At 74.1% G+C, this 56,248-nt stretch carries 54 protein-coding genes and 1 pseudogene (2 of these 55 running past the window's edge); 30 read left to right on the top strand and 25 right to left on the bottom strand.

What is annotated here, in order from left to right; genetic code table 11:
- Positions 1-1,262 carry the 5' portion of an ABC transporter ATP-binding protein gene (locus BM051_RS03585; protein ID WP_208325936.1) on the bottom strand. The gene continues 511 nt to the left of window position 1, outside the view, so only the first 1,262 of its 1,773 coding nucleotides appear in the window; the start codon lies at positions 1,260-1,262; its stop codon lies off the left edge, out of view.
- Positions 1,263-1,337: 75 nt separating this feature from the next.
- Here BM051_RS03585 and BM051_RS03580 point away from each other — a divergent pair, with 75 nt between their 5' ends.
- Positions 1,338-1,958, top strand: a complete 621-nt coding sequence (locus BM051_RS03580; protein ID WP_092527786.1) for a TetR/AcrR family transcriptional regulator — start codon at positions 1,338-1,340, stop codon at positions 1,956-1,958.
- Positions 1,959-2,063: 105 nt separating this feature from the next.
- Entirely contained in the window at positions 2,064-3,005 is a 942-nt protein-coding gene (gene ligD / locus BM051_RS03575; protein WP_092527783.1) for a non-homologous end-joining DNA ligase, read from the top strand.
- A 30-nt stretch (positions 3,006-3,035) separates the two neighbouring features.
- Here the strand turns inward: ligD (BM051_RS03575) and BM051_RS03570 are convergent, their stop codons facing one another.
- Both BM051_RS03570 and BM051_RS03565 read right to left on the bottom strand, forming a co-directional pair.
- Positions 3,036-3,998 carry a nitrilase-related carbon-nitrogen hydrolase gene (locus BM051_RS03570; RefSeq protein WP_092527780.1) on the bottom strand — a complete coding sequence of 321 codons (963 nt, stop codon included), beginning with the start codon at positions 3,996-3,998 and terminating at the stop codon, positions 3,036-3,038.
- A 67-nt stretch (positions 3,999-4,065) separates the two neighbouring features.
- Entirely contained in the window at positions 4,066-4,959 is an 894-nt protein-coding gene (locus tag BM051_RS03565) for a DMT family transporter (RefSeq protein WP_166677729.1), read from the bottom strand.
- A 270-nt stretch (positions 4,960-5,229) separates the two neighbouring features.
- Here BM051_RS03565 and BM051_RS03560 point away from each other — a divergent pair, with 270 nt between their 5' ends.
- Positions 5,230-5,442 carry a KTSC domain-containing protein gene (locus tag BM051_RS03560; protein WP_092527777.1) on the top strand — a complete coding sequence of 71 codons (213 nt, stop codon included), beginning with the start codon at positions 5,230-5,232 and terminating at the stop codon, positions 5,440-5,442.
- 24 nt (positions 5,443-5,466) lie between these two features.
- On the opposite strand, the gene BM051_RS03555 is transcribed toward BM051_RS03560, so the two are convergent.
- The 4 genes from BM051_RS03555 to BM051_RS03545 form a co-directional block, all read right to left on the bottom strand.
- Positions 5,467-6,510 (bottom strand): serine hydrolase domain-containing protein, encoded by a 1,044-nt coding sequence (locus BM051_RS03555; RefSeq protein WP_166677711.1) that lies wholly within the window; start codon positions 6,508-6,510, stop codon positions 5,467-5,469.
- Entirely contained in the window at positions 6,507-7,445 is a 939-nt protein-coding gene (locus tag BM051_RS28910; RefSeq protein ID WP_166677710.1) for a DUF6895 family protein, read from the bottom strand. The genes BM051_RS03555 and BM051_RS28910 overlap by 4 nt, the downstream gene beginning before the upstream one ends.
- A 5-nt stretch (positions 7,446-7,450) precedes the next feature.
- Positions 7,451-8,152: a hypothetical protein gene (locus tag BM051_RS03550; RefSeq protein ID WP_092527775.1), complete on the bottom strand. Its 702-nt coding sequence runs from the start codon at positions 8,150-8,152 to the stop codon at positions 7,451-7,453.
- Positions 8,153-8,215: 63 nt separating this feature from the next.
- Positions 8,216-8,473 carry a hypothetical protein gene (locus BM051_RS03545; RefSeq protein ID WP_092527772.1) on the bottom strand — a complete coding sequence of 86 codons (258 nt, stop codon included), beginning with the start codon at positions 8,471-8,473 and terminating at the stop codon, positions 8,216-8,218.
- Positions 8,474-8,830: 357 nt separating this feature from the next.
- Between BM051_RS03545 and BM051_RS03540 the strand changes: the two genes are divergently transcribed.
- A complete protein-coding gene (locus tag BM051_RS03540; RefSeq protein WP_092527769.1) occupies positions 8,831-9,103 on the top strand; it encodes a GlsB/YeaQ/YmgE family stress response membrane protein in 273 nt (90 codons plus the stop codon).
- A gap of 238 nt (positions 9,104-9,341) precedes the next feature.
- Here the strand turns inward: BM051_RS03540 and BM051_RS03535 are convergent, their stop codons facing one another.
- From BM051_RS03535 to BM051_RS03505, 7 genes are all read right to left on the bottom strand, one after another.
- Complete coding sequence (locus BM051_RS03535; RefSeq protein ID WP_092527766.1) at positions 9,342-9,821, bottom strand: hypothetical protein; 480 nt, start codon at positions 9,819-9,821, stop codon at positions 9,342-9,344.
- On the bottom strand, positions 9,818-10,486 hold the full coding sequence (locus BM051_RS03530; protein WP_166677709.1) for a CDP-alcohol phosphatidyltransferase family protein: 669 nt from the start codon (positions 10,484-10,486) through the stop codon (positions 9,818-9,820). Before BM051_RS03530 ends, BM051_RS03535 begins: the two co-directional genes overlap by 4 nt.
- A gap of 47 nt (positions 10,487-10,533) precedes the next feature.
- Positions 10,534-10,986 carry an anthrone oxygenase family protein gene (locus tag BM051_RS03525; RefSeq protein ID WP_092527760.1) on the bottom strand — a complete coding sequence of 151 codons (453 nt, stop codon included), beginning with the start codon at positions 10,984-10,986 and terminating at the stop codon, positions 10,534-10,536.
- Between the two features lie 501 nt (positions 10,987-11,487).
- Entirely contained in the window at positions 11,488-11,955 is a 468-nt protein-coding gene (locus BM051_RS03520) for a DUF6292 family protein (RefSeq protein WP_134046142.1), read from the bottom strand.
- A 195-nt stretch (positions 11,956-12,150) separates the two neighbouring features.
- The gene (locus BM051_RS03515) at positions 12,151-13,083 is read right to left on the bottom strand and encodes an aminoglycoside phosphotransferase family protein (protein WP_092527754.1); all 933 of its coding nucleotides are present in this window, start codon (positions 13,081-13,083) and stop codon (positions 12,151-12,153) included.
- A gap of 113 nt (positions 13,084-13,196) precedes the next feature.
- Positions 13,197-14,144, bottom strand: coding sequence for a glycosyltransferase family 9 protein (locus BM051_RS03510; protein WP_208325935.1), 948 nt, complete (start codon positions 14,142-14,144; stop codon positions 13,197-13,199).
- Between the two features lie 212 nt (positions 14,145-14,356).
- Positions 14,357-15,514 carry an ROK family transcriptional regulator gene (locus tag BM051_RS03505; protein WP_243859529.1) on the bottom strand — a complete coding sequence of 386 codons (1,158 nt, stop codon included), beginning with the start codon at positions 15,512-15,514 and terminating at the stop codon, positions 14,357-14,359.
- Positions 15,515-15,610: 96 nt separating this feature from the next.
- Between BM051_RS03505 and BM051_RS03500 the strand changes: the two genes are divergently transcribed.
- The 6 genes from BM051_RS03500 to BM051_RS03475 all read left to right on the top strand — a co-directional run bounded on the left by BM051_RS03500 (position 15,611) and on the right by BM051_RS03475 (position 22,564).
- A complete protein-coding gene (locus tag BM051_RS03500) occupies positions 15,611-16,927 on the top strand; it encodes a Gfo/Idh/MocA family protein (RefSeq protein WP_092527748.1) in 1,317 nt (438 codons plus the stop codon).
- Complete coding sequence (locus BM051_RS03495; RefSeq protein ID WP_092527745.1) at positions 16,924-18,201, top strand: ABC transporter substrate-binding protein; 1,278 nt, start codon at positions 16,924-16,926, stop codon at positions 18,199-18,201. Before BM051_RS03500 ends, BM051_RS03495 begins: the two co-directional genes overlap by 4 nt.
- A 4-nt stretch (positions 18,202-18,205) precedes the next feature.
- Complete coding sequence (locus BM051_RS03490; protein ID WP_092527742.1) at positions 18,206-19,102, top strand: carbohydrate ABC transporter permease; 897 nt, start codon at positions 18,206-18,208, stop codon at positions 19,100-19,102.
- Positions 19,103-19,116: 14 nt separating this feature from the next.
- Positions 19,117-19,959, top strand: coding sequence for a carbohydrate ABC transporter permease (locus BM051_RS03485; RefSeq protein ID WP_243859528.1), 843 nt, complete (start codon positions 19,117-19,119; stop codon positions 19,957-19,959).
- 106 nt (positions 19,960-20,065) lie between these two features.
- Entirely contained in the window at positions 20,066-21,688 is a 1,623-nt protein-coding gene (locus BM051_RS03480) for an alkaline phosphatase D family protein (protein ID WP_092528482.1), read from the top strand.
- A gap of 12 nt (positions 21,689-21,700) precedes the next feature.
- Positions 21,701-22,564, top strand: a complete 864-nt coding sequence (locus BM051_RS03475) for a polysaccharide lyase family protein (RefSeq protein WP_092528480.1) — start codon at positions 21,701-21,703, stop codon at positions 22,562-22,564.
- A gap of 60 nt (positions 22,565-22,624) precedes the next feature.
- Here the strand turns inward: BM051_RS03475 and BM051_RS03470 are convergent, their stop codons facing one another.
- The 4 genes from BM051_RS03470 to BM051_RS03455 form a co-directional block, all read right to left on the bottom strand.
- On the bottom strand, positions 22,625-23,656 hold the full coding sequence (locus BM051_RS03470; RefSeq protein WP_092527736.1) for a LacI family DNA-binding transcriptional regulator: 1,032 nt from the start codon (positions 23,654-23,656) through the stop codon (positions 22,625-22,627).
- Positions 23,657-23,698: 42 nt separating this feature from the next.
- Entirely contained in the window at positions 23,699-24,745 is a 1,047-nt protein-coding gene (locus BM051_RS03465; RefSeq protein ID WP_092527733.1) for an ArsR/SmtB family transcription factor, read from the bottom strand.
- Between the two features lie 216 nt (positions 24,746-24,961).
- On the bottom strand, positions 24,962-25,216 hold the full coding sequence (locus BM051_RS03460) for a hypothetical protein (protein WP_134046140.1): 255 nt from the start codon (positions 25,214-25,216) through the stop codon (positions 24,962-24,964).
- A gap of 28 nt (positions 25,217-25,244) precedes the next feature.
- Entirely contained in the window at positions 25,245-26,177 is a 933-nt protein-coding gene (locus BM051_RS03455; protein WP_092527727.1) for a LysR family transcriptional regulator, read from the bottom strand.
- A 74-nt stretch (positions 26,178-26,251) separates the two neighbouring features.
- Here BM051_RS03455 and BM051_RS29615 point away from each other — a divergent pair, with 74 nt between their 5' ends.
- Both BM051_RS29615 and BM051_RS29610 read left to right on the top strand, forming a co-directional pair.
- Positions 26,252-26,731, top strand: coding sequence for an EamA family transporter (locus BM051_RS29615; protein WP_243859527.1), 480 nt, complete (start codon positions 26,252-26,254; stop codon positions 26,729-26,731).
- Entirely contained in the window at positions 26,716-27,126 is a 411-nt protein-coding gene (locus BM051_RS29610) for an EamA family transporter (RefSeq protein ID WP_243859526.1), read from the top strand. Before BM051_RS29615 ends, BM051_RS29610 begins: the two co-directional genes overlap by 16 nt.
- 295 nt (positions 27,127-27,421) lie before the next feature.
- Here BM051_RS29610 and BM051_RS03445 read toward each other — a convergent pair whose 3' ends face one another.
- Both BM051_RS03445 and BM051_RS03440 read right to left on the bottom strand, forming a co-directional pair.
- On the bottom strand, positions 27,422-27,643 hold the full coding sequence (locus tag BM051_RS03445) for a ferredoxin (protein WP_092527724.1): 222 nt from the start codon (positions 27,641-27,643) through the stop codon (positions 27,422-27,424).
- 5 nt (positions 27,644-27,648) lie between these two features.
- A complete protein-coding gene (locus tag BM051_RS03440) occupies positions 27,649-28,818 on the bottom strand; it encodes a cytochrome P450 (protein ID WP_092527721.1) in 1,170 nt (389 codons plus the stop codon).
- A gap of 398 nt (positions 28,819-29,216) precedes the next feature.
- Here BM051_RS03440 and BM051_RS03435 point away from each other — a divergent pair, with 398 nt between their 5' ends.
- From BM051_RS03435 to BM051_RS03365, 15 genes and pseudogenes are all read left to right on the top strand, one after another.
- Positions 29,217-30,509, top strand: coding sequence for an aminotransferase family protein (locus BM051_RS03435; RefSeq protein WP_166677708.1), 1,293 nt, complete (start codon positions 29,217-29,219; stop codon positions 30,507-30,509).
- 2 nt (positions 30,510-30,511) lie between these two features.
- Complete coding sequence (locus BM051_RS03430; protein WP_092527715.1) at positions 30,512-31,555, top strand: polyprenyl synthetase family protein; 1,044 nt, start codon at positions 30,512-30,514, stop codon at positions 31,553-31,555.
- A gap of 9 nt (positions 31,556-31,564) precedes the next feature.
- Positions 31,565-33,415, top strand: a complete 1,851-nt coding sequence (locus BM051_RS03425) for a ubiquinone/menaquinone biosynthesis methyltransferase (protein ID WP_092527712.1) — start codon at positions 31,565-31,567, stop codon at positions 33,413-33,415.
- Positions 33,408-36,755 (top strand): thiamine pyrophosphate-binding protein, encoded by a 3,348-nt coding sequence (locus BM051_RS03420; protein ID WP_092527709.1) that lies wholly within the window; start codon positions 33,408-33,410, stop codon positions 36,753-36,755. The genes BM051_RS03425 and BM051_RS03420 overlap by 8 nt, the downstream gene beginning before the upstream one ends.
- Positions 36,752-37,495, top strand: a complete 744-nt coding sequence (locus tag BM051_RS03415) for a transmembrane-type terpene cyclase (RefSeq protein ID WP_092527706.1) — start codon at positions 36,752-36,754, stop codon at positions 37,493-37,495. Before BM051_RS03420 ends, BM051_RS03415 begins: the two co-directional genes overlap by 4 nt.
- Positions 37,492-38,697, top strand: a complete 1,206-nt coding sequence (locus tag BM051_RS03410) for a cytochrome P450 (RefSeq protein ID WP_092527703.1) — start codon at positions 37,492-37,494, stop codon at positions 38,695-38,697. The genes BM051_RS03415 and BM051_RS03410 overlap by 4 nt, the downstream gene beginning before the upstream one ends.
- Complete coding sequence (locus BM051_RS03405) at positions 38,694-39,740, top strand: methyltransferase (RefSeq protein ID WP_166677707.1); 1,047 nt, start codon at positions 38,694-38,696, stop codon at positions 39,738-39,740. The genes BM051_RS03410 and BM051_RS03405 overlap by 4 nt, the downstream gene beginning before the upstream one ends.
- Entirely contained in the window at positions 39,727-40,389 is a 663-nt protein-coding gene (locus tag BM051_RS28905) for a DUF6875 domain-containing protein (protein ID WP_166677706.1), read from the top strand. Before BM051_RS03405 ends, BM051_RS28905 begins: the two co-directional genes overlap by 14 nt.
- Before the next feature lie 5 nt (positions 40,390-40,394).
- On the top strand, positions 40,395-41,720 hold the full coding sequence (locus BM051_RS03395; protein ID WP_092527694.1) for a cytochrome P450: 1,326 nt from the start codon (positions 40,395-40,397) through the stop codon (positions 41,718-41,720).
- Positions 41,695-43,062 (top strand): cytochrome P450, encoded by a 1,368-nt coding sequence (locus BM051_RS03390; RefSeq protein ID WP_092527691.1) that lies wholly within the window; start codon positions 41,695-41,697, stop codon positions 43,060-43,062. The genes BM051_RS03395 and BM051_RS03390 overlap by 26 nt, the downstream gene beginning before the upstream one ends.
- 14 nt (positions 43,063-43,076) lie before the next feature.
- Positions 43,077-43,652 carry an isopentenyl-diphosphate Delta-isomerase gene (gene idi, locus BM051_RS03385; RefSeq protein WP_092528478.1) on the top strand — a complete coding sequence of 192 codons (576 nt, stop codon included), beginning with the start codon at positions 43,077-43,079 and terminating at the stop codon, positions 43,650-43,652.
- 480 nt (positions 43,653-44,132) lie between these two features.
- Positions 44,133-46,835 carry a sensor histidine kinase gene (locus BM051_RS03380; protein WP_177216879.1) on the top strand — a complete coding sequence of 901 codons (2,703 nt, stop codon included), beginning with the start codon at positions 44,133-44,135 and terminating at the stop codon, positions 46,833-46,835.
- 5 nt (positions 46,836-46,840) lie between these two features.
- Positions 46,841-47,274 (top strand): annotated as a pseudogene (locus tag BM051_RS03375) (roadblock/LC7 domain-containing protein).
- Positions 47,275-47,386: 112 nt separating this feature from the next.
- On the top strand, positions 47,387-47,758 hold the full coding sequence (locus BM051_RS03370) for a DUF742 domain-containing protein (RefSeq protein WP_092528474.1): 372 nt from the start codon (positions 47,387-47,389) through the stop codon (positions 47,756-47,758).
- A complete protein-coding gene (locus tag BM051_RS03365) occupies positions 47,739-48,335 on the top strand; it encodes a GTP-binding protein (protein WP_092527688.1) in 597 nt (198 codons plus the stop codon). Before BM051_RS03370 ends, BM051_RS03365 begins: the two co-directional genes overlap by 20 nt.
- Positions 48,336-48,441: 106 nt before the next feature.
- Here BM051_RS03365 and BM051_RS03360 read toward each other — a convergent pair whose 3' ends face one another.
- Positions 48,442-48,705 carry a WhiB family transcriptional regulator gene (locus BM051_RS03360; RefSeq protein ID WP_092527685.1) on the bottom strand — a complete coding sequence of 88 codons (264 nt, stop codon included), beginning with the start codon at positions 48,703-48,705 and terminating at the stop codon, positions 48,442-48,444.
- A 299-nt stretch (positions 48,706-49,004) separates the two neighbouring features.
- Entirely contained in the window at positions 49,005-50,207 is a 1,203-nt protein-coding gene (gene thiI / locus BM051_RS03355; RefSeq protein ID WP_092527682.1) for a tRNA uracil 4-sulfurtransferase ThiI, read from the bottom strand.
- 131 nt (positions 50,208-50,338) lie between these two features.
- Between thiI and BM051_RS03350 the strand changes: the two genes are divergently transcribed.
- Positions 50,339-50,806, top strand: a complete 468-nt coding sequence (locus BM051_RS03350) for an NUDIX hydrolase (protein ID WP_092528472.1) — start codon at positions 50,339-50,341, stop codon at positions 50,804-50,806.
- Between the two features lie 35 nt (positions 50,807-50,841).
- Here the strand turns inward: BM051_RS03350 and BM051_RS03345 are convergent, their stop codons facing one another.
- Positions 50,842-51,762, bottom strand: coding sequence for a LysR family transcriptional regulator (locus BM051_RS03345; protein ID WP_092527679.1), 921 nt, complete (start codon positions 51,760-51,762; stop codon positions 50,842-50,844).
- Between the two features lie 114 nt (positions 51,763-51,876).
- On the opposite strand from BM051_RS03345, the gene BM051_RS03340 reads away from it, so the two are divergent.
- Positions 51,877-53,115 (top strand): MFS transporter, encoded by a 1,239-nt coding sequence (locus BM051_RS03340; protein ID WP_092527676.1) that lies wholly within the window; start codon positions 51,877-51,879, stop codon positions 53,113-53,115.
- 5 nt (positions 53,116-53,120) lie between these two features.
- Here BM051_RS03340 and ligD (BM051_RS03335) read toward each other — a convergent pair whose 3' ends face one another.
- Together ligD (BM051_RS03335) and BM051_RS03330 are read right to left on the bottom strand one after the other, a co-directional pair.
- Positions 53,121-54,134 carry a non-homologous end-joining DNA ligase gene (ligD, locus tag BM051_RS03335; RefSeq protein ID WP_092527673.1) on the bottom strand — a complete coding sequence of 338 codons (1,014 nt, stop codon included), beginning with the start codon at positions 54,132-54,134 and terminating at the stop codon, positions 53,121-53,123.
- Entirely contained in the window at positions 54,131-55,378 is a 1,248-nt protein-coding gene (locus BM051_RS03330) for an ATP-dependent DNA ligase (protein WP_092527670.1), read from the bottom strand. The genes ligD (BM051_RS03335) and BM051_RS03330 overlap by 4 nt, the downstream gene beginning before the upstream one ends.
- Before the next feature lie 179 nt (positions 55,379-55,557).
- Between BM051_RS03330 and BM051_RS03325 the strand changes: the two genes are divergently transcribed.
- Positions 55,558-56,248, top strand: partial view of a penicillin-insensitive murein endopeptidase gene (locus BM051_RS03325; protein WP_092527667.1) — the 5' portion only. Its footprint extends 272 nt past the window's final position; the window shows 691 of its 963 coding nt (coding positions 1-691); its start codon is at positions 55,558-55,560; the stop codon falls past the right edge of the window.

The raw sequence follows: 56,248 nt of genomic DNA, 5'->3' as shown, positions 1-56,248 counted from the left end.
TTGGCGCGGATCTCCTCGTGGGCGAGCTCGGCGTAGGGCCGCCCGTCGAGCAGCAGCTGGCCCTCCCTCGGCTCCAGGAACCGCAGGATCAGCGAGAACAACGTCGTCTTGCCGGCGCCGGAGGGCCCGACGACCGCGGTGTGCCCGCGCCGGGGGATCGCCAGGTCGATGTCGCGGACCGCCGGCTCGGCGTCCGGCCCGTAGGCGGCGCTCACCCCACGCAGCTCGACCACCGGGCCGTCCCGGCGGGCAGGGGTGGTCGGTGCGGCGGAGACGGGGGTGGTCTCCGGCTCGAGGCGCTCGAGCTCACGGATCCGCCCCGCGGCGGCGATGCCGGCCTGCAGGGTGGTGACGTTCTGGCTGAGCTCGGTGATCGGGTCGATCAGCCCGAAGGCGTAGAGCAGGAAGGCGATCAGGCTGGAGACCTCGAGCTGGCCCGCGCCCACCCGCCAGGCGCCGATGCCCAGCACCAGGATGATCGCGAGCTGGACCCCGGACCACGCCGTGCTCCACGCGATGGCCTCGCGGCGGACGGCGCGGATGCTGTGTCGGGCGGACGTCCGCGCGTCGCCGGCGATGCGCTCGGCGAGGCGGTCCTCGGCGCGGCTGACCTTGACCGTGCGAATCGCGCGCAGCGCGGTCTCCAGGACACCACCGAGCCGGCCGACGTACTCCTGGGCCTGCTCCTGCGCCTTCGCGATCGCGGGCATCAGCAGCGCGAACAGCACGCCGACGACGATCACCAGCGTGACCGTCGTGCCGAGCAGCACCATGTCGAGCACGCCCATCAGGACCAGCGTCCCGACCATCATGACCGCGCCGTTGACCAGGCCAATCACGCTGGAGGTGGCGGCCTCGCGGAGCAGCACGGTGTCGGAGGTGACCCGGGTGACCAGCTCGCCCGGGGGGCGGGAGGTCAACGCCGGCACGGTGACCCGCAGCAGCCGGCGCACCATCGACTCGCGGGCCTGGAGCACCACGCGCTCGCCGAGCGTGCCCAGCAGGATCCACTGGCCGGCCCAGATGACGAGGCCGACGACCAGCAGCACGAGCAGCGCGATCACCGGGCCGAGCAGGGACGCCGAGGCGCCGAGCGAGTCGAGGACCCACTTGGTGACCATCGGGGTCGCCAGCCCGGCGGCCGAGCCGACGAGGGCCAGCAGCAGCCCGAGGGCGAGCGTGCGGGTGTGCGGGCGGGCGAAGGACCAGAGCACCCGCAGTCTCGGCAGTCGACCGACGGGAGGAGAGGTAGGGACACTCATGACCGGGAGTGGAACATCCGTGTTCCAACACTGTCAACTGAGTTTCATTTCGGAACAAGATGCTACGGTGCGGCCATGGGCGTGGTGAACAGGGAGCGGCCGACTTCCACGAAGAACTCCACGGTGAGCACGGAGGGCACGGCGAGCACGGAGAACCGGACCCGGGCCAGGACCCGCCGGGCGATCCTGGAGGCCGCGGTGGCGGTGCTGTCGCAGAACCCGGCGGCCTCGCTGGGTGACATCGCCGCGTCGGCCGGGGTCGGGCGCACCACCGTCCACCGGTACTTCCCAGAGCGCGCCCACCTCATGGCCGCGCTGAACCAGTACGCGCTCGAACAGATCGCCGCCGCGACCGAGCGGGCACGGTTGGACGACGGGACGGCGCTGGAGGCGTTCGACCGGCTCTGCCAGGAGTACTTCGAACTGGGTGAGCTGCTCACCCTGCTGTTCAACGACGTGGAGCTGACGGCGTCCGACGCGTGGGACGAGGAGACCGACGCCGACCGGGCGCTGCTGCGGCTGGTGGAGCGGGGGCACGCCGAGGGCGGCATCGACCCCGAGCTGGAGCCGGCGTGGGTGCAGCAGCTGCTCTGGTGCGTGCTCTACGGCGCCTGGCAGCACGTCCAGCTGAACGGCGCCGGCAAGCACCACGCGCTGGGACTGTGCCTGCGCACCCTGGCCAAGGCGCTGCGCTGAGTCCCGGCGCCGGCTCGACCGGGTCGCGCGACTCGCGGTGCCGGCCGGCTCGACACACTCCGCCGGCGCACCCGCGGCGCGGGGCGTCCGGCGTACAGTCCTCGCATGGCCGGAGAGTCCGCGGTGGACGTCGAGGTGGGCAGCCGCACGGTGCGGATCAGCAACCCGGACCGGGTGTACTTCCCGGCCCGTGGCGAGACCAAGCTCGATCTGGTGCGCTACTACCTGTCCGTCGGCGACGGGATCGTCCGCGCGCTGCGTGAGCGCCCGTGCATGCTGCACCGCTACCCGACCGGCGTCACCGGGGAGAAGGTCCACCAGAAGCGGCTCCCGCGCGGGGCGCCGCCATGGCTGGAGACCGTGCGCGTCCACTTCCCGCGCTACGACCGGCACGCCGACGAGCTCTGCGTGACCGAGCTGGCCAGCGTCATCTGGGCGGTCCAGATGTCCACTGTGGAGTTCCACCCGTGGAACTCCCGGCGGGCCGACACCGAGCGGCCGGACGAGTGGCGGATCGACCTCGACCCCATGCCCCGCTGCGACTTCACCACGGTCCGCAGGGTCGCGCACGTCGCCCACGAGGTGCTCGACGAGCTGGGCATCGTCGGCTGGCCGAAGACCTCCGGCGGCAATGGCCTGCACGTCTACGTGCGGATCGCGCCGCGGTGGGGCTTCGCCGACGTCCGCAGGGCAGCGCTCGCCTTCGCCAGGGAGGTCGAGCGCCGCGCGCCCGACGACGTGACCACCGCGTGGTGGCGCAAGGACCGCGACCCCACCAAGCTGTTCGTCGACTACAACCAGAACGCCCGCGATCACACCATCGCCAGCGCGTACTCCGTGCGTGGCGTCCCCGAGGCCACCGTGTCCACCCCGATCACCTGGTCCGAGGTGGACGATGTCGAGCCGCGCGAGTGCACGATCGCCACCGTGCCCGCCCGCGTCGCCGAGCTCGGCGACCTGCACCGGGACATCGACGGCACCGCGCACTCGCTGGAACCGCTGCTGGAGTGGGCCGACCGGGACGGGCTCGACGCCGAGCGGGCCTGACCGGACCTGATCGGACCGGAGCGGCCGGGCTCAGTCCGGCGGGTCGGTTCCGGTGGACCTCACCGGCGGTCGTGGCCGCTCGTCCACCAGCAGCGTGAAGACGTCCGGCCGGGCGTAGTGGCCCGCGACGTCGAAGTCGTACTTGCCCTCGGCGACCCGGCCGAGGTCCAGCTCGGCGCGCAGGATGGTCTCCCCGCCGGTGGCCGGTCCGGCGAGAACCTCCCCGAGCGGGTCCACGATCACCGAGTTGCCGGCGGACACCACCGCGTCCGGGCCGTCCGCGACACCCTCGATCGGGTAGTCGTCGGGGTAGTCGGCGCGGCGGGCGAACTGGCACGCGGACAGCACGAAGCAGCGGCCCTCCAGCGCGACATGCCGCATGCTGCTGACCCAGACGTCGCGGTGGTCCATGGTCGGCGCGCAGTAGAGCTGCACGCCCCTGCCGTAGAGGTGCATGCGCAGCAGCGGCATGTAGTTCTCCCAGCAGATGGCGGTCCCGATGCGGCCGATCGGGGTGTCGTGCACCGGCAGGGTCGAGCCGTCGCCGAAGCCCCACACCAGGCGCTCGGCGGCGGTCGGCATCAGCTTGCGGTGCTTGCCCAGCAGCCGGCCGTGCGGGTTGAAGGTGAGTGCCGTGCAGTACAGGGTGGCGCCGCCGCGCTCGATCACCCCGATCACCAGGTGGGTGCGGTGCCGGGCGGCGATGGCGCCGAGTCGTTCGGTGGCCGGGCCGGGCACGTCGACGCTGGAGTTCCAGTACCGGCGGTACAGCGCCCTGCCCTCGGGGGTGCGCGAGCCGATTAGCGCACCGAAGGTCACGCCGCGGGGGTAGCAGGACACGAACGCCTCGGGGAACACGACCAGGTCGACGCCACCCGCGGCGGCATCGGCGGTGAGCCGCTCCACCTTCGCCAGCGTCGCGGCGAGGTCGAAGCCGACGGGTGCCGCCTGGACCACGGCGGCGCGGACGAGTGGTTCCGGTTCCGGCGGCATGGCACGTCCTTTCGCGGAGGTGCCGCCACGATAGAGCGCGCCGCCCCGCCCGCGCGAGGTCCGGTGATCAGTCCACCGGCGCGGGCCGGGCGGTGGTGCGGGCCCTGCGGCGGGACCGGGAGACGGCCACCCCGGCCAGGCACAGCACGCCGCCGGCCAGGGTCAGCCACCCGGGCACCTCGCCGAGCGCCAGCCACGACATCAGCACCACGACGGCCGGCACCGCGTAGGTGGTGGCGCCCATCCGGCCGGCGGTGGTGCGGGCCAGCGCGTAGGCCCAGGTGGTGAACGCGAGCGCGGTGGGGAACACGCCGAGGTAGACCAGGTTCGCGGTGGCCGACCACGACGCCGTGGCCAGCTCGTCGACCAGCTGCCCGGCGAACGGCAGGCACGCCACCGTGCCGGTGAGGCAGCCGAACGTGGTGACCTGCAACGCCGAGGCGTGCCGTAGTGCCGGCTTCTGGCCGAGCACGCCGGCGGCGTAGGTCGCCGCGGCCAGCAGGCACAGCAGCACGCCGAGCACGGAGGCCCGCCCGCCGTCGGCCATGGAGACGCCCACCACGAGCGCGCCGGCGAACGACACCGCCATGCCGGCGAGCACGCGGGCGGGAAATCCCTCGCGGAGCAGCCAGCCGGCGAACACCGCGATCAGGATCGGGCCGATGTTGACGATCATCGCGGCGGTGCCGGCGTCGACCGCCTGCTCGCCGGCGTTCAGCGCGACCATGTAGACGCCGAACCAGAGCACGCCCGAGGTGGCGATCCCCGGCCACGCGGCCCTGGGCGGCCAGCCCTCGCCGCGCAGCAGCAGGATCACCACGAGCGCCGCCGATCCGGAGAGGAGCCGGCCGAGGGCGAGCGCGCCGGGCGAGAACTCGGTCCCCGCGCTGCGGATCGCCACGAAGGCCGATGCCCACAGCACCACGGTCACCGCGGCGGCGAGCAGGCTGCGCCGGTCCACCGGCGTGTCGTTCGAGACCACGAACGCAACCTAAGCACCCGCCGGACGCGGGGCGCGCGCTTTTCGGACGTCGCGATGGGTGATGGTCACCACCTCGACCACCGGCGTGTTGGCCGTCCGCGTCGCCGCCGTGTTGGCCGCCGCCGCGCGCGAACACGGCGACGGGAGGCGCGAACACGCCGTGGTTCGCCTGGGTGGCCGATGCGGGGACGGCGCGGGTGGCTCGACAATGGCGATCGACGACGGTCCTCTGGTACCTGGGGAGCGGAGATGCGACGGCGCCCTGTCGAGTCGTCGAGCCTTCGTGCGGTCGGGTACGACCCCGACGAGCGTGTACTGGAGGTGGAGTTCCACAACGACCGGGTGTACCGCTACTTCGGCGTCGCCAGGGCCATCCACCGCCGCCTGTTGGCCGCCGGCAGCAAGGGCCGCTTCTTCAACCGGTTCGTTCGTGACCGTTACGAGTACGAGTGGGTGGAGTGAGTCGCGGACCGGGGGAGGCCCGGGTCAGCACCGCCTGAGCAGGTCGGAGAACGCCCGGCGGCCGGCCCGCACGGCGGGCTGGCGCCGGGTGGGCATGACGTTGGCGAGAAGGAAGACACCGGTGCCGGTGGTGGGGCTCAGGCCCACGAAGGCGCTGAAGCCGCTGGTGGCGCCGTCGTGCCACAGCAGGGGGCGGCCACGGACGACCCGGTGGAACCAGGCCAGGCAGAGGTGGTCGCCGTGGGGCTGCCGGTGCCGGGGCTCCTGGCTGTGGCGGAGGGCGGTGGCCAGGGCGCTCGTGTCGGGGCTCAGCTGCGCTCGGAGGTAGCGCAGGAGGTCGGCGGCGCTGGAGCGCACCGCTCCGGCGCCGGCCAGGGCCTGGAACGTCCACGGCGCGGTCGGCCTTCCGCGGCGGTGCCCGATGGCGTCCCCGGCGCCACCCGGTTCGGTCGTGGTGCCGGTCATGCCCAGTGGGGCCAGGACACGGTCGGTGAGCAGACGCTCGAAGCTGTCGCCGGCCGCGTTGGCCAGCGCGCACCCGAGGAGTCCGAAACCCAGGCTGGAGTACCGGTACCGGCCCCGCCGGTGCCGAGTGCGCAGCCGTGCGGTGGTGCGGTAGAGGTCTTCGACGGTGTAGTGCGCGTAGGGGTTGGTCCAGCCCGAGCGCAGCATCGTGCGGTAGACCGCGCCAGGGGCGCGGGGCAGGCCGGCGGTGTGCGTCGCCAGCTCGGCGAGGGTGATGCGGCCGGCGTCGGGGTCGGCGGGGACCGCGCGGGGAGGCAGGTACTCGACGACCCGGTCGTCGTAACCCACCTGGCCGCGATCGACCATCTCGGCCAGCAGCAGGCCGGTGAAGGTCTTGCTGACGGAACCGAGCTCGAAGACCGTGCCGGGCCCCACCGGCCGTCCTCGGCCCCAGGCGGTGTGACCCGCGCAGACCATGGTGGCCTGTCCGGCGTGGACGGCTCCGATGACGGCCCCGGGGGCCTGGCCCTCGGTGACGAGCGGCCGGACGTACTGCCGGAGCGCGTCGCGTAGCTGGGCTGGTTCGACGATGGGGGCGTTCACCGGGTGCCGTTCCCGTCCGGCGACACCGCCGCCAGGCCGCGGGACACCGCCAACGTTCCGGCGATGGCCGCGACGACCGTGGGGTGGTAGTGGGTCAGGGCGCGGGCGACCGGGTCCGGGGTGGGCTGGTTGATGCCGTTGGGCATCATGCCGTCGTCGTGTTGGGCCTGGACGAACCGCTGCCACGGTGCGGGATCCTCGTCCGGATCGTCGAGATAGCCGTGCACGATGAGCAGTTCGCCCAGCAGGTCCCAGAACCCGGCCTCCGCGTACACGTCCAGCCACACCGGCAACCACCGGCGCAGGTAGTCGCCCAGCTCGGTGGGGATGCGGTCGGGAGCGGCGCCGTGGTCGGTGAGGTGGAAGACCGTGTGGGTGACGGAGTACGCGTTGTAGGTGTCGATCATCCACGGCTCCGGGAGCCCGCCCAACCACGTTCCGGCCAGGAGCTCCGCGTCGTCGGCCCACGGGGTGAGGCCGAGCCGGCGGATCGCCGCGGCCACGCCGAGCTTCCGGTTGGGCACGAGGTCCAACGCCCGGTAGCTGCGCAGGGTGAGCAGGTGGCGGATGAGTTGGTGCAACCCCTCGTGCCGGTACCCGGCCGCGTACAGCGTCGAGTACACCTCGATGGGGTGCGTGGCGGCGGGGTTGCGGAGCAGCATCCGGTGGAGCAGGTCGCCGCGGTGGAACTGCTCCCACACGAAGTCGAGCAGGTCGCAGGCGCCCTTGCGGGTGTCCGACCCCGCCGCCCCCTCCCGGCGCACGACCCAGCCGGCCAGGGCCAGCTCGCTCAGCGTCTTGAACGTCTGGACGTCGACCAGGTCCACCGACGACACCGATGGCGGCAGCACGAAGTGCCGGCGCGCCTCCCACAGCCAACGCATGGCCTGCGCGCACAGGCGTTCCCCGGACGTGACGAGGGAGGGCTGCGTCATCGCCGTCATCGCCCCCTTCGCATGAGCAGCCCGGCGAGGGTGACCTCCAGCCGGACGCGGGGGCGGTCACCGGCCAGCACGGTGAGGTGGTCGAGCACCGACGGCAGGTGGACGTCGCTGTCCTCGACGTGGTCCAGCGCCTGCCACCGGGCCAGCCGCGCCGCGCTCAGGTGGTCGCGCCGGAGCAGGGCCCGGGTCAGTCCGCGGTCCAGGTCGAGCCGCCGGGTGGCGACCTCGGCCCGCGGTGGGCTGTCGATGGTGGGCAGGGCGAGGCTGGACAGCCGGACGAGCTCCGCGCACCACGCCTGCCACCGCCGTTCCCCGATGCCCCGCGGGCGGGCGGGCACCGGAACGGGCCGCGCGTTCAGGCGGTGCAGGACCGAGATCACCGCCCAGTCCCGCAGCGCCCACAACCTGGTCCGGTTCGGGTCCGGCGCGTCCGGGGCGGGATGGAGCCGCATGGCCCGGAGAACCAGGTCGACGTCCTCGTCGGCAAGGGTGTGCCCGGCCAGAACGAACGGTGCCAGCGCGTCCGCGCCCAGCACCCGCAGCGCGGCCAGCCGCGCCTGTCCGTCGCCGTTCCAACCGGGCATGCCCTCGCGGAGTGAGAAATTTTCGTTCGGGCGCGACCCGACCGAGATCCGCAACGCGTGCGAGACGGCGCCCGCCAGCGCGTCGACCGCCGTGTCGACGTCGGGTTCACGCATTCTCCACCTTCAGCGAAAGCGTTTCCAACGAACAACTGGTGTGCGTTCCCCGTGGCGGGGGCGTCACGACATCCAGGCGAACTCGAGCTCCTGCCGGAACTCCGTGGCGCGGTCCTCGATGGGGCCCTCGTCACCCTTGTTCGGCGACAACAGCGCGGCCAGGGCGAGCAGCAACAGGGCCAGGTCGTGGATCTCATGGGGAGTGGGCAGGTCGCCGATGCCGTCCTCGCCGGACTCGACGAGCGCGACCACGTCGTGCGCCGTCTTCTCGGTCGTGCCGGTGAGCGGGAACGGCGACCGGATTAATTGATCATGAATCATTGTCCGCACCTCCAGGGAAGGTCATTCGGTCGGAAAAATTAGCGTATCCGCCGCAGTCGGTGTATACAACGGACTCCCGGGCAAAAGAATGGTGTCTTCAACCGATCGGGTGGTGCTTTCGTGTGTCCGGTTTATGTGTCTTCGATCGCCCGATAGTGCTACGTTCCGGGAAGGTCGGGATGGCCGAGCGAAACGACCACGGAGCTGCCCGCGTATCCTGAGCCCACGTGCTGGGGACCGGCCCGGAGGCGCTGGGCAGCGTCGCCATCCAGCGGCTCACCCGCGCTGGCGGATGAGGTTGCGCGCGCCGGTCGCCGTACTAGCCTCGGGGTGGGACGAGGCGACCAGGAGGACGGCATGATCGGGTTCATCGTCGCGGGGCTGATCATCGGCGCGCTCGCCCGGCTGATCAAGCCGGGCAAGCAGAACCTCGGTCTGCTCGCCACCCTGCTGCTGGGCCTCGCCGGCTCGGTGATCGGTGGCACCGTCGCCAACCTCCTCGACACCGGCGACATCTTCGAGCTCAACGTGCTCGGCTTCATCGTCGCGGTGATCGCCGCGGTCGGGCTGGTCGGTGTCGCGGAGACGCTGTCCACCCGGTACAGGTCGCGCCGCGACGTCACCCGCTGACGGGAACGGGACGCTCGGGGGCGAACCGGTCGTGAGCAGCGCCAGAGCCAGCAGCTGCCCGAGGCCCCGGCGGACCCGGCGACGGCCGTCGAGTCGAGCCGGTACACCGTCCGCGTCTCGATCGAGAGCCGCCACCCCTCTCCCCGCCGGACGCCCTGGCCGGCCTGGGCGAGGCCGGCCACCGCGCACCCGCCCGGCCGCGCCTCGACCAGGGGACCAGGCCGGGCCCGAACCGGGGTCAGAACCAGCCGAGCAGCGACGGCACGGCGGCGAGGGCGCAGAACCGGAGGGTGCGCCCCGCCAACCCGAGCACCACGAACCGCGGCGCGGGCATGCCCGCCGCACCGGCGACCACCGCGAGCACCGCGAACGGCGGCACGCCGGTGCCGGCCGACAGGAACAGGATGGCGCCGGCCGCGACCGGGCGTAGCGCCACGGCGTCCCGGAACCGGCGCACGTCTGTCGCCCACCGGCCGGCGCGGGCGGGGTCAGCCCGCCGCCGCAACCGCCGCCGGCCGAGCCGCACGCCGCCCCGCCCGGCGTAGAAGTAGCACAGCTTGCCGACCATCTGCCCGACCGCGGCGGCGACCCCCATCGCCGCCCACGGCAGGTCGGGCCGGGCGGCCAGCACGCCGACCAGGTACACCTCCATGTTCACCACCGGCAGCAGTGCCGACACCACGCCGGTGCCCAGGGTCGCGGCCAGCCACCCGGTCACGGTGCCGGCTGGGCGAGCCGGACCGCGCACTCCGCGCGGGCGCCGGCGCCGCCGCGCCGGGCCAGCCGGACCGCGGTGGCGACCTTCACCGCCAGCACCAGCAGCGCGAGCGCCGTGGTCGCCACGACGTGCTGGGTGAGCAGCCACAGCAGCACGACCGCGGCGGTGTTGAGCACCTTCGCCGGTGGCGACCAGTTCCACCGGAAGACCCGGGCGTCGACCAGCCCGAAGTAGTTCGGGCTGAGCAGTGGCCAGTCGAGGAACGCCAGGCTGAGGTAGGCGTCCAGCACGACGAACTGCACCAGGAACATCCCGGCCGGCAGCGCGGCCGCGGGATGGGCGACCACGTAGAGGGTGACGATGAGGCAGACCGACAACCGGTCGGCGAGGATGTCCAGCACCGCGCCCGTCCGGGTCTCGGTCCTGGTCACCCTGGCGACCAGCCCGTCGGCCATGTCGCCCAGCCAGTAGCTCGCCAGCGCGGCCAGCAGCCATCCGAGCCCGCCGTCGCCCGCGGCGACCATGCACAGCAGTACCGTGCCGACCGTGCGGAGCGCGGTGATCCCGTTGGGCACCGTCCACCAGCGGGGGCGAGTGTCGTCGGTGCAGCCGCGGTGCCCGCACGCCGCGGCGCCGGTCGTATCCCGGTTCCGCGCTGACCTCATCGGGCTCATGGTAGAGCGGTGGGGCACCTCGCTCAGCCCGTTCGGTCCTACCTGACGAGTGCCAGTGCGAGGCAGCAGAACGCGCCCAGCGCCGCCACGGCGCGTACCACGTTCCACCGCACCCAGCGGCGCTCGAACCAGGTCCGCGCGGCCGCGGGGTCGTCGGCCGCGGCGAGCCGGTTGTTGAGCGGGACGTTGGCGGCGACGGTCACCCCGAACATCCCGACCGCGTTCAGCGCAAGGCCGGCCACCAGCCACGGCAGCACGTCAGCACCGCCGGGCCGCAGCACCACGGCCACCGCCGACAGCACCGGCGCGCCGAGGAACGCGGGCAGGAACCAGCCGTTGACGATGGCCTCGTTGATCCGGCGCATGGCCTCGACGAACGTGCGGTCGTCGGTGCGTGCCAGGCCCGGCATGACGGCGTAGGCGAACCCGGTGAACAGGCCGGCCATGAGCCCGGTGGTCACGGTCGCGGCGAGCAGGACGGCGGTGGGCATGCGTTCCTCCAGGCGACCAGCCCGCGGCGAACGGTTCGCGCGGCGGGCGCCGGGAGCGATCATCCCGGTCGCCGGGCCGCGACGGGAGCCGTTCTGCCGGTGCCGCCGGCTCGGCGCCGATCGAAGGATTTGCCGCCAATCGCGCGCAGGGCGGGTGGAGGCGGTGGTGGGTGGGTACTCGCCGTGCGGGCTGGCTCGGTGTCCGGACGCCGGGGCCGGTCAAGGCCGCCGCTGTTCGGTGAGTAGCAGCGGCGGCCGCCTTGGTGCCACGGCGGGTTCCGCGAAGGGACGCCTCTCGCGCGGCGGGCGCGCTGGGAACGGGTTACCGAGAAGACCGAGAGTGGGCAGACCACGGCGACGTGCTGGCCTGGCCGGACAGCGTGCGTTCGATCGGATTGGGGCCTGTCGGCACTGTGGGCCGCGGCACGCGGAGCCGGTGGCGCACCGGAACGGCCGCGGCCGCGAGCGGCGGGAGGGCCGGGCTGGCGTGCGCTCAGGCGCTCAGAATGGTGGTGGGAAGTACCGGGCGTGCGGGGCGTAGCGCTCCAGGCGGGCGGCCAGGTCGCCGGTGGCGCTGCGCTCCCGCCACCGCGGCGGCACCACCAGGCCCACCGGCTCGCCCGCGCCGAGTCCGCGGACGAACCGGGCCACCTCGGCGGGCTCGGGCAGGACGTCGTCGGCGAAGTAGGCGACGATCACCGGCTCCTCGGCCGGGTCGGTCTCCACCGCCACGACCCAGCCGTCCCGGTCGCCCCACACGAGCATCAGGTCGCGGTTCGGGTACCTCGGGCAGCGCTGGGGAAGGGCGACGTAGCCGGTGTTCACGTCCGCCACCTCCACCCCGGTGCCCGCGGGTCCGACGCCCAGCTCCGCGGCGACCGCGTGCACGTAGCCGGCGAGGGATCGCTCGGGCAGGACGGGTGGCTCGGCCGGGGGCGTGACCCGGCGGACGGGTCGTGGTCGGGACATGGTGACCTGAAGGTGGCGCTTGTCACCCACCTCTGACATACGCGTCGGCATCGTCTGGCCGCCTTTCTCGCCCAAGCGCGCACCGGACGAGTCAACACCCGCCGGACGGGTGACTCACGGTGTCACCCGGGGTTACCCCGACCCGTGGCCGGCCAACCCTGCGCGGCCGTGGTCGAGCCCGGCCGCGCGGGCCGGTCACCGCCAGCGGTGCTCCAGCAGCGCGGTGCCGATGGCCACCTGCTCGGGGTCCAGGGTGGGCTTGCCGTCCGCGACGTCCCACAGCGCGTTCTGCAGCACCCGCCCGAGGGTCCAGCCGGCCGCGCGCCGGCGGTCCACGGTGACGGCCTCGCTGAGCAGGTCGAAGCGGTGAAGCACCGCCCGCTCGACGTCGCCGGTGACCACCACCGCGTCCCACCGGCTGGTCAACGCGGGTAGCAGGTCGAAGCCGGGGTCACCGGCCAGCGGCTCCGGGTCGATGGCCAGCCAGGGCTCCCGGGTTCCGGCGAGGACGTTGTCGTAGTGCAGGTCCCAGTGCAGCAGCCGGTCCCCGGCGTCGTCGACCAACTCGGCGACCGCGCCGGCGCAGGCCCGGACCAGGTGGCGCTCGGTGGGGTCGCGCAGGGCGGGCACCGCGCGGGGCGCCTCCTCGAGCATCGCCGTGGCGACCCCGGCGAGGGTTCGCAGGCCGGCCGGCGCGGGCACCGCGACCAGCCGAGCCAGCAGCTCGGCGACGATCCGCAGCGCGGTGTCGTCGTCGGCCAGCGCGGACAGGGGGCGGGTGGCGTCGAGGCGTTCCAGCAGCAGGGCCCCGGTCCTCGGATCGTGGTCGAGCAGGCGCACCACGCCGGCGCCGCCCCACCGGCGCAGACCGATCGGCTCGCCGGCGTTCTCCTCGGTGACCAGCCGGAGCTTGAGCGCGGCCGGCGTGCCGTCGGCGCGCCGCACCGGCAGCACGAGCGAGGCCATCCCGTGCCGGGCGGGGCCGTCGGGGCGCAACGCCCAGCGGTCCAGCACGTCCGCGGCCAACGCGGGCAGCGCGGTGACGAAGGCGTGACCGGCGGCACCGTGGTGCGCGCGAAGCAGCGCGGCCAGCGCTTCGGGAACGGGGATGGGCACGGTGGTGCTCATCGAAGGATCTCCTTCGGGCGATCGGAAACGGGGTCGACACGAAGGAGAGGTGTGGGGGTGCCCGGCCACCGGGCAGAGGTCAACGCATGCCGCGAGCCTAGTCGCGCGCCCGGTCAGGGCGCGACGGGTTTCGCCGCCGGACGGTCCGCCGGCAACGCCTCGACGGCGGCGAGCACCTCGGCCACGGTCACGCCGAGCAGGGCCGGGTCGGGGGTGTCGGCGAACGGGTCGCCGCGCCGGAGGTGGTCGGCCGACAGCACCCGGTGTGGGCCGCCCTCCGGCGGGCCCCAGTGGCGGGCCGGCACCGGGCCGAACAGGGTGACCGACGGCGTGCGGAAGCCGTACGCCAGGTGCGCCACGCCCGTGTCACCGGAGACCACCAGCCGCGCGCCGGCCACCAGCGCGGCGAGATCGGCCAGCCCGGTGTGGCCGGCCAGCACGTCGGCGCGGGCGAGCCCGGCCCTGCGGCGCAGCCACTCCGCCGGCGCGCGCTCCGCGGCCGACCCGCTCACCACCACCCGGTGGCCTTCCGCTCGCAACCGCCCGGCCACCAGGGCGAACCGCTCCACCGGCCACCGCTTGCTCCCGTAGGCGGCGCCGGGGTGCACCACCACCGCGCCCGGTGCCGGGCCGGGCGCCGGTGGCGGGGTGAGCAGCAGGTCGCCGCCGTCGGCGGGCACCTCGTGCGCCCGGAGCAGCCGGCACCACCGCTCCCGCTCGTGCAGGTCGTCCACCCACTCCGGGCCGGGCCAGCCGTGCCCGCGGTGGCCGATCCGCCGCCGAGGGCGCAGCGCGTCCAGCACGGCCGTGCTCCGCGGCCCGGTGCCGTGCAGGTTGACCGCCACGTCCGGGCGGGTCGGGCGGGCCGGTAGTGGCGCCATCCCGTGGGTGGGCAGCACGGTGTCGACGCACCCGGCGAGCTCGACCACCGGGCGCAGCCAGCCCGAGGTGGCGAGCACGAGCTCGTGGTCCGGCCACGCCCGCCGGATCGCCCGCAGTGCCGGGACGGCGACGAGGAGGTCGCCCAGCTTCAGCGCCCGCAGCGCCACGACCCACCGCACGCCCCGATCCGTACCCGCTGGTGGTCGCGCTACACCTGACCACCCCGGGCAACCGCGTGTTCGCCGTTCCCGTCGTCACGTCGGCGTCGCGCGCGGCCAACGCGCGACGCAGCCGGCGAACACGCGGACGCAGCCGGCGAACACGCGGACGCAGCCGGTGAACACGCGGACGCAGCCGGCGAACACGCGGACGCAGCCGGCGAACACGACCGTCAGGTGGGGGCGGGGGCGCCGGCTTGTTGTTGCAGGGCCTCGTCGGCGGCGTGCAGCGCCAGCCGGACCGCGCCGAGCACCACCGCCTCCTGGCCGACGGTCGAGGCGGCCAGCCGGGGGGTGCGCAGGCACACCCGGTCCATATGCCGCTCCAGCCGGGGCAACAGCAGGTCGCCGGCGCTGGCGAGGCCGCCGCCGAGCACGATCATCTCCGGGTCCACGGTCAGCGTCATCGCCGCGGCGTGCTGGGCCAGCACCGCGCAGAACTCGTCGACGATGCCCAACGCGTCGGCGTCGCCGCCGCGGGCGGCGGTGAGGATCCGTTCGGTCACCTGGTGGTCGTGCTCAACCGTCGGCTCGGTGGTGGCCGGCCCGAGCAGCAGCTCCCGGCAGTGCTCCCACTTCTTCGGGTCCAGCAGCCCGATCTCCCCGGCCGCGCCGCCGAAACCCTGGTGCACCCGGCCGCCGAGGATCAGCCCCGCACCCATCCGCCGCCCGATCAGCAGGTAGATCAGGTCGTCGACATCGCGCGCCACCCCGTGCGACCGCTCGGCCAGCGCGGCCAGGTTGGCGTCGTTGTCCACCAGCACCGGGCAGGACAGTGACCGGCCGAGCCGGCGGGCCAGCGGCAGCCGGACCCAGCCGGGCAGCACGGTGGACAGGGTCACCGTGCCGTCCCTGGCGACGACGCCGGGCGTGCCGACGCCGGCGGCCATCAGCCGGGACCGCGGGACGCCACCGCCGGACAGGCAGCGGGTGGCCATTTTGCGCACCACCGACAGCCGGCTCTCCGCGTCGAGCTGCGGGTCGACCCGGGTCTCGTGGGTGTGCACCTGCCGGCCGTTGAGGTCGGCGAGCACGCCGAGCACGCGGTGCGCGCCGACGTCGAGACCGAGCACGTACCCGCTGTCGGCGCGGAACGCGTACCGCCGGGCCGGCCGGCCGACCCGGCGCTCCGCGCCCGCCTGCAGCTCCTCGGCCCACCCCTGCTCGACGAGGTCGTCGACGGCGGCCTCCACGGTGGGCCGGGACAGCCCGGTGCGGGCCGCCAGGTCGCTCAGCGTCGCCGGGCCCGCCTCGCGCAGCGCGGACAGCACGGCCACCGAGTTGATCAGCCGCAGCAGCGACTGGCCGCCGGCCGGTTGGATCTTCGCCACCCACTCTCCCTTGACCTGGGACGAACCGAATGATAAACCATGGCGCACTAATTAAAGGAACTTTCATTAATAACTCTGACCCTACCGGGAGGCCGGGTGTCGAGGCCGGTGACCATCGCGATCGTCGGGGCGGGCTCCCGCGGGACGACCTACGCCACGTGCGCCGCCCGCACCGACCGGGCCCGCGTCGTGGCGCTGGCCGAGCCGCGGGAGTTCCCGCGCGCGACGCTCGCCGCCGAGCACGCGGTGCCCACCGAGACGGTGTTCGCCGACTGGCGGGAGCTGGCCGACCGGCCCCGGCTCGCCGACGTCGCGGTGATCGCCACCCAGGACCGGGCGCACGCCGAGCCGGCCGTCGCGCTCGCCCGGCGCGGCTACCACCTGCTGCTGGAGAAGCCGATGGCCACGACGGAGGCGGACTGCGAGCGGATCGTCCGCGCCGCGGAGGAGGCCGGGGTGCTGCTGGCGGTCTGCCACGTGCTGCGCTACACGCCGTACTCCCGCCGACTCAAGGACATCGTGGACAGTGGCCGGATCGGCGACGTGGTCACCGTCGAGCACCTGGAGCCGGTCGGCTGGTGGCACCACGCGCACTCCTACGTGCGGGGCAACTGGCGGCGCGAGGACGAGTCCACGTTCATGCTGATGGCGAAGTCCTGCCACGACCTGGACTGGCTGGCGCACGTCATCGGCCGGCCCGCCGTGCGGGTGTCCTCCTTCGGCGGCCTGTACGAGTTCCGCCCCGAGCGCCGGCCGCCCGGCGCCGCCGACCGCTGCCTCGACTGCGCCGTCGAGCCCACCTGCCCGTACTCGGCGCCGCGAATCTACCTTCCACTGGTGCGCCAGCCCGAGCGGCACTGGCCGCTGTCGGTGGTGACCGACGATCGCACCGAGGCCGGGGTCCGCGCCGCGCTGCGCGAGGGACCGTACGGCCGCTGCGTCTACGCCTGCGACAACGACGTCGTGGACCACCAGGTGGTCGACATCGAGTACACCGGCGGTGTCACCGCCTCGTTCACCATGACCGCGTTCGCCCCGGTCGGCCACCGGCGCACCCGGATCTTCGGCACCCGCGGCTCCCTGGAGGGCGACGGCGAGAGCATCACCGTCCACGACTTCCTCGGCGGCACCGAGGTGATCCGGATCGACACGGCCGGCGCCACCGCCGACGACGGGCACGGCGGTGGCGACCAGGCCATCGTGGACGCGTTCGTCGCCGGGGTCGCCGAGGGGGACCCGGGCCGGATCCTCACCAGCGGCAGGGACAGCCTCGCCACCCACCGGCTGGTGTGGGCGGCGGAGCGGGCCCGCCGCACCGGCAGCGTCGTCAACGTCGACAGCGTCGACAGCGTCGACAGTGTCATCAACGTCGACAGCCTCACGTCGGCACCCATCCCGGAGGAGACACGATGAGGAGAGCACTGACCGCGGCGCTGGCCGCCGTGGCGCTGGTGACCACGGCCTGTGGTGGTGGCGGCGACGCGCCCGCCACCGGCACCAACGACGGCCGCGGCCCGATCACCTTCGCGACCCTGAAGGACGGCACCGGCACCGTGCCGAAGCTGGTGGCCGAGTGGAACGCCGCCCACCCGGACGAGCAGGTGCGGATCGTCGAGCTGCCCGAGGGCGCGGACGGCCAGCGCCAGCAGCTCGTGCAGCAGGCGCAGACGAGGTCGGACGCCTACGACGTGATCACCATCGACCTGCCGTGGAACGCCGAGTTCGCCGCGCGGCGCTGGATCACCGAGCTGCCCGCCGAGCGGTTCGACGTGGACGGCTTCCTGCCCTCGCCGCTGGAGGGCTCGCACTACCGCGGCCAGCTCTACTCCATCCCGCACTTCACCGGTGCCGGGATGCTCTACTACCGGACCGACCTGCTGGACAGGGCCGGCCAGCGCCCGCCGGCGACGTGGGACGAGCTGCGCGCGGTCTGCGCGGCGGTGCTCGCGCTGCCGGAGGCCGAGGGCATGTCGTGCTACGCGGGCCAGCACGACAAGTACGAGGGCCTGACGGTGAACTTCGCCGAGGCGGTCGGCTCCGCCGGTGGTGAGGTCACCGACGAGCGGGGCAACCCGCGGCTGGACACCCCCGCGGCCACGGCCGGCCTGGAGTTCCTGGTGGAGGGCTTCCGCTCGGGCGTGATCCCGGCCGACGCCATCACCTTCAAGGAGGAGGAGGGGCGCAGGGCGTTCCAGCAGGGCGGGCTGGTCTTCCACCGCAACTGGGCCTACATCCACGCGCTGATGAGCGCCACCGACGGCTCGTCGGAGGTCGCCGGGAAGTTCGGGGTGACGGTGCTGCCGGGCGCCGGGGGACCCGGTGTGTCCACTCTGGGCGGCAACAACCTGGCGGTGTCGACGTTCTCCACCAAGCAGGCCACCGCGCGAGACTTCATCGCGTACCTGACCAGTGTGGACACCCAGCGCGAGCACGCGAAGGGCTCGGCCTACCCGATGACGAGGGCGGCGATCTACGCCGATCCGGTGCTGCGCGAGAAGTACCCCTACCTGGAGGTGCTGGAGCAGTCGATCCGCTCGGCCCGGCCGCGGCCGGAGCTGGTGCGCTACGGCGACGCCACCGCCGCCATCCAGGACAGCGTCTACGCGGCCCAGCGCGACGAGGTGCCGGTCGAGCAGGCGCTGGCCACCCTGCAGGGGCGGCTGGCCGAGATCGCCCAGGGGTCCTGAGCCGATGCGGCAGGGCAGGCTCGCCACGCTGCTGCTGTCGCCCACCTTCCTGGTGTTGGGGCTGGTGGTGGGCTACCCGCTCGTCGCCGCGGTGCGCGAGTCGCTGTACCGCGGCGGCGAGCAGCTCGACGAGTCCGGCTTCATCGTCTCCGGCGAGCGGTTCGTCGGGCTGGACAGCTACGCGGCCGCGCTGGGCTCGGAGCGGTTCTGGACCGCCTTCGGCAACACCACGCTGTTCACCGGCACGACGGTGGCCGCGGAGGTGGTCGTCGGTGTCGCCATGGCGCTGGTGATGCACCGCGCCGTGCGCGGCCGCGGCCTGGTGCGGGCCTCGATCCTGGTGCCGTGGGCGATCCCGACGGCCGTGGCCGGCCTGCTGTGGCGGTGGATCTTCCAGTCCGACGGAGTGGCCAACGCCGTGCTCGGCACCGAGCTGCTGTGGACCTCCGACGGCTGGCCGGCCAAGCTCGCGGTGATCATCGCCGACACCTGGAAGACGGCGCCGTTCGTCGGGCTGCTGGTGCTGGCCGGGCTGCAGCTCGTCCCGCACGACGTGCACGAGGCCGCCCGGCTGGACGGCGCGAGCGCGTGGCAGCACTTCTGGCGGGTGACGCTGCCGCTGGTCAAGCCGGCACTGCTGGTGGCCGTGCTGTTCCGGCTGCTCGACGCGCTGCGCATGTTCGACCTGCCGTTCGTGTTGGTCGGCGCGCAGAAGGGGGCGGTGGAGACGTTGTCGATGCTGGCCTGGGACGAGGCCAACCAGGTGCGCTACGGTCCGGCCGCGGCCTACGCGGTGATCCTGTTTCTCTACGTCGCGGTGGTGGCGTTCGTCTTCGTCCGGCTGCTCGGCGCCGACCTGCTCGGCGAGCGGCGTGCCCGGCGGGCGGGAGTGTTCCGGTGAGCGGGGGTGTTCCGGTGAGCGGGGGTGTTCCGGTGAGCGCCGCCCGCCGCTGGTTGCCCCACCTCGGCATCGCGGTGATCGTGCTGTACTGCCTGGCGCCGTTCTACTGGATGGTGGTGTCCAGCTTCCGGCGCACCAGCGACATCTTCGACATGTCCGTACTGCCGTCGCCGTGGTCGCTGGAGAACTACCGCGCGGTGTTCGGCGGGGACACCCAGTTCGGCCGGGCGTTGCTGAACAGCCTGGTGGTCGCCGGTGCCACCACGGTGCTCACCGTCGTGCTCGGCACGATCGCCGGCTACGCGCTGGCCCGGCTGACCTTTCGGTTCACGAACGTCGTGCTGGCCGTGGTCATCGCGACCTCGATGTTTCCCGGGATCTCACTGCTGGTACCGCTGCTGAAGCTGTTCACCGGCATCGGCTGGATCAACACCTACCAGTCGATGGTCGTGCCGAACCTGTCGTTCGCGCTGCCGCTGGCGATCTGGTACCTCACCACGTTCTTCCGCCAGCTGCCGTTCGAGCTGGAGGAGGCGGCCAGAGTGGACGGTTGCACGCCCGGGCAGGCGTTCCGCAAGGTGATCCTGCCGATCGCGGTGCCGGGGGTGTTCACCACGGCGATCATCGTCTTCGTCGTGGCGTGGAACGAGTTCATCATCGCGCTGACCATGGTGAACCGGCCGGAGATGCAGACCGCGACCGTGCGCATCTCCCAGTTCGTCGGCGTCGCCGCGTACGACAGCCCGTTCGGCACCCAGATGGCGGCGGGGGTGGTCGCCACCGTGCCGCTGGTCGTCGCCGTCCTGCTGTTCCAGCGCCGGATCGTCGCCGGCCTGACCTCGGGGGGACTGAAGTGACCACCACGGATTGGAGCGCACGGTGAGCGACAACGTCGATTCCCCACCCGACAGAGGTCCCGGGCACAGCAGGGGTCCCGGGCACAGCAGGCGCGACTTCCTCGCGCTGGCCGGCGTGAGCGCCGCCGCGCTCACGCTGGGCACCGGCGCCCCCGCGGGCGCGCTGACCCCCGGCGGCGACCGGGTTCCGGCCGACCCCTTCCAGCTCGGCGTGGCCTCCGGCGACCCCGAGCCGTACGGCGTCGTGCTGTGGACCCGGCTGGCGCCACGACCGCTGGCCGAGGACGGCCACGGCGGCATGCCCCGCCGGCCGGTGGACGTGCACTACGAGGTCGCCGAGGACGAGCGGTTCACCCGGGTGGTGCGCCGCGGCCACGCGGTGGCCACCTCCGAGCTCGCGCACTCGGTGCACCCGGAGGTCGGCGGGTTGCGCCCCGGCCGGGAGTACTTCTACCGGTTCCGGGCCGGCCGGGAGGTCAGCCCGGTGGGGCGCACCCGCACCGCGCCGGCGCCGCACCAGCGGGTCGAGCGGCTCGCCTTCGGAATGGCCTCCTGCCAGGCGTGGTACCACGGGCACTTCGCCGCCTACCGGCACCTCGCCCAGGAGGAGCTGGACCTGGTGTTCTTCCTCGGCGACTACGTCTACGAGTACGCGATCAACTCGGGGAACCTGTGGCGGCAGGGCGCGCGGGTCGACCCGGTGCACGACGCCACCGTGCGGACCCTGGAGCAGTACCGGCTGCGGTACGCGCTGTTCAAGACCGACCCGCACCTGCGGGCGGCGCACGCCAGGGCACCGTGGGTCACCACCTGGGACGACCACGAGGTGCAGAACAACTACGCCGCCGCGCACTCGCAGTACGGCATCTCGGTCGAGGACTTCGAGCGGCAGCGGGCCGTGGCCTACCGCGCCTACTACGAGCACCTGCCGCTGCGCCGCGGCTCCCTTCCGCACGGGCCGGACCTGCGGCTGTACCGGCGGTTCGGCTGGGGCGCGCTGGCCGACGTGCACGTGCTGGACACCCGGCAGTACCGGGACGACTTCCCGACCGACTCCTCCGCCGGCGGCGAGCACACCGACCCGCGCCGCTCCATCCTCGGCGCCGCCCAGGAACGCTGGCTCTACTCGGGCCTTCGGCGGTCCAGGGCCACCTGGAACCTGCTCGCGCAGCAGGTGGTGATGGCGCAGATCGACCGGGACACCGGGCCGGGGCGCACGTTCAGCATGGACCAGTGGGACGGGTTCACCGCCAACCGCGACCGGCTGTTCGCGGCGGTGCGCCGGCACGGCGTCGACAACCTCGTCGTGCTCACCGGCGACATCCACCGGCACGTGGCCGCCGAGCTCAAGGCCGACTTCACCGACCCGCACTCGCCGACCATCGGCACCGAGCTGGTGGTGACCTCGGTCGGCTCGGACGGCGACGGCGCGCCCACCGACCGCTACACCGAGCTGTGGCTGGCCAACCCGCACGTGAAGCTCTACGACGGCCGGCGCGGGTACGTGCACGGCGAGCTGACCCCCGAGCGACTCACCTCGCGGTTCAGGGTCGTGGACCACGTCGAGCGGGACGACCGCGCACCGGTGTCCACAGTGGCCCAGTTCGTCACCGAGGCCGGTCGCCCCGGCCTTACGGTGGATACCGATCCGACCGGAAGTAACCTGTCAGGCCCGATCGGTGCGTCAGGGCAGTCAGGGCAGTCGGCTCACTTTCGGTCTGCTCGGTAGGTGGGAGGCATGATGAGCGACCCCACGACCTCCGCGAGCACCCCGACCGCGCGCGACCTCGCGGCCCGGCCCGGCATCGGCCGGATCGAGCTCACCTGGCGGGCGCACCGCCCCTACCACCCCCTTGTCGACCACTTCGCCGTGTACGGCTCGCCCGACCCCGCGTTCCGGCCCGGGCCGGCGACGCTGCTGGGCAAGACCATCGACACCCACCTGCGGCACGAGGGCCTCGGTCCCCGCGCGAGCACGTGGCACTACCGGGTCGTCACCGTCGCCGCCTCGGGCGGGCGCAGCCGGCCCACGGGAGTGCTGCGGGCGACGTCGACCGAGTCGGTGACGGTCGCCGGGCGGCCGGTGGCGGTGGTCGGCGAGTTCGACCGGCGCAGCCTCGAGCTGGCGCTCGCGCCCGACGGGTACGCCCGGTACCTCACCCGCTTCCCCGATGGCGCCGACTACGTGCACGGGGTGAGCACGCCCGGCGTGGACTGGCCCTACCTGCACCCGGGACCGGCCGACCGGTGGGCCGGCAGCAGGGCGCACACGTTCCGGCTGCGCTTCCGGCTGGTCGAGCCACCCGCCGGCGATCTCGCCCTCGCGGTCTGGCTCATCGACACCCACGCCAGCATCCCCGGCCGGCTCGACGTGGCCTGCAACGGCACGGACGTGGCGCGGGTGGAGCTGGAGAGGGGCGCGACCAAGGGCTCGCTGCGGGGCGACGCCACGGCGCCCGACAGTCCACTTCGACCATCCATCGTGGAGATTCCGCTGCCGCGTGCGGCACTGGTGGCGGTGGAGAACGTGCTCGCCATGGCCAAGCGGGAAGGCTCGTGGCACGCCTACGACGCGGTGGGGGTGTTCGCGCCGCCCGGAACGTGACAGTTCCCGGCCCGGCGGGGCTCCGACGCGCGGAAGCGCCGCCGGGCTGCCGCGGTCGACTCAGGCCGACTCGCGGCACAGCAGCTCGGTGGGCAGGATCACCGGCGCGAGCTCCTGGTCGGGCCGGGAGATCCGGCTGATCAGCAGGCGGGCCAGCTCCCGGCCCATCTGCTGCACCGGCTGGCGGACGCTGGTCAGCGCGGGGTCGGTATTGCGGGCGACGTCGGAGTCGTCGAACCCGACCACCGCCACGTCGTCGGGCACCCCGCGGCCGGCGGCACGCAGCGCCCGCAGCGCGCCGGCGGCCATCAGGTCGCTGGCCGCGAACACCGCGTCGAGCCGCGGGTCCTCGGCCAGCAGCTCACGCATCGCCCGCTCGCCGTCGGCCTGGCCGAAGTCGCCCTGCGCGACCAGCCGGGTCACCCCGCGCCGCCCCTTCAGCGCGGCGCGGAAGCCGGCCAGCCGGTCGATGCCCGCGCACATGTCCTGCGGGCCGGTGATGGTGGCGATCCGGCGGCGGCCCTGCCGGTAGAGGTACTCGGTGGCGGCCCGCGCGCCGGCCAGGTTGTCCGCGTCGACGTAGGGCACGCCGGGGATCTCGATGACCGGCCGCCCGTTCACCACCACCGGTGCGCCCGCCGCGGCCAGGTTGCGCGGCAGCGGGTCGTCGCCGTGCAGCGAGATCAACGCGACACCGTCGACGTGGCCGTGGCGGACGAGCTGCTCGACCCGCTCGTGCTGCCGGGCGGTGCTGGCCATCATCAGGTTGAGCTGCAGCGGTGTGGTGGCCAGCTCCTGGCTGAGCCCGCGGACCAGCCCACCGAGGAACGGCTCGGTGAACACCCTGGCCTCCGACTCCGACACCACCAGCAGCACCGTGTCGGTGCGGCGGGTGACCAGGCTGCGAGCCGCCTGGTTGGGCACGTAGCCGAGCTTGTCGATGGCGTCCTGGACCAGGCGCAGGGTCTTCGCGCTCACCTCCAGCGAACCGTTGACCACCCGCGACACCGTGCCGCGGGACACCCCGGCCTCCGCGGCGACCTGTTCGAGGGTCGGCCGCCGGGCGGCGCGGGCACGACCTGGACCCGGCATCGGCACGCTCCCTGATTGACGTGGCGGTTCCCGCCGTCGATCTTAATGGGAACGTTCCCAGCCGAGGCCCGCCCCGGGCCGGCCGACCAGCCGGGCACCCAGCGGGGTGAGCGCGTGCACCGCGGTGTTGGCCGACCGGTGGGTGGTGATCAGGCCGGCCTCGCGCAGCACCGACGTGTGGTGGCTGATGGTGGCCGGGGAGACGCCGGCGCGCCGGGTCAGCCGCTTGGCGGTGCACCCGTCCTCGATGGAGAGCAGCACGGCGGCGCGGGTGGTGCCGAGCAGGTTCTCGAGCGCGGTGGTCGAGCAGCCGCCGGCCGCGGCCACCGCCGCCGGGGCCGTCTCGGCCGCCGGGTAGACCAGGACCGGCCGCATGTCCGGGTCGACCAGCACCACCGGGCTCTTCAGGCAGAAGAACGACGGGACGAGCACCACGCCGCGGCCGTCGAGCCGGAGGTCGTGGTCGGCCGGGTAGCCGGCGACGAGGGTGCCCACGGTGCCGTCCGGCGCCGAGCTCGCCGGGCACTCCCAGCGGGCCATCGGCCGGAGGCCGCGGAGGAGCCCCTCGACGCCACCGGTGGCCAGCGCGCGGATCCGGACCGCCCGGTCGGCGGCGACGCACGCGCCGAGGTCGGCCATCGCGGGGGCCAGTGCCGTGTCGTGGTAGGCCCGGAGGGTGGCGCCGAGGTCCGCGCGGAGCTCGGCGGACCCTTCGGCGAGCTCGCGCGCCCAGGCCGGCGCGGTCGTGCGCGTGGCCATCCTGCCGAGCTGGGCGCTCATCCGCGAGGTGGGTGTGGCGGTCACGGCGTCGATGCCGGCGTCGATCCCCTCGGCGGCCTCGCTGGGGGTGAGGAAGTCCGGGAAGTACGTGGCCACCGGGGTGAGCGGGAACAGCAGGTGCCTGACCTTCGCGCCGAGGTCGCGGTGCAGGATGCGGGCGGCCGCGCCGGCGCGCCACCGGCGGTAGCGGGCCGGCGGGTGCGGGGTCTGCAGGATGTGCAGGCTGAGCACGATCTCCCAGAGCGGGTCCGGCTCGCGGGCCACCGTCGTGCGGGCGATGTCGGTGGCGGTGAAGTGGATTCTGAGCACGGCCCCTCCTTCGCTGCGCCCAGCGCCGCCGCGAGGTGTCGAAAGCCCAGGTCGGCGGCCCGCGGCCGAGCATAACCGGCGCGGGTGGGCGATCGGGGCGATTTGCCGGGATTGCTCCCACCAGGGGTTACTTGCTGGGGCTCCATTGCCTCGGCCGCGCCAGTGAGCGAGACGGCCTCGAGGACGGCCGCGACGCGAAGGAAGGTCGTCTCGGCCTCACTCCGGCGAGCCGGGACGGACGATCATGAGGACGACGACCGCCGTCCACGGCAGGTCGTGGACACCGGTGAGCGCCGCCAGCGTCCGCAGCTCGCGGCCGCCGTCGGGGTCACTGAGCGCGCGGCGCCGCCAAGAGTGGATCTGCGTGATGAGCGCGCCCCCGGCCACGGCGGTGAGGGTCATCGCGACGGTGATCCAGACCTCGCCCATCCGGTTCCGAACGATGGCCAGCGCGGTCCCGACCAGTGGCACCAACCGCGCCGTGCGTCCGGGCGCGCGGTCAGGACCGCGGCGGGACCGTGTCCGAACCGTGCTGGTGAGTGGCGGCGAGCGCGGCGAGGCCGGCGGCGAGGACGGGGTGCTCGGCGGCGCCGCGCCGCACGCAGGCGACGAACCGGCGCGACGGCCTGGGGTTGCCGTGCAGCGGGACGCGGACCACGGGGTGCTCGGCCGGGACGGGCACGATCCGGGGCAGCAGGCACACCCCGCAGCCGGCGGCCACCAGCGCCGACACCGCGAACCACTCCTTGGCCTGGTGTTCGATCCGCGGGGTGAACCCGGCGGCGGCGCACGCCGCGGTGAGCAGCGGGTGGGTGTCGTTGTGGTGCGGCTTGACGATCCACGGTTCGCCGGCGGCCTCCGCCAGCGCCACGCCCTCGGGTCGGTCCAGCCGGTGCCCGCGCCGGACGAGCAGGTCCTGCGGGTCGTCCAGCAGGGGGTGCTGGTCGAACCGCGGATCGGCGACCGGTGGCGTGTCCGGGGTGGGCAGCACCACCGCCAGGTCGGCCTCGTCGTCGCGGAGCAGGGCGAAGCAGTCCCCGCTCTCCTCCTCGCGCAGGAGCACCCGCAGCCGAGGATGGGTGCGCCGCAGCTCGACGGCGGCCGGTGCGCCGAGCGCGGCGATGGCCGACGACACCGCGCAGATCCGCAGGGTGCCGGCCACCGGCTCGTGCCGGTGCGCGGCCAGCTCGGCGCGCGCCTGTTCCCACTGCGTGGCCAGCGTGTCGGCGTGCGCGAGCAGCACCCGCGCCACCGGGGTGAGCCGCACCCTGCGGCCGTCGGCGCGCAGCAGCTCGACGTCCAGGTCGCGGGCCAGCTGGCGGAGCTGCTGGGACACCGCCGACGGCGTGAGGTGCAGCGCGGCCGCGGTCGCGGTCACCGTGCCGTGCTCGGCGAGCACCTGGAGCACCCGTAGCCGCCGCAGATCGAACATGTAGTCGAGCCTAAACGAATCCGTGGACGAACATTCGATGGACGTTGAGGGTTCACCGGGGCGACGGTGGAGGCATGGCCCCCGTCCCCGCTCCGGTGCTCGTCCTCGGCAGCGTGGCGAGCATCCAGTTCGGGCAGGCGCTGGGCAAGTCGCTGTTCGGCACGGTCGGCCCGTTCGGCGTGGTGGCGCTGCGGCTCGGCATCGCGGCGGTGGTCCTGGCGCTGGTGTTCCGGCCACGGATCCCGCGCCGGCTGCCCGACCTCGCGCTGGTCGCCGGCTTCGGGACGGCGATCGCCGGGATGAACCTGGTCTACCTCGCGCTGCGGTACCTCCCGCTCGGGCCGGCGATCGCGCTGCAGCTGCTCGGGCCGATCACGCTCGCGCTGGTGACCTCCCGGCGGCCGACCGACCTGGGGTTGGCCGGGCTCGCGGGGGTGGGCGTGTGGCTGTTCCACGGGGCGGGGGAGGCAGCGGGGGAGGCAGGGGGGAGACACTGCCGGCCGCCGGGGTGCTCTGGGCGCTGGCCTCCGGCGTGGCGATGGCGGCCTATCTGATGTTGAGCCGGCTCGCCGGGGCGCGGCAGGCGGGTGGCGCCCCGCTCGCGCTCGCCGTCGGCTGGGCGGCCGTGCTGACCGTGCCGCTTGGCGTCGCCGGCAGCGGGGCGGCCCTGCTCGCCGGGCCGACGCTGGCGATCGGCGGCGCGGTGGCCGTGCTGTCGGCGGTGCTGCCGTACTCGCTCGAGCTCGCCGCGCTGCGCCGGCTGCCGCCGCGGACGGTCGGCGTGCTGCAGAGCCTCGAGCCGGCGGTCGCCGGCGTCGCCGGCGCGCTGGTACTCGCCGAACGGCTCACCGCGACCCAGTGGCTGGCCATCGCCTGCGTCTGCGCCGCCAGCACAGGGGCCGTCCGACGCCGGGGCGCGCGAGGAGACTCGGTGGAACGATCGCCGTAGGTGTAGCGGCCTGGCAGGAGGACGGTCACCGTGCGAAAGAGGTATCGGATATGGGTGGTTGCTTGGTTCGTCGCCGCGGCGGTCTGCTTCGTCCTGTCCGCCTTTGTTGACGGCGAGGCGCTCAGGCTGGTCCTCCTGGTGCCCGGCCCGGCCGCGGCGACGGTCGCCCTCTGCGGTACAAGCGGAACACCGACGGGGACTCGTAGCCAGAGATCGCGATTACCTCACGTGGTCAGCATGGTCCTGCCATCCTCGGGCTCGGGACGGGGTGGGTTAGCCGGGCTGTGGGCCTGATCTAGGGGCTCGGCGCGAGCGTGGCGCCGGTGTTCCGGTCCACGACGGTGATGGCGCCGACCGGGCAGCCCTCGGCCACCTCCAGCACGAGGTCGTCCGGCGCGACGACCGCGGCGCGCGGGCGGGAGCGCGTCCCGTCCGAGGCGAAGAACCCCGTCGCGCTGCCGTAGCAGAACCCCGAGCCGATGCACACCCGCCGATCCACGGACAGCTCCCAGGCCATCGCGCTCACCACACGACCGGCAGCGCGTACACGCCCCGGGTCAGCCGCCCGCTGCGGAACGGCACCTCCTCGGCCGGCACGGCCAACCGCAGGTCGGGCAGCCGACGCAGCAGGGTGCCCAGCGCCACCCGCAGCTCCACCCGCGCCAGCTGCGCGCCCAGGCAGTGGTGCGGCCCGTGCAGGAAGCCGAGGTGCGGGTTGGGATCCCTGCGGAAGTCCACTGTGTCCGGTCGGTCGAACACGTCCTCGTCCCGGTTGGCGGAGTCGGCCTGGGCGAACACCACCTCGCCGGCGCGGACCAGCGTGTCGCCGAGCCACACGTCCTCCGTGGCCATCCGGGGGAACCCGGCGGACGCGCCGAGCGGGACGAACCGCAACAACTCCTCGATCGCCGAGGGCAGCAGTTCCGGCTCGGCCACCAGCTCGGCGTACCGCTCCGGCCGGCTCAGCAGGGTGTAGCAGAAGTTGCCGATCTGGTCGGCCGCGGTCTCGTAGCCGCCGACCAGCAGGGTCATCGCGAGCACCTCGAGCTCCCGCTCGGTCAGCAGCTGCTCGCGGTCCTTGGCGGCCACCAGCGCGCTGAGCAGGTCGTCCCGCGGCGCGGCGCGGCGGGCCGCGATCAGCCCGATGAGATAACCCTCCACCATCTCCCTGGCCCGTTCGATCTCCTCGGGGCCGAACGCGGTCACCGCGGGATCGGCCTCCACCCAGGCGCGGAACCCCACCTGGTCCTCCGGCGGCACCCCGAGCAGCTCGCAGATGGTGATCAGCGGTAGCGGCATCGTGAAGGCGTTGACCAGGTTGGCCGGCGCGGACCCGGCCAGCATGGTGTCGAGCAGCTCGTCGGCGATCCGTTGGACGCGCGGCCGCAGCCGCTCCACCCTGCGCGCGGTGAACACCTTGGCGACCAGGCCGCGGATCCGGGTGTGCTCGGGCGGGTCCATGTCGAGCAGCACCGGCTCGTCGCGCAACGTCGTCTGGATCTCCGGCGTGACCCGGGGGATGTCGGCTCCCGCCGCGGCGGCCCGGCTGAACCGCGGGTCGCTGAGCACCGTGCGCACGTGGTCGTACCGGGTGGCCAGCCAGGCCCGCCCGCCGTAGGGCAGCTCGACCCGGGTGATCCGCCCGGACGCGCGCAATTCTCGGTAACGCTCGTCGAGTTCCAGTCGAATCATCGGATCGAATGGATACGCGAGCCCGGAATCGGCTGCTTCGTCCGCTACTTCGGAAGGGTGCGTGGAAATGGTTGTTCTCCCCCGCGCTCACCGGCGGGTCGGATGGTGCCGCCGCTCGACGCGCTCACGGTAGAGCCCAGAAGTGCTGCTGGCAAGCGGCCCGTGCTCGGCTGAACGGGTGGTGTTCGTTCGGTCGGAAACTGTCTTTGCTACTGAACGGTTAACTGAAAAACTTTTCTTGACGACTATCCTGAAATGGCTTAGCGTGCACTTCGCCAGGATCGACCACGGGCCTTGGTGGTACACCTCGTAGCTGATCTGGGGCAGTTTTCCCGCACACTCGTCATCGGCGCTCCGGCGCCACGGTCGGCGTCAACGTCACTCTTGGGGGACGAATGGTGACCTGGAATCCCGAGACCCACCCGTTCTGGCACGGCTCGATGCCGATGAGCGCGGTGCTCGCCGAGGCGGGGCCGGACGAGGTGCTGGTCGGCGGCGAGGGCTCCTGGCTGATCGACGCCGCCGGCCGTCGCTTCCTCGACGCCAGGGCCGGCATCGCGAACGTGCTGCTCGGCTACAGCCGGCACGACGTCGTCGAGGCCATGCACAAGCAGGCGCTCGCGCTGCCGTTCGCGTCGACCTTCCGGCACGAGCGGCCGGCCGAGGTCACCCTCGAGTACGCCGAGGCGCTGGTGGCCGCGGCCCCCGACCCGCTGCGCAGGGTGCGGTTCACCCACACCGGGAGCTCGGCCGTGGAGGCCGCCATCCACATGGCCCGGCTCTACCACCGCAACCACGACCGGCCGGAGCGGCTGACGATCGTCGGCATGCAGGGCGCCTTCCACGGCAGCACGATGGTCGGGATGGCCGCCAGCGGGATGCCGATGCTGCACCAGCTGTTCGGCCCGATGCCCGAGGGCTTCCACCAGGTGGCCATGCCCGACTTCGCGGCCGAGTCGGCGGAGGAGTGCGCGAAGGCGACACTGGCCGAGCTGACCGGGCTGGATCCGGAGACCGTGGCCGCGGTGATCCTCGCGCCGGTCGTCGGGCTGGGTGTTCCGCTGCCGGCGCCCTACGTGCGGGCGATCCGCCGGTTCTGCGACGACCACGGCATCCTGCTGATCTTCGACGAGGTCACCACCGGCTTCGGCCGGTCGGGCCCGATGTTCGCGGCCGAGGGGCTCGGCGTCGACCCGGACATCCTGTGCCTGGCCAAGGCGATCACCGCCGGGTATGCCGCGCTGGGCGCCGTGCTGGTCACCGACGACGTGTACCACGCGTTCGACCTGCCCGGCCGTCCGTTCTTCTACCACGGCTCGAGCACCGACGCCCACCCCGTGGCCTGCGCCGCCGCGCTGGCCGTGCTGCGCGCCTACCAGAACGAGGACGTCGTCGCCCGCGGGCAGGAGATGTCCGCGCGGCTGCGCGCGGCGCTCACCGACGCCGTCGCCGACCTGCCCTCGGTGGCCGACGTCGCCGGCACCGGCGCGTTCTTCGTGCTCGACCTGGTCGGCCCGGACGGTGCCCCGGCCTCCGCCGAGCGAATCCGGCGGATCCAGCTGCACTGCCGCGAGCGAGGGGTGTTCATCGACCACACCGCCCACGTGCTCGGCCTGGTGCCACCGCTGACGTTCGCCGAGCGCGAGCAGGACATCGTGGTCGAGACCGTCGCCACGGCCCTGCGGGCGTGACCATGACCAGCCAGCTCGACCCGCCGCGCCCGGTCGCGGCCGGCACCAGGTGGACCCGCGCGCACGAGATCGTCGACCGGTTCGCCGGCTCCGGCCGACTCGGGACCGACCTCGCCGAGGTGCAGGACCGGATCACCGCGGCCGTCCCGCGGCGCCCGCCGCTGGTGGTCGACGCGGTCTCCGGGGTGCTCACCGGCGGCAAGCGGCTGCGGCCGCTGCTCGTGCTCGGTGTGCTCTACGCCGGCCCCGCCGGTGACGACCCGGCCGCTCGGGAGCGGGCGCTGGACGCCGCCACCGCGCTGGAGCTGATCCACCTGGCCAGCCTGGTGCACGACGACGTGATGGACGAGGCGGACACCCGGCACGGCGGTCCGAGCGTCAACGCCAGGGTCGACAACGCCATCGCGGTGCTGTGCGGGGACGTGCTGATCGCCGCCGCGTTCGCCGCGGCCGCCCGGTGCGGCCCCGGTGGCACCGGGGTGGTCGCCGGTGCCTTCGCCGGCCTGTGCGCCGGCCAGGCGCTGGAGACCCAGGACCTGTTCAACGTGGACCGAACCGAGCGGGACTACTTCACCACGCTCGCCGGCAAGACCGCCGCGCTGTTCGCCGCGGCCGCCCGGCTCGGCGGGACCGCGGCCGGGCTCGGCGAGGCCACGGTCGCCCGGCTGGCCCGCTACGGCCACCACCTCGGCCTGGTCTTCCAGGTGGTCGACGACCTGCTCGACCTCACCGGGTCCGCCGCCGCGCTGGGCAAGCCGGCGGGGCACGACATCGTCGAGGGCGTCTACACCCTGCCCGTGCTGCGGGCCCGCGCGCACCGGCCGCAGCTCGCCCGCGCACTGGCCGAGTGCCGGCGCACCGGGCACACCGCGCCGGTGCTCGACCTGCTACGGCAGACGCCCGCGGTCGGCGAGGCCGAGGACACGGCGACGGCGCTGACCGGCACGGCGGTGGCCGCGGTCCGCGACTGCGCCACCGAGCTGCGCCCCGGCGGCGCGGACATGCTCACCGAGCTCGCCCGATGTCTCACCGGGCGCACGCGCTAGAGGAGCGTCATGAACCCCGCAGGAGCCGTGCCGCTGCCCACGACCGGGACCGTCCCGTCGGTCCACCCGTCACTGTCCGAAGCGGATTTCAGGGCGCTGCCCCCCGAGCGGCAGGCCGACGTCGTGCGCGCGGCCCGCCCCGCGATCGGCCTGGGCACCGCCATCCGGATCGTGCTCATGCTCGGCCGCCCGCGCACCTGCGTGCCCGGGGTGGTGGCGTTCCTGCTCGGCTACGGCTACGTCGCCGATCCGGCGAGCTGGCGGGTCCCGGTCCTAGCGACCATCGCCTTCGTCGCCGGGCTCGTCGCCAACCTGTACAACGCCTACACCGACCTGGACGAGGACTGCCGCAACCTGCCCGGTCGGGTGTGGCTGGTCTACCAGCTGGGTGCGCGCCGGCTGCGCGACGCCACCGCGTGGCTCAGCGCCGCCGTGGTGCTGCTCGCCTTCCCGTTCGGCGCGCCGTTCGTGGTGTTCACCGTGGTCGGCCTGGTGCTCGTCGCGCAGTACTCGCTGCCGCCGCTGCGGCTCAAGGCCCACCCGGTGCCCGGCCTGCTCGCGTTCTCCTGGGCCGTGGTCGGCCCGTTCCTCATCGGCTACTTCGGCGCCACCGGCGAGGTGCGCTGGCCGGAGCCGGCGCCGCTGGCGATGCTGCTGTTCCTGCTGGTGTGGTTCGTCGCCAAGGGGATGTTCAAGAATGTCCCCGACTTCTACGGCGACCGCGCGGCGGGCCTGCGCACCTCGGCCACGGTGTTCGGCAGCTGGCGGGCCGCGGCGCTGGCGACCACCGCGGTCACCACGGCGGGGTACCTGTCGCTTCCGGTGCTCGTCGCGCTCGGCGCGTCCCCGCCGCGGGTGCTGTGGGCCCTGCCGTGGGCGGTGCTCGCCGTGCTGCAGTGCGCCCGGCTGGTGCGGGCCGACGACCCGGCGACCGGCAACGAGATCCTGCGCCGCGACATGCTGGTGTCCAGCGGGTTCCTGGCCACCGTGCTGCTGCTGCAGCTGCCGCACTGGGCCAGCGTGGCCACCGTGGTGGCGTGCGGCCTGGTGCTGCACGGCAGCGGGAAGCTGGGGATGGACTCCCGGCGGCGCACCGACGGCGCGGCGAGCAACGTGCCGGCCGGCTCCCCGCCGGACGGGACCTCGCTGCGACCGAAGACCCCGCAGGCCATGTTCGACAAGGCCGCGCCCCGCTACGACACGTTCAACACCGTGCTCAGCTTCGGTCAGGACCGGCGGTGGCGGCGCAGGGCCGCCCGGCAGGTGGATCCCGGCCGGCACCGCGAGGTGCTCGACGTCGCCACCGGCACCGCCAGCCTCGCGCTCGCCATGGCGGACCGCGACCAACGGATCCGGGTCACCGGGATCGACCTCAACGCGGCGATGCTCGCCGTGGGCCGGCAGCGGGTCGCCCGGCGCGGTCTGGACCACCGGGTGAGCCTGCTCCGCGGCTCGGCCGAGGAGCTGCCGTTCGGCGACGCCACGTTCGACGTGGTGACCATCGCCTTCGCCATCGACGACATGCCCGACCGGGTCCGCTGCGCCCGCGAGCTGCACCGGGTGCTGCGACCCGGCGGGCGGGTGGTGCTGCTCGAGCTCGGCCTGCCGGAGGGTCGCGTGCCGCGGTCGGTCTACCTCGGCGTGCTGGGACTGATGAACGCGGCCGCGCGGGCTCGGGGCATGGAGGGCTACCGCCACCTGCGCGAGGAGATCCGGCACTACAACGGCGCCGAGGCGATCCGCGCGCTGCTGACCGAGGTCGGGTTCACCGGCTACCGCAGGGAGCCGCTCACCGGGGGCGTGGCCGTGCTGCACGTCGCCAGCCGGGGCGGGGACGCCAGCGGGAGCGCCCGTGCGTAGCAACACCCACATCTACGCCGAGGTGCTCGGCCGCGACAGATTCGCCGACGGGGTGGTGCGGGCGCTGTCCGGGCTCGGTGTCGACGCCGTGTTCGGGATGCCCGCCGAGTCGGTCAACGCGTTCGTCGACGCCGTGCGTCGGGACGGGCGGATCCAGCTGGTCGGGGTGCGGCACGAGGGCGCCGCCGGGATCATGGCCGCCACCTACGGCAAGCTCACCGGCCGGCCCGGGGTGTGCCTCGGCACCGCGGGACCCGGCGCGACCCACCTCGCGCTCGGCACCGCGGAGGCGATGGCCGACCGGGCGCCGATGCTGGCCCTGTCCGGCCAGGTTCCGGTGTCGCACGTCGGGCTCACCTCGTTCCAGGAGCTGGACCCGGTGACCCTGTTCGCCGGGACGACGGTGTTCAACCAGTACCTGGCGGCGCCGGCGCAGCTGCCGGTGGTGGCGAGGGCGCTCGCCGAGTCGATCGTCCACAGCGCGCCGGTCCACCTGGCGTGCTCCTCGGACGTGTTCGCCATGCCGCTGCCCGGCGGGGCGGGCGCGGCGAGCGCGCGGGCCCCGCGGCCGGGCGGCACGGCGGACAAGGCGGCCGTGGGCGAGGCGGCCGAGCTGCTGGCCGCCGGGCCCGCGGCGATCCTCGTCGGGGCGGTGGACGCCGGCGTCGCCGCGGAGGTCGAGGCGCTGGCCGGTCGGCTGGTCGCCCCGGTGTTCGTCCTGCCCGAGGGGTACCGCTACTTCGCCGCCGGTCGCGCGGGTGGCCGGGCGCTGCGCGTCCTGCGGGAGCGCGAGCCGGCGGTGGCGGAGGCGCTGGCGGCGACCGAGCGGGTGCTGCTGGTCGGCCCACGCTCGGCCGGCACCGCGCGGCTGGTGGCCGGCGGGGCGGTGCTGCAGGTCGCCGGCGCGGGCGAGCTCGGCGACCGCTACCAGCCGGGCTGGGTGCGGCTGCTCGGCGACCCGGCGGCGATCCTGGCGCAACTCGCCGCGACACTGGGCAGCGCCGCCGCGCCCGCCGGCCCGCGACCGTCCGAGCTGCCCGTGGCGGGCGGCGCGCCCGACCGCGCGCTGTGGTCGGCGCTGGACGCGGCGCTGCCCGCGGACGCGGTGCTCGCACTCGACCCCGGCCGGGTGCTCGACGGCGCCTTCGACCACCTTCCGGTGCGGGAGCGCACGCTGACCTCCTCGTTCGGTCTCGGCGTGCCGGGATGCGCGCTGCCCGCGGCGATCGGCGCGGTGCTCGCCCGGCCCGACCGCCGGGTGCTGGCGGTCACCACCGAGGCCGGGCTCGCCGAGTTCGCCGGCGAGCTGCTCACCGTCGCCCGCTACCGGCTCCCGCTCACCGTGCTCTGCCTGGCGACCGGGGACCACCGGGTCGGGCTGGACGCGGCGGACGCGGCCCGCGCCGCGGGGCTGACCGCGGTCACCGCCGCCGCGGCCGACGCCGGCGCGGCACTGGGCACCGGACCCGCGCTGGTCCAGGTGCCGGTGGAACCGGCCGCGCGCGCCGAGCCGCTCGAGCTCCACAGTGGACAAAATACTGGACAAAACCGTGGACGGGACGGTGGACGGGACCGTGGACGAACCAGCGGGCGGGGCACGGTGGCCGGCGCGCTCGCCGCGGCGCTGGCCGCCCGCGGTGTCCGGCACTCCTACGGCCGGTTCATCGGAGCCGCCGAGCCGCTGCGCGCCGCGCTCGCCGGCGCGGGTGTCGGGACCGTGCCGGTGCGCCACGCCGAGTCCCCCGCGATGGTCGCCTCCGCGGTCGCCAAGCACACCGGCGCACCCACCGCGTGCGTGGTCGCCGGCGAGGCCGACCTCGTGCTGCAGCTCAACGGCGCCTACGACGCCAGGTTCGACCACGCCCCGCTGGTCGTGGTCGCGATCCGCCAGCCACAGTGGACGGTGGAGGGGACGAGCCTGCTCGCCGACGTCGCCGTCACCGCGCGGGTCACCGGCTCCCCGGAGTCCCTCTCCGCCGCGCTGGGCACGGTGGACGAGGCGGTGCACCGGCGCTCGGTCGCCTACCTGGAGGTGGACGCGGGCGCGCTGGACGCCGCCGTACCGGAGGGGTGGCGGCCGGGGCCGCCGACTCCCCGCGACGAGGTGGCTCCCGCCGAGGAGCCGCTGGCCGAGGTGGTGCGGACCCTGTCCGGCGCGCGCCGCCCGGTGGTCCTCGCCGGGCGCGGCACCGCGGGGGCACAGGCGGAACTGGCCGAGCTCGCCACGGCACTCGGCGCGCCGGTGGTCACCACCATGGCCGGGCGCGGAGTGCTGCCCGACGAGCACCCGCACTTCGCCGGCGGGGTCGGCACGTCGGGCCACGCCTCGGCGCTGCGCGCCCTGCGCGAGTGCGACGTGCTGCTCGTGCTGGGCACCTCGCCCCGCGGCGCGGCGTTCGACCTGGAGGGCGACTTCCGGCTGATCCAGGTCGACCACGACCTGGCGCGGTTGGCCAACGCCCCCGGCGCCGACCTGCTCCTGCACGGCAGCGTCCGGCCCACCCTGCAGGCGATCACCGAGCGGCTCGGCGCCGCCGGCCCGGTGCCCCACGAGCGGGCGGTGTTCCGTGCCCGGCTGCGTCGCGCCTTCACCCAGCAGGCCCGGTCCCGCCGCACCCGGCACGCGCCACAGCCGCGGACCAGCCTGCTCCGCCCCTCGACGATCGCCCGCGAGCTGGTCCGCCCCGGCGGCGACCCGGTGCTCACCGTCGACGTGGGGCTGGTGACGCTGTGGGTGTACCGGCACGCGGTCGGCGCCGCGGACATCGTGTGGTCCGGCTCGTTCGCCACCATGGGCTTCGCCCTGCCCGCGGCGATCGGGATCGCCCCGCTGGTGCCCGGCCGCAGGGTGCTCGCCGCCGTCGGCGACGGCGGGCTCGCGATCACCCTCAGCGAGCTGGCCACGCTGGCCGAGCTCGACCTGCCGGTGACCGTGGTGGTGTTCGACAACGGCAAGCTCGGCGCGATCAAGTACGAGCAGGAGATCATGGGCTGGCCGGAGTACGCCGCCGGCCTGCACAACGGCGACCTCGCCGCGCTGGCCAGGGCCTTCGGGGTGCCCGCGGTCCGGGTGGACACTCCGGAGGCGTTCCGCGCGGCGATGGCCCGGTCCGACGCCTCGACCGGGCCGCTGCTGATCGACGCCGTGTGCGACGCCCACGAGTTGCCCGCGCCGGCCCGGTTCCGGCCCACCCCGACCCACGTGTTCAGCTACGCCACCGCGCTGGCCCGAGAGCTGCGCGGCCGGTGGCGCGGCGGCCCGGAGAGCGGTCCGCGGTTTCGATCGATCGCGGTGGCCCGCCGGGCCGCCCGCCGGCCTGGGGGAGGTGCTTCCCGATGAACCCGATGAACATCGCCATCCAGTCCTCGGCCGGCGTGTTCTGGACCATCGCCTACATCCTGATCATGCGGCGCGCGGCCCGCGACGGCATCTACGGCATGCCGATCGTCGCGCTGTGCGCCAACATCACCTGGGAGGGGTTCTACTCGTTCGTCGAGCCGCCCCCGCACCCGGACACCGGTACCTGGATCGCGCAGGTCGTGGTGAACGCCACCTGGTTCGTCTTCGACCTCGTGCTGGTGTGGCAGGCGATCAGGTACTGGCCGCGGGCCTTCCCCGGCGTGCCCCGCTCGGTGTTCTACCCGATGTTCCTCGGCTCGCTGGTCGTCGCCGGGCTGACCGTGGTGCTGGTGAACCGGGCGTTCGGCGACGAGTACGGCGTGCACGCCGGGCTCGGCCAGAACGTGCTGATGTCCGCGCTGTTCATCGCGATGCTCAACGCCCGCCGGTCGAGCAAGGGTCAGTCGATCGGCATCGCGGTGAGCAAGCTGCTCGGCACGCTGTGCGCCGGCGGCGGCGCCTACCTGTACCCGGCGACCCCCGAACTGGGCGAGGCCGTGCTGGTGCCCTACCTGACCGCGGTGGTGCTGGTGCTCGACGCCGTCTACCTCGTGCTGCTGTGGCAGGTGCGCCGGCTGGAGCGGGCCGGCGCACCCACCCCCGCCCTCGAACCGTCCCTCGCGGACGTCCCCAGAGGAGGAACCGTGCCGAACACCAGTACCGCGGAGGCGAGGCCATGACCGCCGAGACCCTGACCGACGAGCCGGTCGCCTACCCCTTCGGCCGCACCGACATGCTCCAACCGGCCGGCGAGTTCGCCACCATCCGGGCCGAGCGGCCGATCACGAAGGTGCGGCTGCCCACCGGGGACGAGGCGTGGCTGGTCACCCGCTACGCCGACGCCCGCGAGGTCCTGACCGACGACCGGTTCGCCCGCGGCTTCGCCGACCCCGACGCCGTTGGCGGCGGCTTCGGCGGGTTCCTCGGTGAGCTCGCGGTGTTCGCCGACCCGGCCGTGCACGCCCGGTTCCGCCGGGTGGCCGGCAAGGCGCTGCTGGTCAGCGCCGAGCAGCTGCGCGAGCCGGTCCGCCGGATCACCGACGAGCTGCTCGCCGGCATGGCCGCCCGCGGCCCGGTCGCCGACCTGGTCGACGCCGTGCACTTCCCGGTGTCGATCCGGACGATCTGTGAGCTGATCGGCGTCCCGGAGGCCGACCAGCACCGGTTCCGCGGTTGGGCGGGCGCGTTCCTGTCGGTCAGCCGGTTCGAGCCGAACGAGCTGGCCCAGCGGTTGCGCGAGATGAACGCCTACGTCCGCGAGCTGCTCGCCGCCCGCGCGGCCGAGCCCGGCGAGGACTTCGTCAGCACGCTCGTCACCACCCGGGACGTCGACGGGCGGACCATGGGTTTCGACGAGCAGATGGCGACCGTCTACGCCGTGCTGGTCAGCGGCTACGAGACGGTCGCGCACGCGCTCGGCAAGGGCCTGTTGGCGCTGTTCGGCCACCCCGAGCAGCTCGCCGCGCTGCGCGCCGCCCCGGACCTCGCCGCCGCGGCGGTGGACGAGATCCTGCGTTACGCGCCACCGGACGGCGGGTTCGGCATGCCGTTGCACCCGACCGAGGAGGTCACCGTCGGCGGCACCCGGCTGACCCCGGGGGACACCGTGCTGGTCGGGGTCTGGTCGGCCAACCGCGACGAGCGGTGCTTCGCCGGCGCGGACGAGTTCGACGTCGACCGGCGGCCCAACCCGCACCTGTCGTTCGGGGTGGGACCGCGGTACTGCACCGGCGCCCCGCTGGCCCGGTTGCAGATGGAGACGGTGCTGCGCGGCCTGGTCGAGCGGTTCCCCGGGCTGCGGCTCGCCGTCGCGCCGGAGGAGGTGCCCCGGCACGACGGGTTCATCGTCGAGGGGCCGCGTGAGCTGCTGGTGACGTGGTGAGCGAGCCCGAGCTGACCATCCGCCGGCTGCTGTACGGGCAGTTGCTGTCCCGTGCCGTGCAGACCTTCGCCGAGCTGGAGGTCGCGGACCGGCTCGGCGATGCCGACCGGCCGGTGGCCGAGCTGGCCGCGGAGTGCCGGGTGCCGGTCGACCCGCTACGCCGGCTGCTCCGCGCGCTGGCGGCGTTCGACCTGGTGGCCGAGTCGGCACCGGAGGTGTTCCGACTGCGCCCGTTGGGCGCGGCGGTGCGGGCCGGCGCGCCGGCGTCGGCCCTGCCCACCGCCCAGCTCGCCGCCGGTGAGGTCGGCACGGCGTGGGACCACCTGCTGGACACCGTCCGCACCGGCACTCCGGCGTTCGAGCGGCTGTTCGGCACCGGCTTCTTCGGCTACCTGGAACGCAAGCCCGGCCTGCGTGCCGTGTTCGACCGGTCGCAGGCGGCCGGGCTGGAGCTGGAGCTGCCGGAGGTGCTGCGCCGGCTCGACCTCGCCGGTGCCGGAACGGCGGTCGACGTCGGTGGCGGCGACGGCGCGTTGCTGGCCGCGCTGCTCGCCGCGGCCCCCGGCTGGCGTGGCGTGCTGGTGGACCGCCCCGAGGCGGTCGCCGCCGCCGAGCGCCGGTTCGCCGACGCCGGCCTGGCCGACCGGTGCGCCGCCCGCCCCGGTGACTTCTTCGCCGAGCTGCCCGGCGGCGGCGACCTCTACCTGCTGCGGCACATCCTGCACGACTGGGCCGACGAGCCCGGCCGCGCGGTGCTGGCGTCGTGTCGGCGGGCGCTGGCCACCGGTCCGGCCGGGGCCCGGCTGGTGGTGGTCGAGCAGGCCGCCGCGGCGCGCGGGGACACCGGCGAGGAGGCCCGGTTCGCCGCGTTGCTGGACCTCTACATGTTGTCGCTGTTCGGCGGGGGTCGGGAACGCACCGTCGACGAGCTGGTCGACCTGCTCGGCACGGCCGGGCTCTCCGTGGTGTCCGTCGCGCCGCTGCCCGGCGGCGCGGTGCTGATCGAGGCGGTTCTGGGGGTGGACGGTGGTGGACGGCGCTGACCGTGCCGACGGACGGCACGCGGACGAGGGATCGGTGCGCGCGCACGCGCTGCGCTGGTTCCGCGAGTACCTGTGCCGGGAGCATCCGTTGCTCGGCAGGGCGGGCGACGTGTGCCCGTTCGTCGAGCCGGCGCTGCACGCGGGCACGCTGCTGCTGCGGGTGCGCCGGATGGAGGGGCCGGCGACGGCCAGCCGGCTGGTGCACCTGGTGCACGACCTGGTCCGGTCGTTCCGCGAGGCGGAATGGCCGCACCGCAACCGCACCCTGCACGCGCTGGTCGCGGTGCTGCCGGACCTGCCGGAGGAGCAGCTGCGGCTGCTGGACGAGGTGCAGGCGGCGGTGAAGCCGGAGCTGGCCGAGGACGGCCTGATGCTCGGCCAGTTCCACGCCCGGTGCCCCGAGCCCGCCGCGCGCAACCCGGAGTTCCCGGTGTCCCGCGCGCCGGTGCCGATGCTCGCGCTGCGGCACATGGCCCTGCACGACATCCTCTTCCTGCACGACGACGTCCGGACCTTCACCGCCTACCGGGACCGGTTCGGCCACCGCTACCGGCCGGGCGTCGCGCTGGACCCGCTGTTCGTGGAGCTGTTCACCGCCGCGCGGCGCCGGTTCACCGGCCCCGTGCCGGCCCCCGCGCCGGCGGGGTGAGCGCGATGGGTGAGACTTCCCTGCCACCGGGCCCCGCCCTGCCCACCCTGGTCCAGACCTACCTGCTGTGGCGGCATCCCGAGCGGTTCCTCACCGCGTGCCGGCGCCGGTACGGCCCCACCTTCCGGGTGCGCGCGCTGCCCTACGGCGTGCGGGTGCACGTCGCCGACCCCGCCGACATCCGCCGGGTGTTCAAGGGCGACCCGAAGGTGTTCCACGCCGGTGAGGGCATCGCCACGGCGCTCGGGTCGATGCTCGGCGAGCACTCCCTGCTCGCCCTGGACGAGGACGACCACCAGCGGCAGCGCCGGCCGATGATGCGCCCGTTCCGCGGCGACACCATGCGCGGCTACCTCGACGCGATCGCGGCCATCGCCGCCGAGAGCGTGCGCGGGTGGCCGGTCGGCCGTCCGTTCTCGCTGCACCCCTTCATGCGGCGGATCACCATCGAGGTGATCGTGCGGGTGGTGCTCGGCACCGAGGCCGGGACGCGGCGGGACCGGCTGCGGGTGCTGCTCACCGACGTCCTGGAGATGGGGGCGTCGGAGATGATCGGCTGGAAGTGGCCGCTGCTGGCCAGGATCGGGCCGTGGCGCCGGCACCGGCGGATGTTCGCCGAGCTGGAGGCGTTGCTGATGGCCGAGGTGCGGGACCGCGGGGCCGACCCCGCGCTGGCCGAGCGGGCCGACGTGCTCTCGGTGCTGCTGCGCGAGTCCGCCGGCGAGCTGACCGACGTCGCGGTGCGCGACCACCTGGTCACCCTGCTGATCGCCGGGTACGAGACCACCGCGACCGCGCTGGCGTGGGCGTTCGAGTGCATCACCGGCCACCCGGAGATCCAGCGCGGGCTGGTCGAGGACGACGCCTACCTGGACGCGGCGATCCGGGAGAGCCTGCGGCTGCGGCCGATCTTCTTCGAGATCTCGCCGCGCCGGCTCACCGAGCCGGTCGAGCTCGGCGGCTACCTGCTGCCGGAAGGGACCATGGTCACCCCGTCGGTCGGCGTGGTGCACCTCTCGGCCGACCACTACGAGCGGCCGGCCGAGTTCCGGCCGGAGCGCTGGCTGCGCAAGTCCGACGGCCACCAGCCGTGGCTGCCGTTCGGCGGCGGGGTGCGCCGGTGCGTCGGGGCGGAGTTCGCCCAGCGGGAGATGGCCGTGGTGGTGCGGACCGTGTTGCGGCGGGGTGAGCTGCGCCGCGCCGGTGCGCCCGAGCGGGCCCGGCCGCGGCACGTCACGCTGGTCCCGTCGCGCGGGGCGCGGGTGACGTTCCACCCGCACCGGGCGGGCCGGGGAGGTGAGCAGGATGGGCCGGCGGCCAGGGCCGGTTGACCCGGTGGCGCTGCTGCGCTTCGGCCGTGACTTCCAGCGCACCCCGACCGAGGCGCTGGTGCGGGCCCGCGAGCGGTACGGGGACGTGTTCTTCCTCGGGCCGCCCGGCCGGCTGGGCATGGTGTTCCTGCTCGGCGCCGAGGCCAACGAGTTCGTGTTCCGCAACCCCAGCCTGTTCAGCTGGCGGGGCGGCTACCGGATGCTGCGGCCAGTGAGCGGGGAGACCGCGTTGCTGGTCAGCGACGGCGAGGGGCACCGCCGCCGGCGGGCGATCACCCAACCGGCGTTCCAGAAGGCCAGGATCGACGGCTACGTCGACGTGATGCTGCGCAACGCCGCGGTGGTGGTCGACGCGTGGCGGGTCGGCCAGCCGGTGCGGCTCTACGACGCGTTCCGCGCGGCCATCCGGCGCACCACGGTCGAGGCGTTCTTCGGGCCGGTGCTCGCCGCCGACGCCGACCGGCTCGGCCGGGACCTGGGGCCGGCGCTGGGCCTGCTCAACGCGCCGTTCGCCCGCCAGCTGGCGCTGCAGGCGGTGCCGAACCCGGTGCGCCGCAGGGCCCGCGCCGGGCTGGCGGGCGTGGACGAGCGGGTGTTCGCCGAGATCGCCCGCCGGCGGCGGGCGGCCGAGCCGGGGGAGGACCTGCTGGGGATGCTGCTCGCCGCCGGGGAGCCCGAGGGCGGGCGGCTCACCCCGGCCGAGTTGCGGGACGCGGTGGTGAGCCTCGTCGTGGCCAGCTACGACACCACCAGCGCCGCGCTCGGCTGGGCGGTCTACGCGGCGCTGGTCACCCCCGGGGTGTGGGAGCGGGCCCGCGCCGAGGTGGCCGAGGTGTTCGGGGACGGGCCGGTCACCGCGGCCGGCGCCCGCCGGCTGCGGTACCTGGGCTGGGTGGTGGACGAGACGCTGCGGCTGTACCCGCCGGCCATCGTGGGCGGCCGCACCGCGGTGGCCGACTTCGGGTTCGCCGGCCACCGTGTGCGGACCGGCAGCTACGTGATCTTCAGCCAGTACGTCACGCACACCGACCCGCGGCGGTGGGCCGACCCCTACCGGTTCCTCCCCGAACGGTGGGACCGCGAGCGTCCGGGGTACCGCGCGCCGAGCCCGTACGAGTACCTTCCGTTCGGGACCGGTTTCCGCCGGTGCGTCGGGGCGCCGCTGGCGACGGCCGAGGTGGTGGCGACGCTGGCGCTGCTCGTGCGCCGCACCGACCTGCGGTTGGTCTCGGCTCCGGAGCGGCCGGCCGGGCTGACCGCGATGTACCCGAGTGGCGGTGTCGCCGTCCGGGTCGAGGCGGTGCGACCGGACGGAGCGGTGCGATCGGACGGGGCGCGGTGAAGGTGGGGATGTCGATGGAGCGCGTGGTGCTGCTGGACGAGGCCGGGCACGCGGTCGGGGTGGCCGACAAGGCGACCGTGCACACCACCGACACGCCACTGCACCTGGCCTTCTCCTGCTACGCGATGAACTCGAGCGGCGAGCTGTTGCTGACCCAGCGGGCGCACGGCAAACGCACGTGGCCCGGCGTGTGGACGAACTCCTGCTGCGGGCATCCCGGGCCGGGGGAGGACCTGGTGGACAGCGTGCGGCGCCGGCTGCGCGAGGAGCTCGGGCTGGTGGTCGGGCGGGTGGACCTGGTGCTGCCGCGGTTCCGGTACCGGGCGGTGATGGCGAACGGGATCGTGGAGAACGAGATGTGCCCGGTGTTCGTCGCGCGCACCGACGCCGAGCCGCGGCCCGACCCCGCCGAGGTCGCCGCGTACCGGTGGATGAGCTGGACGGCGGTGAGCGACCAGGTGCTCTCCGGGGAGCTGGCCGTGTCGCCGTGGTGTGCCGAGCAGGTGCGGGAACTGGTGGCGCTCGGGGCGGAGCCGCGTTCCTGGCCGGTGGGTCGGCGGCGGGACCTTCCGGCGGCGGCACTCGGCTGACCTTCCGGCCCGCCCCGAACTGCCCACCCGGTCCCGCACCGGCGCCGCCACGCCGAGGTGGTTGCCAATACCGGCCCCCTGGCGGCGCGAAATGTGCCACCATGATCAGCGTTCTCGGCAATTGACGTCCCGTTGGTGAATTGCCGCCCCCCATTGATTTCCCATTGTGGACACCTCACCGAGCGGGTGCGCATAGCGGAGACATCGATTTCTCGCACTGTGACCTGGCTCGCGGTCGGCGTGACGCGGATCTCGCGGCGCGGACCGGTCCACGTCACAGCGTGTCCGTCCGCCGGCGGGCGGGCCTCACCCTGGGCCGGACGGAGTAGTGAAGTTGACTCATGTTTGTCCCAATGCATACTCTGCGTGCCGCGAAGCGGGGAGGCGCATCGCTGTTCCGGCGGAAGCAACAATCGGGTGTGCGGGGGCCCCTCAATCGTCACGACCATCGCTGGAAGGGCCAGTACCGCGTTGAAGAAGATGTTCGGGTTACGGGCCGGGCGTTCGTCCATCCGGTCCAGCGTGCTCGCGATCGCGTTCGTGCCCAGCGTCGCGCTGCTGCTCGCCGGCCTGGTGCTGGCCGGCTACCTGGTGTACCAGGCCGCGCAGGCACGGGACTTCGCGAACAAGGTGCACGACGCCGCCGAGCCCGGCATGCAGTTCTTCGCCGCCGTCCGCGAGGAACGCCGGCTCACGCTGCAGGACCTGGCCAGCCGCGGCGGCAACCGGCTCGAGCTGGAGCCGCAGCGGATCAAGACCGACGCCGCCGCCGAGCGGATTGGCGCCGATCTGCGGGCGATGGTGGACGACGCCCCGGACAACGTGCGGACCAACATCACCGAGGCGACCGCGATGCTCGGCCGGCTGCCGCAGTTCCGCGACCGGGTGGACTCCGGGGCGCCGTCGTTGCAGGAGGCCTACGACTTCTACAACCGGATCATCGACCAGTTCGCCGAGGGACTGAACGGGGTCGCGCAGAACGCGCCGGACGCCGAGACCGCGTACCTGCGGATGACCGCGATGCCGCTGTTCACCAGCGCCGACGCGATGTCGCGTGGGGACGCGCTCGCCGCGGCCGGTGTCGCCGGAGGTGGCCTCTCCGACGCCGAGTTCCGCACCTACGTCGCGCAGATCGGTGCCTACCACTCCGGTCTCGAACGCGCCGCCCCGGAGATGATCCCGTCGGTCCGGGCGAAGTACGACGCCCTGCTGGCCAGTGACGCGTGGCGGACCGTCGCCGCCGTGGAGAACGCCTTCCTGCGCGGCAACCAGGACCAGCTTCCGGTGTCCCCCGAGCAGTGGCGGTCGGCCGCCCGCGAGGTCGGCGCCGCGCTCATGGGTCTCTACATCGAGCAGAGCTCCAACGCCACCGAGGTGGCCCTCGACGAGGGCGAGCAGACCCTCGTCACGTCGATCATCGGTGGCCTGGTGGCGCTGCTCGTCGCCGTCGGTGTGTTCGTCGTCGCGTGGCGGCTGTCCAACCGTTTGGTGCGCCGGCTCGAGCGGCTGCGCGAGGAGACCCTGGACCTCGCCGACGAGCGGCTGCCGGAGCTGGTCGGCCGGGTGCGTTCGGGCGAGCGGGTCGATCTCGACGAGGAGGTGTCGCTGCTCGACCACGGCGACGACGAGATCGGGCAGGTGGCCGACGCGTTCAACAAGGCCCAGCAGACCGCGGTCGCCGCCGCCGTCGAGGAGGCCAGGACCCGGGAGGGCACGAAGAACGTCTTCCTCAACATCGCCCACCGCAGCCAGGTGATCGTGCACCGGCAACTGCAGGCGCTGGACCAGGCCGAGCGCAAGCAGGAGGACCCGGACCAGCTCGACGTGCTGTTCCAGCTCGACCACCTGTCCACCCGTGCCCGGCGCAACGCCGAGAACCTGATCATCCTCGGCGGCGGGCAGCCGGGCCGGCAGTGGCGCAACCCGGTGGCGCTGGCCGAGGTGGTGCGCGGCGCGACCGCCGAGACCGAGGACTACAAGCGGGTCAGCGTGGGCAAGCTGCCGGCGCTGGCGGTGGCCGGCCCGGTGGTCGGCGACCTCGTGCACCTGCTCGCCGAGCTGATCGACAACGCCGCGTCGTTCTCCCCGCCGCAGTCCCGGGTGGAGATCCGCGGCGACGTGGTCGGCCGCGGCGTGGTCATCGAGGTCGAGGACCAGGGGCTCGGGATCGAGCCGGAGCAGGCCGACCGGCTCAACGCGTTGCTCCAGGACCCGCCCGACTTCAGCCTCATGGCGCTGTCCGAGGAGCCGCGACTCGGCCTGTTCGTGGTGGCCCGGCTGGCCGCCAAGCACGGGGTCACCGTGACGCTGCGCGAGTCGGCCTATGGCGGCGTGCGGGCGATCGTGCTCGTCCGGTCGGACCTGCTGAGCCCGCTGCCGGGACCCGAGGACGAGCCGGCCGAGGACGCCGTGCCCGCCCAGCAGGGGCCGGGTGGGCGGCACCGCCCGCCGGAGCCCGGCGCGGGGCCGGCCGAGACCGAGCCCGCCAACGGGGTGCCGGTGGGCGGTGGGTTGCCGCCGCGGCGTCGGGTGGACATGTTCCACCCGCCGCAGGAGGTCCACCAGGACGCTCCGACGCGGCAGGACCTCTCGCGGCGCGGCGCCCACTCGGCCCACTCGACCCACTCGACCCACTCGGCCCACTCGCTCCGCGAGGCCCAGCCACCGCGGGACGGCCAACCGGTGCCGCCGGTGCCGCCCCGGGACGTCCCAGTCCGGGAGCCAGCTCGGGAACCAGCCCGGGAGTCACTGCCGCAGCGGAACGCCCAGCCGCGCGAGCTCGCGCGGGACGCCTCCGCCGGCCAGGCACCGGGGGCACCACCCTCCCGACCCCCTCGGGGCCCCCGCGCCCACCCGGACTCCCGACCGACGCACGAGCGACCGCCGCACGAGCCGGGACCGGGCCAGGACGGGCGGCCACCGCGGGAGCCGCGGCCGGGCGAGGCGGGGCCGGCGCAGGCCGGTGGGCCGATGGCGCCGGGCCGCCCGCCGCTGCCGCGGCGGCGGCGCCAGCAGAACCTCGTCCCGCAGCTGCGCGAGGACGACCCCACCGCCGAGCAGACCGACGTGCCGATGTCGGACTCGCCCGAGCAGGCCCGGCACCGGCTCGCCGCCTTCCAGCGCGGCACCCGGCAGGCCCGGGAGTCCGACCCCGGCCACCTCGACCTTCCCTCTGGAGAATGAACGCCATGGCCAACACGGGAGTCAACGAGCTCGACTGGCTGCTCGACGATCTGGTGAAGCGGGTCGCCGGCGCGCAGAAAGCCGTCGTGCTGTCGGCCGACGGGCTGCTGATCGGCCGCTCGAGCAATCTGTCCGAGCGGACGGTGAGCACCTTTCCGCGGTGGCGTCCGCGTTCCAGAGCCTGGCGCGTGGGACCGGCCGGCACTTCGGCGGCGGGCGGGTGCGCCAGACGGTCGTGGAGATGGAGCACTCCTACCTCTTCGTCACCGCGGCCGGCCAGGGCGCCTGCCTGGCGTTGCTCACCTCGGCCGACGCCGACATGGGCATGGTGGCCTACGCGATGAACCTGCTGGTGAAGCGCGTGGGCGCGGCGCTGTCCGCGGCGCCACGCACCGCCGTCGGGGAAACCTCCGGCGACCTGCGGGAGGTGCACCAGTGAACGAGCTCGCGAGCGAACCGGTCACCACGGCCGCGCGGCGAACGTCGCCGACGAGCGCCAGCGAGGAGGGGGCGTTCGCGCGCGCCACCGAGTGCCCGGAGCGCCGCTCGCCATGACCGGGCGGGACGAGGCGTGGTTCGACGAGGCGGCCGGCCCACTGGTCCGGCCGTACGCGGTGACGGGCGGCCGCACTCGGACGGACAGCGTCGGCCTTGACCTGATGACGCTGGTGGTCGCGCTGCCGTCGGTGACCGAGGCGGCCGGGATGGCACCCGAGTACGCGCGGATCGTGCGGCTGTGCCAGCGACCGATGTCGGTCGCCGAGGTGGCCGCGCGCATCGACCTGCCCCTGCCCGTGGTGAAGGTGCTGCTCAGTGATTTGATCGAGCAGAACTACGTGATCTTCCGGAGAGCGGCTCCGGCGACCGAAGCCCCCGACCAACACGTACTGCAGGCGGTTCTCGATGGAATCCGGAAACTCTGATCCCCGGCAGCGGCTCGCCGCGCGGGCGGTGAAGCTGCTCATCGCCGGCGGCTTCGGGGTCGGCAAGACCACGATGGTCGGATCGGTGAGCGAGGTGCCGCCGCTGCGCACCGAGGAGGTGCTGACGGCGGCGTCGGAAGGGGTGGACGACCTCGCCGGCGTGGAGCAGAAGACCACCACCACGGTGGCGCTGGACTTCGGCCGGATCACCATCAACCCCGAGCTGATCCTGTACCTGTTCGGCACCCCGGGGCAGGACCGGTTCTGGTTCATGTGGGACGAGCTCGCGCACGGCGCGCTCGGCGCCGTCGTGCTGGCCGACACCCGGCGGCTGGAGAGCTGCTTTCCCGCGGTGGACTTCTTCGAGCGGCGCGGGTTGCCGTTCGTGGTGGGGGTCAACTGCTTCGACGGCGCCTACCGGTACGGGACCGAGGAGGTGCGCGCGGCGCTGGACGTCGACCACGGGGTGCCGCTGCTGCTCTGCGACGTGCGCGACCGGGACTCCACCAAGCAGGTGCTGATCACGTTGGTGGAGCACATCATGGCGACCGCCGGGCTCGCCACCAGCTCCCACTGACCACGCTGACCACGCTGACTACCGGGCGCTGACCACGGGCCTGGAGCGACAGCGGCCCGGTGACGCGGTGCGCGTCACCGGGCCTGGCGGTCGGTCGTGAGTTCGTTCATGCCGCGTTGGGCCGGCTCCCGAGCTGGCGCTGCCGTTTGAGGGCGCGGCGCTCGCGTTCGGTGGTGCCGCCGAACACGCCGAAGTCGAGCCCGTTGTCCAGCGCGTACTCCAGGCACTCGATGCGCGCCGGGCAACGGGCGCACACCGCCTTCGCCTGCGCGGTCTGCCGGGCGCCCGGGCCCATGTCGGACACGGGGAAGAACAGCTCGGGGTCCTCGTCCCGGCAGGCGGCGCGGTGCTGCCATTCGATGTCGTCCATGGTCGTACCGCCCTCCTTCCTGGCGGATTCCGTCGCCGAGTGGCGACGTGGGGTGGCGAGCGCCTGATCGCTCGCGGATGTGTACTCGTCCCCCATGCCGGGATCCGCGGTACAGGTTCCACGCGGACTCACCGTCGCCGGCCGGGCAACAAGGTGACCAACACGCGTCCACCCGCCGATATTCCCGCCCCGGCGACGTCGTAAACCCCGGATGCCGTACGCCCGGTCAGCCCAACTCGGTGGCGGTGGTCTCCGTGCTCGGCCAGCGGCGCTTCGTCAGCGGCCAGCTCCCGGCTCGGTCACGGGGTGCGCGGGTCGGCCGCGGGGCAGTGCACCTGGGCGTTGGCCAGCAGCTTGTCCACCAACTCGTCGAGGTCCAGCCGGCCCTCCACGTGCGCGAGCTCGTCGGCGGTGGTCCGGGTGGCGACGTTCGGCGGGGTGAGCAGCTGGCAGCAGTCCTCGTCGGGCAGCGTGGAGATGTCGGCGAGGCCCAGCCGGCGCGACTCGGCCATGATCTCGTCCTTGTCCCACGCCAGCAGCGGGCGCAGCAGCGGGAGGGAGGACGCCGCCCGCTCGACGGTGACGAGGTTGCTCAGCGTCTGGCTGGCGACCTGGCCCAGGCTGTCGCCGGAGACCAGCGCCTGCGCGCCGAGCCGCAGGGCCAGCGCCTCGGCGACGCGCACCATCAGCCGGCGCTGCGCCACGATCTGCAGCTGCCCGGCGCCGGCGGTGGCCAGCTCCCGCTGCGCGGTGCCGATCGGCACCACGTGCAACTGCGAGTCGCCCTGGAACCGGTCGAGCTGGCGGACCAGGGCGTAGGCCTTGTAGGTGGACGAGGGGTCGGTGTAGGGGGCGCCGGTGAAGTGGACGAAGTCGCAGCGCAGTCCCCGCCGCATGGCGCGGTAGGCGGCGACCGGCGAGTCGTACCCGCCGGACAGCAGGGCCAGCACCCGCCCACTGGAGCCCACCGGCAGCCCACCCTGGCCGCGGTGGCGATCGAGCGCGACGAACACCTCGCGCTCGTCGACCTCCACCGCGATCTCCACCTCGGGGTGGCTCAGGTCGACTGGCCAGCCCCACTCCTCGCACACCCGCTGGCCCACGGCCGCGGCGAGCTGCTCGGAGTTCATCGGGAAGCGCTTGCTGCGGCGCCGGGCGCGTATCGCGAACCGCCGCGGCTCGGCCGAGTCCGGCGAGCCGAACCGGTCGCGCAGCAGCCGCAGCGCGCCGGCCGCCGCGGCCCGCGGGTTCCTGGCGACCCGCAGCGCCGGCTGCACCAGGCTGATCCCGATCACCTCGCGGGCGCGGGCCACCAGCTCGTCCTGGGGCAGGTCGGACAGCACCACCAGCACGCCCTCGCGGCGCCAGACGCGGGCGGGGGCGGCGTCGGTGGACACGGCGTGCTCGAGGTTGCGCAGCAGATGTCGCTCGAAACGGCCGCGGTTGCGGCCCTTCAGCGCCAGCTCGCCGTACTTGAGCAGCACACACGGCTGGGGCGTCATCCGTGCCACCTCCCTCCCCGGCGGTGCCGGGTGACCCTGTCGGTTACCTGCTATGAACGTAACCCGTCGCGGCCGTGGTTGGGACAGGTGGCCGTCGCCGGTGCTCCCGCGGTGTGCGCCAGACTGTGCGGGTGGCGGGCACACGCAGCGCGGGAATCCTGCTGTTCCGCAGGGTCGGTGACGGGGCCGAGGTGCTCCTCGGGCACATGGGCGGGCCGTTCTGGGCGCGCCGCGACGACGGCGGCTGGACGGTGCCCAAGGGCGAGTACGGGCCGGACGAGGAGCCGGAGGCGGCGGCGCGCCGCGAGTTCACCGAGGAGTTGGGCGTGCCGGTGCCGCCGGGGCCGGCCGTGGACCTCGGCACGGTGCGGCAGTCCGGTGGCAAGGTGGTGACGGTCTGGGCCGTCGAGGGCGACCTCGACCCCGCGAGCGTCGTACCGGGGACGTTCGAGATGGAGTGGCCGCCGCGGTCCGGCCGGCGGCAGGAGTTCCCCGAGCTGGACCGGGTCGGGTGGTTCGCGCTGCCGGACGCGCACCGGAAGATCCTCGCCAGCCAGCGCCCCTTCCTCGACCGCCTGGCCACGCACCTCGACGGCTGAGCCGGGCCACCACCTCACCCCCGCCGGGGCCGGTGTCAGGCCGCCCAGGCCGGTGTCCAGGTCCCGGCGCCGAACCCGGGGGGGCCGAGGTGGGCGCGGAGGGTGGCGAGCGCGGGGTGCGGGTTGTCGCCGCGGCGGAGCAGGGAGTGCGGGTAGACCGGGGTGGGGTCGCGCAGGGCGATGCGCCGCAGGTCGTGGTCGGCGGGCCAGCGGAGGTGGGTCCGTGCGCCGACGAAGGTCGCCGTCGCCGGGGAGTCGGCGACCGCGTCGAGGAGGGGCTCGATGCCGAAGTCGGGGCCGCCCGCGTCGATGGTGAGCCCGAACGCGGCGGCGAGCTCGGCGTAGTACGCGGCCCACTCGGTTCCGGGGACGATGCCGGGCATCCAGATCCGGTGCCCGGCGAGCTCGGCGGGCCGGAGCGCGCGGGCGCCGGCGAGCGGGTGGGCCGGCCCGGTGAGGAGCTGGAGCGGCTCGTCGAACACCCGGGTGGCCTCGACGCCACCGGGCAGCTGCCGCGCGGGCACGGTGACGGCGCGGAAGGACGCGTCGATCGCGCCGGCCCGGACGGCGGCGACGGCCGCGCCGGCGTCGGGGAGGGTCACGACGTCGAGCGCGACCCCGGGATGCGCGCGATGGAAGTCGCGCAGCAGGCCCGCCGGGGCGAGCTGGCGGCCGATCACGTCGACGCGCAGCGGGCGGTGGCCGGGTCGCACGGCGGCGGCCGCCCGTTCCTCGGCGGCGAGGAGATCGCGGGCGTGCGGCAGGAACGCCTGCCCGTCGGCGGTGAGCCGGGCGCCGCGGGCGGCGCGGTGGAACAGCCGCACGCCGAGGTCCCGCTCCAGCGCGGCGACGCGCTTGGAGACGGCCTGCTGAGTGATCGACAGCAGGGCGGCGGCCTCGTGGAACCGGCCCGTGTCCGCGACCGCGACGAAGGTGCGCACGGCGACGAGGTCCACGGCCCGACCCTAGCCGCACAACGCGCGGTTGTGGCTCGTCGACCGAACGGTTGTTTGATTCCCGGGCCGCTGACGGGGTTGGATCTCCGCCGTCGATCTGGGGAGGTTGGTGCGGTGGGTTCACTGGGGCGGAGGTTCGGGTGGCTCTGGGCGGCGTACGCGGTGAGCGCGTTCGGCACGCGACTCGCGTTCGACGCGTTCCCGCTCATCGCGATCCTCGTGCTGCACGCCGGGCCCACCGAGGTGTCCCTGCTGGCCGCCGCCGGGCTGGCGGTGGGCGCGGTGGTGGCGGTGCCGCTCGGCCCCTGGCTGGACCTCCGCCGCAAGCGGCCGGTGATGGTGGTCATGGACCTCACCCGGTGCGCGGCGCTGCTGAGCGTCCCCGCCGCGTTCGCGCTCGGCTGGCTGAGCTTCGCCCAGCTCCTGGTCGTGTCGGTGATCGTCGCCGCGGCCGGCATCGCCCACCAGTCCGCTGGCGGTGCCTACCTGAAGTCGCTGGTGCGGCCGGAGGAACTGCTCGTCGCCAACGCGCGGTTCGAGACCACCACCTGGACCGCCACCGCGCTCGGACCACCGCTCGGCGGGGCCGCGATCGGGCTGCTCGGTCCGGTGACGACCGTGCTGGCCGACGCGGTCAGCTACCTGCTCTCCGCGGCGGGCCTCCGCGCGATCGGCGGCCGGGAGCCGCGCCCCACGCGACCCCGCTCGAAGCAGCCGCGGGCCGGCGAGTTGTTCGACGGGTGGCGGCACATCCTGACCCACCCGGGGCTGCGCCCGCTGTTCGCCAACACGATCCTGGTCAACGGCCTGATCCTGGCGACCGCCCCGCTGCTCGCCGTGCTCATGCTCGGCCACCTCGGGTTCACGCCCTGGGAGTACGGCCTCGCGTTCGCCGTGCCGTGCCTCGGTGGACTCGCCGGTGCCCGGCTGGCCCGCCGGCTCGTCGCGCGGTTCGGGCGGCACGCCGTCCTGCGCGCCGCCGGGGCGCTGCGCGCGTGCTGGCCCGTCGGGTTGGCCCTCGTCCAGCCGGGGACCGCTGGCCTGGTGCTGGTCATCGTCGTCGAGCTCGGGCTGATCGCCTGCATGGGCGTGTTCAACCCGGTCCTGGCCACCTACCGGCTCGACCAGGTCCCGGCCGACCGGGTCGCCCGCATCCTCTCCGCGTGGTCGATCACCAGCAAGGCCGTCTGCGCGGCGCTGATCGCCCTGTGGGGCCTGCTGGCCGCGCTCACCGGTGCCCGCGCCGCGATCGCGCTGGCCGGTCTCCTCCTCCTGGCGACCCCGCTCCTGCTGCCCCGGCACGACCGGACGCCCCGGCACCACCTTCCGGAGCGGGCTCCGAGCCGCACCTGAGCGCCCTACCCGGCGGTGTCCTGTCGGGCGCGGCTGGGCGCCACCCGCGGTGGCTCGTTCGGCTGCTTCGGGTACACCGGCGGCCACGGCGCGTCCATCAACCCGGCGGCCATGTCCCGCCCCGACTGCTCCAGCAGCGGCTCGATCGACTGCGGCCGCTCGGCCATCGCCGCCCACGGGTCGCCCCGCTCGGCCAGCCGGACGGGCACCGTCGCGAGGGTCAGCTCGGCCGGATCGACGTCGGCCAGCTCGTCCCAGCCGATCGGGGCGGACACCTGCCCACCCACCCGCGGCCGTACGCACCACGCGCCGAACACCGTGCGGTGCGGCGCGTTCTGGTTGTAGTCCACGAACACCCGCGCGCCGCGCTCCTCCTTCCACCACGCCGCCGTGATCAGGTCCGGATGCCGCCGCTCGAGCAGCCGGGCGAGCGCCACCGCCGCGGCCCGCACCTGGTAGCTGTCCCACCGCGGCTCCAACCGCACGTACACGTGCAGCCCGCGCGACCCGGTGGTCTTCACGTACGCCGCGATGCCGAGCTCGTCCAGCAGCTCCTTCGCCAGCACCGCCGCCTGGCGCACCTGGTCGAACGTCACGCCCGGCGACGGGTCGAGGTCCACCCGCAGCTCGTCGGTCACCTCGGGGGTGTCGGCGTGGAACGGCCACACGTGGAAGCCGAGGCAGCCGAGGTTCACCGCCCAGAGCACGTGCGCCAGGTCCGCCGCCACCAGCGCGTCGCTCGTGGTGCCGTTGGGCGTGGCCACCACCGTGGTCCGCAGCCACGGCGGCACCGCCTTCGGCACCCGCTTCTGGAACCACGACTTGCCGCCCGCGCCGTTCGGGTAACGCTCCAGCATCAGCGGGCGCCCGCGCATCGTCGTCAGCAGCGGCTCGGCGACGGCCTGGTAGTAGCGCACCAGGTCGAGCTTGGTCTCGCCACGCTCGGGGAAGTACACCTTGTCCGGCGACGTCACCGTCACCTCGGTGCCCCCGATGTCGAGCGTGATCGCGTCGCTCATCCGCCTCGCACCTCTCTGCCGTCGTCGCCGCACTCCTCCCGCCCGTGTCCATGGCCGCACTCTTCCCGCCTGCGCTCCTCCCTCGCGGGCGCTCGGTCGATGCTCGGCGGTCGTCGCGCGGCTGGCTCCTCCCTCGCGGGTGCTCGGTCGATGCTCGGTGGTCGTCGCGCGGCGGTGAAGAACGCGGCCAGCTCGGCCGGGGGGACTTCCTCCAACTGCGCGTACGTGCACGACTCGGGCCGGCGGTCCGGCCGGAACCGGGCGAGCCGGCTGCCGTGCCGGAACCGGCCGGCCTGCACGTGCTCGTAGCGCACCTCGGCGACCAGCTCCGGCCGCAGCGGCTCCCACGACAGGTCCTTCTGCCCGGTCCACCGACTCACCCCGCCCGGCATCCGCCCGCCCGCGGCGCTCGCCTCGGTCTGGGCCCGCGCCCAGTCCCGCCAGGGGTGGTGCTCGAGCGCGTTCTCCCGCAGTGGCGCCAGCTCGTCGACCAGCTCGCGCCGACGGGCGGCGGTGAAGCTGCTGGCGACCCCGACGTGGTGCAGCGTGCCGTTCTCGTCGTAGAGGCCGAGCAGCAGCGACCCCACGCCCTGGCCGTCCTTGTGCCAGCGGAACCCGGCCACCACGCAGTCGGCGGTGCGCTCGTGCTTGACCTTCCACATCACCCGCCGGTCCTGCTCGTAGGGCAGGTCGGCGCGCTTGGCCATCACCCCGTCGAACCCCGCGCCCTCGAACCGGGTGAACCAGTCCTGCGCGCGGTCCGGGTCGTCGGTGAGCGGGGTGAGGTGGATGCGGGCGAGGTCGCGGTCGAGCAGCCCCTCCAGCAGCTCCCGCCGCCGGGCGAACGGCTCCTCGGTGAGGTCGCGGTCGTCCAGTGCGAGCAGGTCGAACGCCACGAAGCTGGCCGGCGTGCGCTCGGCCAGCAGCCGTACCCGCGACGCCGCCGGGTGCAGCCGGTTCTGCAGCGCGTCGAAGTCGAGGCCGCTGCCGGTGACGATGACGATCTCGCCGTCGACCACGCACCGCGTCGGCAGCTCCTGCCGGATCAGCTCGACCAGCTCGGGGAAGTACCGGGTCAGCGGTCGGTCGTTGCGCGAGCCGAGCTCCACCTCGTCGCCGTCCCGGAACACGACGCACCGGAAGCCGTCCCACTTCGGCTCGTACACCAGTCCCGGCCCGCGCGGGATCTCGCGGACGGACTTGGCCAGCATCGGCTTGACCGGCGGCCGGACGGGAAGCTCCACGCACGGATCGTAGATCGGCAGCGCCTCCAGGGCATCCCTGTTCAGCCGAGGGAACGTCGCCTCACCCGGTTCCGGCGTGGCTCTGTGGCAGCTTTTTTTCAGTCGTAGGTCGTCGCCGGGGGCCGTTCTACAGTCGCCCAGTGAGTACGTTTCTCACCTGATGTCGAGAGGATCTGTCAATGAATGCCCTCTTCCGGCTGGCCGTGGCCGTCGTGGTGCTCGCCGGCACCGTGCTGCTGCCCGGCTCGGCCTCCGCCTTTCCCGGGGCGTTCTTCCCCACGCAGAGCAAGGGCAACCGTGGGGTCGACGTCCTGGCCGTGCAGTACCTGCTGCGCCATCACCGGCAGGGTCCGCCCACCGACGGGGTGTTCGGCGCGAGCACCGACACGGCCGTGCGGGGCTTCCAGTCGGCGAAGGGGCTCGGGGTGGACGGCATCGTCGGGCCGAACACCTGGGGCGCGCTGGCGGTCACCGTGCGGCAGGGCGACCAGGGCGACGCGGTGCGCGCGCTGCAGGTGCAGCTCAACCAGAAGAACGGTGCCGGGCTGTCGGTGTCCGGCTCGTTCGACGCCGCCACCCGCACCGCGGTGACCACCTTCCAGCGGCATGGGGGCATCGCCGCCGACGGGATCGCCGGCCCGGTCACCTGGCGCAACCTGCTGTGGCACTACGACTATCCGAGCATGTCCGGCATCTGCGACAAGGACCCGGACAACAACGGCAGGGTCAACTGGGGCACCGGCGCGACCGCCGGGCAGCTGGAGGAGGCCGTCCGCCGGTTCGCCGGCGCGGGCAAGGGCGCCGTGCCGCTCGGCGACCTCTCCAAGGAGCACGGCGGCTCGCTCAACGGGCACTCCAGCCACCAGGTCG

The organism is Amycolatopsis arida (assembly GCF_900115565.1).
Classification (GTDB): Bacteria; Actinomycetota; Actinomycetes; order Mycobacteriales; family Pseudonocardiaceae; genus Yuhushiella; species Yuhushiella arida.
Note: the sequence above shows the minus strand (reverse complement) of the source record. Positions and strands in the feature narration are given on the sequence as shown.

Excerpts from the sequence above, each read along its gene's own strand:
- BM051_RS03580 (WP_092527786.1), top strand. The coding sequence starts at position 1,338 with ATGGGCGTGGTGAACAGGGAGCGGCCGACTTCCACGAAGAACTCCACG.
- ligD (WP_092527783.1), top strand. The coding sequence starts at position 2,064 with ATGGCCGGAGAGTCCGCGGTGGACGTCGAGGTGGGCAGCCGCACGGTG.
- BM051_RS03570 (WP_092527780.1), bottom strand. The coding sequence starts at position 3,998 with ATGCCGCCGGAACCGGAACCACTCGTCCGCGCCGCCGTGGTCCAGGCG.
- BM051_RS03560 (WP_092527777.1), top strand. The coding sequence starts at position 5,230 with ATGCGACGGCGCCCTGTCGAGTCGTCGAGCCTTCGTGCGGTCGGGTAC.
- BM051_RS28910 (WP_166677710.1), bottom strand. The coding sequence starts at position 7,445 with ATGACGCAGCCCTCCCTCGTCACGTCCGGGGAACGCCTGTGCGCGCAG.
- BM051_RS03550 (WP_092527775.1), bottom strand. The coding sequence starts at position 8,152 with ATGCGTGAACCCGACGTCGACACGGCGGTCGACGCGCTGGCGGGCGCC.
- BM051_RS03545 (WP_092527772.1), bottom strand. The coding sequence starts at position 8,473 with ATGATTCATGATCAATTAATCCGGTCGCCGTTCCCGCTCACCGGCACG.
- BM051_RS03540 (WP_092527769.1), top strand. The coding sequence starts at position 8,831 with ATGATCGGGTTCATCGTCGCGGGGCTGATCATCGGCGCGCTCGCCCGG.
- BM051_RS03530 (WP_166677709.1), bottom strand. The coding sequence starts at position 10,486 with ATGAGGTCAGCGCGGAACCGGGATACGACCGGCGCCGCGGCGTGCGGG.
- BM051_RS03525 (WP_092527760.1), bottom strand. The coding sequence starts at position 10,986 with ATGCCCACCGCCGTCCTGCTCGCCGCGACCGTGACCACCGGGCTCATG.
- BM051_RS03520 (WP_134046142.1), bottom strand. The coding sequence starts at position 11,955 with ATGTCCCGACCACGACCCGTCCGCCGGGTCACGCCCCCGGCCGAGCCA.
- BM051_RS03515 (WP_092527754.1), bottom strand. The coding sequence starts at position 13,083 with ATGAGCACCACCGTGCCCATCCCCGTTCCCGAAGCGCTGGCCGCGCTG.
- BM051_RS03495 (WP_092527745.1), top strand. The coding sequence starts at position 16,924 with ATGAGGAGAGCACTGACCGCGGCGCTGGCCGCCGTGGCGCTGGTGACC.
- BM051_RS03490 (WP_092527742.1), top strand. The coding sequence starts at position 18,206 with ATGCGGCAGGGCAGGCTCGCCACGCTGCTGCTGTCGCCCACCTTCCTG.
- BM051_RS03475 (WP_092528480.1), top strand. The coding sequence starts at position 21,701 with ATGAGCGACCCCACGACCTCCGCGAGCACCCCGACCGCGCGCGACCTC.
- BM051_RS03470 (WP_092527736.1), bottom strand. The coding sequence starts at position 23,656 with ATGCCGGGTCCAGGTCGTGCCCGCGCCGCCCGGCGGCCGACCCTCGAA.
- BM051_RS03455 (WP_092527727.1), bottom strand. The coding sequence starts at position 26,177 with ATGTTCGATCTGCGGCGGCTACGGGTGCTCCAGGTGCTCGCCGAGCAC.
- BM051_RS29615 (WP_243859527.1), top strand. The coding sequence starts at position 26,252 with ATGGCCCCCGTCCCCGCTCCGGTGCTCGTCCTCGGCAGCGTGGCGAGC.
- BM051_RS29610 (WP_243859526.1), top strand. The coding sequence starts at position 26,716 with ATGGCGGCCTATCTGATGTTGAGCCGGCTCGCCGGGGCGCGGCAGGCG.
- BM051_RS03445 (WP_092527724.1), bottom strand. The coding sequence starts at position 27,643 with ATGGCCTGGGAGCTGTCCGTGGATCGGCGGGTGTGCATCGGCTCGGGG.
- BM051_RS03440 (WP_092527721.1), bottom strand. The coding sequence starts at position 28,818 with ATGATTCGACTGGAACTCGACGAGCGTTACCGAGAATTGCGCGCGTCC.
- BM051_RS03430 (WP_092527715.1), top strand. The coding sequence starts at position 30,512 with ATGACCAGCCAGCTCGACCCGCCGCGCCCGGTCGCGGCCGGCACCAGG.
- BM051_RS03425 (WP_092527712.1), top strand. The coding sequence starts at position 31,565 with ATGAACCCCGCAGGAGCCGTGCCGCTGCCCACGACCGGGACCGTCCCG.
- BM051_RS03415 (WP_092527706.1), top strand. The coding sequence starts at position 36,752 with ATGAACCCGATGAACATCGCCATCCAGTCCTCGGCCGGCGTGTTCTGG.
- BM051_RS03410 (WP_092527703.1), top strand. The coding sequence starts at position 37,492 with ATGACCGCCGAGACCCTGACCGACGAGCCGGTCGCCTACCCCTTCGGC.
- BM051_RS03395 (WP_092527694.1), top strand. The coding sequence starts at position 40,395 with ATGGGTGAGACTTCCCTGCCACCGGGCCCCGCCCTGCCCACCCTGGTC.
- BM051_RS03390 (WP_092527691.1), top strand. The coding sequence starts at position 41,695 with ATGGGCCGGCGGCCAGGGCCGGTTGACCCGGTGGCGCTGCTGCGCTTC.
- idi (WP_092528478.1), top strand. The coding sequence starts at position 43,077 with ATGGAGCGCGTGGTGCTGCTGGACGAGGCCGGGCACGCGGTCGGGGTG.
- BM051_RS03380 (WP_177216879.1), top strand. The coding sequence starts at position 44,133 with ATGTTCGGGTTACGGGCCGGGCGTTCGTCCATCCGGTCCAGCGTGCTC.
- BM051_RS03370 (WP_092528474.1), top strand. The coding sequence starts at position 47,387 with ATGACCGGGCGGGACGAGGCGTGGTTCGACGAGGCGGCCGGCCCACTG.
- BM051_RS03365 (WP_092527688.1), top strand. The coding sequence starts at position 47,739 with ATGGAATCCGGAAACTCTGATCCCCGGCAGCGGCTCGCCGCGCGGGCG.
- BM051_RS03360 (WP_092527685.1), bottom strand. The coding sequence starts at position 48,705 with ATGGACGACATCGAATGGCAGCACCGCGCCGCCTGCCGGGACGAGGAC.
- thiI (WP_092527682.1), bottom strand. The coding sequence starts at position 50,207 with ATGACGCCCCAGCCGTGTGTGCTGCTCAAGTACGGCGAGCTGGCGCTG.
- ligD (WP_092527673.1), bottom strand. The coding sequence starts at position 54,134 with ATGAGCGACGCGATCACGCTCGACATCGGGGGCACCGAGGTGACGGTG.